The organism is Haloprofundus salinisoli (assembly GCF_020097815.1).
GTDB classification, from domain to species: Archaea; Halobacteriota; Halobacteria; order Halobacteriales; family Haloferacaceae; genus Haloprofundus; species Haloprofundus salinisoli.
In genome coordinates this window covers 1,862,668-1,916,640 of the sequence record NZ_CP083663.1, presented here as the reverse complement: position 1 = coordinate 1,916,640, position 53,973 = coordinate 1,862,668, and the positions used below count along the sequence as shown (strand labels likewise).

Sequence of the window (53,973 nt, the reverse complement as noted above, 5' to 3'; positions counted from 1 at the left end):
CTTCGGGATGGGAGCGACCTGGTCCTTCGAGAGCAGCCACGCGAGCGCGACCTGCGCGGCGCTCGCGTCGTGTTTTTCGGCGATATCCTGAATCTCGGAGACGTCGGCGACGTCGTTGCGGGCGATGGGGCAGTACGCGACCAGCCAGTGGTCGTCCTCGCGGGCGTACTCGCGGAGCTCCTCCTGCTGGAGCATCGGGTGCATCTCGACCTGGTGGGCGAAGATGGGCGCGTCGAGGTGGTCCTTCGCCTCGTCGAGTTGGTCGGGGCGGAAGTTGCTCAGGCCGACGTGTTCGATGACACCCTCGTCGCGGAGCTCGTCGAGTGCCGGAAGCGTCTCCTCGGGGTCGTAGGTGTTCAGCGGCCAGTGGACGTACATGAGGTCGATGGTGTCGACGCCGAGTTTCTGGGCGCTCTCGCGGGTCGTCTCCAGCACGTCGTCGTAGCCGAGGTTACCGGTGTCGAGTTTGGTGGCGACGAAGAGGTCGTCGCGGGAGACGTCGGCCGCGTCGACGCCGTCGCCGACGGCCTCCTCGTTCTCGTAGCCCTGCGCGGTGTCGATGTGACGGAAGCCGACGTTCAGAGCCGTCTCGACGCTCGCCGCGCACTGGTCGAGGTCCTTGTTCTGGTACGTTCCGAGTCCGAGCCGTGGGAAGTCCATACGCGGGGTTCGCGGAGACGACGCCAAAAGCCTCCGGTCGCGGCAGAGCCGTCTGCTTCGCGCTCGCCGGGTGAGAGACGCCACAACGCCCAACAGCCAGCGTCTCGTACCGTGATAGTATGTCCGAACTCGTCATCTACGGTTCGTACGGCTACACGGGGTCGCTCGTCGCCGAGAAGGCCGTCGAGCGCGGTCTCGACCCGATTCTCGTCGGCCGCGACGCCGAGAAGGTGACCGCCCAAGCCGACGAACTCGGCGTCCGCGCTCGCGTCGCCTCTCTCGACACCGTCGCCGACCGAATCGACGACGCCCACACCGTGTTGAACTGCGCGGGGCCGTTCTCGACGACGGCCGAACCCATGGTCGACGCCTGCCTCGACGTCGGCGCGAACTACCTCGACATCACCGGCGAGATTCAGGTGTTCGAGCGTCTGAAGCGCCGCGGTCCGGAGGCCGAGGAGGTCGGAGTCACCCTGCTGCCAGGCGTCGGCTTCGACGTGGTGCCGACCGACTGTCTCGCCGCTCACCTCGCCGACCGACTGCCGGAGGCGACGCATCTCGCGCTCGGCTTCGACACCTCGGGGTCGCTGTCGACGGGGACGCTGAAGACGGCCATCGAGGGCCTCGGCGAGGGCGGCGCGATTCGTGAGGACGGCATGCTCCACCAAGTGCCGAGCGGATGGAAGACGCGTGAGATCGACTTCGGCCGTGGGTATCGCACTGCCGTCACCATCCCCTGGGGCGACGTCTCGACGGCGTACACGTCGACGGGCATTCCGAACATCGAGGTGTACGCGTCGTTCCCGGAGTCGACGCGGCGGGCGATGGAGGCACAGCGCTACCTCGCCCCGCTGCTCGACACGAAACCGGCGAAACGGCTGCTCAAACGGGTCGCCGACCGCTACGCCGAGGACCCCAGCGCCGGAGAGCGAGCGGACGCGACGGTGTACGTGTGGGGCGAAGCGGCCGACGACGGCGACGAACGCGTCGTCTCTCGACTCCGGACTCCCAACACCTACGCGCTCACCGCGGAGACGGCGGTCCTGTGTGCGGAGAAGACGCTCGCCGGCGACGCGCCGACCGGGTATCAGACCCCCGCGAGCGCGTTCGGCCCCGACCTGATTCTGGAGGTTTCGGGCGTCGAGCGAACCGACGACGACGTTCGAGCGGGCGACGAACCCGGCGAATTTGCGGACGTCGACGAGAGCAAGGGCGACGCGAGCGACGTCGAGCGCGAGGGTGAGACGGCAGACGACGGAGTCGATAGCGACACGGCGGAGGACGTCGACGACGAGGTCATCGAGAAGCGCGAGGTCGTCGAAGCGGCCGACGAAGACGCTGCGGTGACGGACGGGGACGACGGAGAGGAGTCGGACGACGCCGCGACGCGACGCGACGAGTAACCGGCGGAATCAGTCGAACAGTCGGACCGGTTCGATATCGTACTCCTCGAACTGCTCCAAGAGGACCGGCAGCCGCTCTCTGAGTTCGAGCGGGCGGTGCGAGTCAGTGCCGAGGGTGAACCCGACGCCGCGTTCGAGTAGCAGTTCGAGAAGCGGTGGCGAGGGGTGAATCTGACCGTACTCCCGGAGGACGCGCCCGGCGTTGATTTCGGGAACCGTTCGGGAGCGCGCGAACGCGTCGGCGACGCGTTCGTAGTGGTCGGCGGTGGCGTACCCTCGGAGCGCGGGGTTTCGCTCCACGAGGTCGACGTGGGCGGCAATCTCGAACAGCTCCGAGTCGACGAGCGAGACGACTTTGTCGAAGTAGTCGTCGACGTACGCCTGCTGTTCGACCTCGGATTTCGCCGCGAAGAAGCCCTCGGTGTGGACGTTCGTTCCGTCGAGGCGGTGGACGCTGCCGACGGCGTAGTCGAACCCGGCGTCGTCGAGGAACGTGCGAATCTCCGTCTCGTCGCGCGGGTCGTAGTCCATCTCGACGGCGTCGAAGATGCGAACGCCGAACTGCTCGCGGAGCGAGTCGATGGCCGCCCGCCGACGCGGGTACGTCTGGTCGAGGTTGAATCCGAGTTCGAAAGTCCGCTGGCGGGCCTCCTCGCGGGCGGAGGCGTTGCAGTGGTCGGCGAATCCGACGGCGTCGAGTCCGGCCTCCTCGGCGGCGCGCAGCATCCGATAGAGGAACTTGCCGTCCGAGTACGTCGAATGGACGTGGTAGTCGTGAGTCGGCGGCACGTTCGTCCATAGACGGGCAAGCGGATAGACGTTTCTGCCGGCCGACCTCGGAAACGGTTGTTCGGGCGAACCCACGATGGACGCGAGAAACGGGGCAAGCCCCTCTCTGGTGCCGCGCAAGTGGCAGATGAGGCATCAATCACGAACTGTGGATTTGTGGGCCTCTCGCAAACGTTTGCACGTGACGAAACGTTCTTCAACGGGCCTCGCGCACAGTCGGTATGCCGACGGAACCCGACACGGGATACAACCCGAATCTAGGGAGGAAGTTCATTTTCGTCACCGGGGGTGTGATGTCCGGACTCGGCAAGGGAATCACGGCAGCCAGCACCGGGCGCCTGCTGTCGAACGCCGGGTTCGACGTCACCGCGGTGAAGATCGACCCGTACCTGAACGTCGACGCCGGAACGATGAACCCGTACCAGCACGGCGAGGTGTACGTGCTGAAAGACGGCGGCGAGGTCGACCTCGACCTCGGGAACTACGAGCGGTTCCTCGGGGTCGACATGACCTCCGACCACAACGTCACCACGGGCAAGACGTACCAGCACGTCATCGAGAAGGAGCGCGCCGGCGACTACCTCGGGAAGACGGTCCAGATCATCCCGCACATCACCGACGACATCAAGCGGCGCGTCCGCGAGGCCGCCGAGGACGCCGACGTCTGCATCGTCGAAGTCGGTGGGACGGTCGGCGACATCGAGTCGATGCCGTATCTCGAAGCGCTCCGACAGTTCGCCCACGAGGAGGCCGAGGAGGACATCCTGTTCATGCACGTCACGCTCGTTCCCGACTCGAAGAACGGCGAGCAGAAAACCAAGCCGACCCAGCACAGCGTGAAGGAGCTGCGGAGCATCGGCCTACAGCCCGACATCCTCATCGGTCGCAACCAGAACCGCCTCGACATCGACACGCGGGAGAAAATCGCGCTGTTCTGCGACGTACCCACGGAGGCTGTCTTCTCGAACCCCGACGTCGAGGACATCTACCACGTTCCGCTGATGGTCGAGGAGGAGGGTCTCGACGAGTACGTGATGGAACGCCTCTCGCTCGACGGCGAAGCGCTACCGGAGGGCGAACGCGACAGTCGCTGGCGCGACCTGGTGACGCGCAACCGCGAGGGTTCCGTCGATATCGCGCTCGTCGGTAAGTACGACCTCGAAGACGCCTACATGTCGGTCCGCGAGGCGCTCAAGCACGCCGGTATCGAGACGGGCGTCGAGGTGAACGTCCACTGGGTCGACTCCGACGAGATGCGCGACCACCACACCGAACGCTTGGAGAACGCCGACGGTATCGTCGTCCCCGGCGGCTTCGGCTCCCGCGGGACCGAGGGGAAGATCGAGGCCATTCGCTACGCCCGCGAAAACGACGTGCCCTTCCTCGGCCTCTGTCTCGGTTTCCAGATGGCCGTCGTCGAGTACGCCCGCAACGTCCTCGGCTGGGAAGACGCCCACTCGGCGGAACTGGACCCCGAGACCGCACACCCGGTCATCGACCTCCTGCCCGAACAGTACGACATGGAGGATATGGGCGGGACGATGCGCCTCGGCGCGCACGACACCGACATCGAAGCCGGGACGCTCGCCCACCGCGTCTACGGCGACGACACCTGCACCGAACGGCATCGCCACCGCTACGAGGTGAACCCCGAGTTCTTCTCCGAACTCGAAGCCGATGCCCTGACGTTCTCGGGCAAGTCGGGCAACCGCATGGAGATCGTCGAGCTCGCGGACCACCCGTACTTCCTGGGGACGCAGTTCCACCCCGAGTACCGCTCGCGTCCCGACAGAGCGAGTCCGCCGTTCGTCGGCCTCGTCGAATCGATTCTCGAACAGCACGAGGAGCCCAAGGAGGTCGAAGCCTGATGGTCGACACTGATTCATTCATCGAAGAAGCCGTTGCAGAGATTAAAGACGAAGTAGGCGACGCCCACGCCATCATCGCGCTCTCGGGCGGCGTCGACTCCTCGGTCGCGGCCGCGCTCGCCTACGAAGCCATCGGCGAGCAGCTCACCCCCGTCTACGTCGACACCGGCCTGATGCGGAAAGGCGAGACGGAGGGCATCCGCGAGACGTTCAGTTTCATGGAGAGCCTCCGCGTCGTCGACGCCCACGAGCGGTTCTTCGACGCGCTCTCGGGCGTCGTCGACCCCGAAGTCAAGCGCGAGGTCATCGGCGAGCAGTTCATCCGCGAGTTCGAGCGCGAGGCGAGAGACACCGACGCCGACTACCTCGTCCAGGGGACCATCTACCCCGACCGCATCGAGAGCGAGGGCGGCATCAAGTCGCACCACAACGTCGGCGGTCTGCCGGACGTCGTCGACTTCGAGGGCATCGTCGAACCGGTCCGTGACCTCTACAAGGACGAAGTTCGAGAGGTCGCTCGCGCGCTCGATTTAGAGGAGGTCGTCGCCGAGCGGATGCCGTTCCCCGGCCCGGGCCTCGCGGTCCGCGTCATCGGCGAGGTGACCCAGGAGAAAGTCGAAGTGGCGCGCGAAGCGTGTCACGTCGTCGAGGAGGAGCTGGAGGAGTACGACCCGTGGCAGGCGTTCGCCGCCGTCGTCGGCAAAGGCACCGGCGTGAAAGGTGACAACCGCGTCCACGGCTGGATCGTCGCCGTCCGCTCCGTCGAGAGCCGCGACGGAATGACCGCCCGCGCCCAGGAACTCAGTTGGGAGACGCTCCAGCGCATCCAGAGCCGAATCACCGGAACGAACGACAACGTCGCGCGCGTCGTCTACGACGTGACGCACAAACCGCCCGCGACCATCGAGTACGAGTAACTCGACGGACCCCACCGAATCAGCGAGCCTCCGAACTTCACGTAATCTATGAAAGCGATACTCTGCGGCCCCGACGAGAACGGACTGGCCGACGCCCTCGCCGACGAGGGTGTCGAACTTACGCGCATCGAGGACATCGTCACCCGCCCGGCGCTCGAAGACGCCGGGATCGACGGTGCGGACCTCGTCGTCCTCACCGACGTGGCGGAGGCGACGGCGATTCCGCTGGCGAAGGAGCTGAACCCCGGCGTTCGGGTCGTCGTCTACGCGAACCAGTCGCTACCGGAGTTCGCAAAAGGACAGGCCGACCTCGCGGTCGACCCGAAACTGCTGTCGGCGTCGGTCGTCGCCGAAGAACTCGTCTGAGTCGCGTCTACTCCGAGTTCCGCTCTCGTTCGTCGGCCACCGCCCGTTTTCCCGCTTCGATACCCGCGTCGCCGCCGCCCTCGGCGTTGTACGCTCTCGTGAACGTCCCGGCCGCGGCGAGCGCCTCGTCGTCGCCGTGTACCTCCGCGAACGGCTCCACGTCGCCGAAGTTCGAGGTCTCCTCGCGGGCGACGGCGAGACGGTAGGTGTCCGTCTCGGTGTGTTCGGTGTTCGGCTCCGACGGCATCGCCACAAGCGTCGCGCCGTGGTCGACGTGCCGGAAGACGGTGACCGGGCGCGGGTCGTACTTCCGGTCGATGAACTCGGGGTCGGACTCCTCGTACCAGCCGTCGGGGATGCGGTCTGTGTCCATCGTGGAGCGTACGGACGCGAGCGACGTAAGCGTCGGGTTGCCCGCGACGCGACGACCGGTCGTGAGCGACTCGACCGCCGCCCTGAGCGACGGGACGGAGACGGACACCGAGACGCAACCGGGCGACCCGCTCCCGTCGCCGTCGACGCCACGCTTATTCGAGCCGCCGCCGTCGTCACGGCCATGACACTCGACCGACTCGAAGACCTCGACCCGGCGAATGGAGAAGTCGAGACGGCGGAACTGGTCGTCACCGACGACGTGCTCGTGAAGGCATTCGCGCTCGGCCCCGATGCGGAACTCTCGCCGCACGAGCACGGCGACAGTACGAACGTCTTCCACGTGCTTCGCGGCACGGTGACGGTGATTCAGGGCGACGACGAGGAGGCGATCGAGGCTCCCGGCGTCGTTCTCCACGAGCGCGGCGTCGTCCACGGCGCGCGCAACGACACCGACGAAGTGGCCGTCTTCACCGCGAGTCTCTGTCCGCTACCGTCGTAGGCGGAAAAACACCGTCCAGCGTTGCCACCGTCGAAATCCCGATACGGCGACGTTCCCAACCTCTTGCTATGACGCGCGTCACCGCCGCCGGGCGACTCCACTTCGGCTTCTGCAACCTGAGCCTCGCCCACGAGCGGTTGTACGGCGCGCTGGGCGCGGCGCTCGACACGCCCGAACTCGTCGTCGACGTGACGCCCGACGACGCGGTGACCGTCGACCTTCCCGAGAGCGTCGACGCACTGGCCGAGACGGTTCACGAGTACGCCGGTCGGGCGACCGAACTGCTCGGCGTCCCCGGCGCGAACGTCCGCGTCGAGTCGTCGCTGCCGCGGCACGTGGGTCTCGGCAGCGGCACGCAACTGGCGCTCTCCGTCTTCGCGGGCGTCGCCGGAGCGTACGACCGCGCGCCGAACGTGCGAAAGCGGGCACCGGCGCTGGGTCGCGGCGGTCGCTCCGGTGTCGGCGTCGCCGCTTTCGAGTCGGGGGGGTTCGTCCTCGACGCGGGCCACCCGACGGCGCGCTTCACCGTCGACAGACCCGAAGACGGCGCGTGGACCGTCCCGGCGGCGGCCGCCCAGCATCGAATCCCCGACGAGTGGCGGTTCCTCGTCGTCCTGCCCGACGCTGCACCCGGTAAGAGCGACGCCGACGAGGACGCGAGCATGCGCGCCGCCGTCGAGCGCGCCGACCCGGCCATCGCCGACCGCATCTCGGGCGTCGTCGTCCGTCGGGTGCTCCCCGCCATCGGCGACGACGCTCCCGAGCGGTTTGGCGAGGCGGTGGCCGAAATCGGCCGTCTCAACGGCGCGTGGTACGCCGACGAGCAGGGCGGCGTCTACCGGCCGCCGGTTGGCGAACTCGTCGCCTCGCTCGACGACGTGCCCGCGGTGTACGGTGCCGGACAGTCGTCGTGGGGGCCAGCGGTGTACGGCGTCACCGACGCCGCGCACGCCGACGCCGCACAGGAGGCCGGAGAAGCGGCGCTCGCGGCGGCCGGAATCGACGGCGACGCGTTCGTCTCCGCGCCGCGGAACGTCGGCGCGCGAGTCGAGTGAAACGTGTCTGAAGAGTTGACTGTCCGTCGTAACGACTATCCCGGCGGCCGCCGACGGGCGGCCATGGAGAACATCCCCTTCGGCGTCTCGCGCTTCGATTCCGTCATCGGCGGGGGCGCGCCGCCGGGCAACGTCGTCCTCCTGTCGGGCGAATCCGGAGCGGGTGCGCGGGAGTTTCTGCAGACGAGCGCCGCGATGAACGCCCTGGCACACGCCGACAGCGACCTGTTCGAGTTGTACTACGGTTCCCTCGGGGCGAACACGCACCTGCCCGACGAGGTCCACTACCTCTCGTTTACGACCGACGAGGAGTACATCGGCCAGGAGCTGGCGTACACGCTGGCCGACGACATCGTCGACGCGGCGCTCTCGGAGATTCGATTCCGCGATTTCTCGCCGGAGTACTTCCAACTGAGCCCCATCCCCAGGGAGTGGTACGTCGGCGAGGCGTCGACCATCCGCGATCTGGGGACGCGACACAGCCGCGAGGACGTGATGAGTGCGCTCGGCGAGTATCTCGGCGAGCACGCACCTGGTAACTTGGTTCTCGTCGACTCCATCACCGACCTCGTCGGCGCGGTCTCCGACGAGATGGCGTGGTCCGATATCGCGATGGTGATGAAAGGGCTCCGGAAGGCCGCTCACCACTGGGGCGGACTCATCATCCTGCTCGTCAACGAGGAGACGTTGGGGCCCCGCGAGCTGGGGCTTTTGACCGACGCCGCCGGCGGGACGCTCCGCTTCCAGTGGGAGTCCGGCGGGTCGAAGCGCGCTCGAACGATGGTCGTCGAGGAGTTCCGCGGCGTGCTCTCGCGCATCGAGGGCGAGAACATCGTCCGATTCGAGGTCGATATCCAGGAGTCGGGACTCGACGTGAGCGACGTTCGGAAGATACGGTGAGCGAAAGTTTAAGACACGAGACGCACAGCACTACTTCAGATGGCTGACGACCGGGTAGAACCGAACGGCGAGTCGGCGTGGGAGTCGACAGCACCGGTCGAGTCGCACACCGAGAGCAGTGAACAGAACGGAGAGGCCCCCGACGCGCTGGGCTCGGAGGTGTTCGCCGACCTCCCCGAGGACCGCCCGCGATCGGCAGACGGCGACTCGACGGTCGAGTCGGCGCTCGACGCGCTGACGAGCCGACTCGACGGACTCGACGAGCGGGTCGACGGCGTCCAGTCCGACGTCGACGAGAAAATCGACGACGTCCGTGGCCGCGTCATCGAGGTAAAGCGCGAGACGGACGCGAAAGCGCCGCTCGACCACGAACACCCCGAGGTTCGACAGGCGGTGGCGGAGGCGAGCGCCGACGTGGAGGCGCTGGAACGTCGCGTCGAGTCGCTGTCGGCGGACCTCGACTCGGAACTGGCCGAGCGGTCGGAGGCCTACGAGGAACTGGCCGGGCGGGTCGAGACGGCGGAAGAACGGCTGACTACGCTCGCCCGGGTGACCGTCAACCTACGGGACCGGGTGCAGCGAGCGGAGTCGGCGGTGACCGCCGACCGTGAACTCGACGAATTTCTCGAATCGGCGCACAAAAACGGCGTGAGCAAAGGCGCTTGCGTGGACTGCGGCGAGACGGTTCACCTCGGACTGCTCTCGTCGCCGGTGTGCCCGCACTGCGGCGCACCGTTCGACGGCGTCACCCCGCCGAGTTGGCCGTTCGGGTCGGCGACGCTGACGACCGACACCGGAACCGACGCGGAGGACGCCGACCTCACGGAGTTGACTAACTTCGATGTCTGAGGAACACGCCATCGACGGTGAGGAGACGCGGAGTACCGGCGACAGCGCCGCAGACAGCACCGATACCGTCGACACCGATGAGACCGCCGACACCGCCGACACCGCTGGCACCGTCGACACCGACCCGTTCCAGCAGTTGTCGACCCACGGCGACACCGACGTGTCCGACCCGTGGGTCGAACTCGAACCGACGACCGACTCCGACTACGGGGCCGAAAGCACCAGCATCGGCGGGTTTGACCTCGGGGACGGAGACGCCAGCACCGCCGGCTTCGACTTCTCCGCCGTCGACGAGTGGGCCGGCGCGATCGCCGACGGCGACGCCGCTCTCGACGCGCCGAACGGCGACGACGCGACCGTCGTCGAAACGGACGACGGCAAGACGTACGTCGTCTCGAAGCGACACTACTGCCAGACCTGCCCGCACTTCGAGTCGCCGCCGGAGTTCGGATGCGACCACGAGGGGACGGACATCGTCGAGACGGTCGGGTTCGAGCGTCTCCGGGTTCGTAACTGTCCAGTGGTCGACGACGACGGCGACGCCGGAAGCAGTCGCCGGGCGGCCCACGCCGTCGCCGACGTCCCCGGAAGCGAACGAACTCGCCGCGACGGGGCGAGCGAAACGGCTCCGACTGACCTTTGAGGCCGGAGCGAATACGCTAACGTATGCAGTTTTGCGACGACTGCGGTTCGATGATGGTGAATCGGGACGGGTCGATGGTCTGTACGAACTGCGGCGCGAGTGCCGACCGCGACGAGGAGCGCGCCGCGCAGTTCGTCTCCACCGAATCGCAGACCGACAGCGAGGTCATCGAGACCGAAGAGGGCGCGGACTTCGAGGGGAAACCGACCGCAAACGACGTGACCTGCGACAAGTGCGGCCACGGCGAGGCGTGGTACACCATCAAGCAGACGGCGTCGGCCGACGAACCGCCGACGCGCTTTTTCAAGTGTAAGGAGTGCGGCTACCGGTGGCGTGAGTACAACTGAGTCAGTCGAACTTCGACACCAGAAACCCGCCAACCACCTCCGCCACCTTCGCCGACTGCCCGACGAAGAAGTGGTCGGCCTCCATTCCGACGACTTCGCAGCCGAGTTCCCGCCCCCTGTCGACGACGGGTTCCCACTCGGCCGTTCTGTCCCGCGTGGCGTACACCACCTGTACCGGCGTGCGGATCTCGTAGAGCGCGCCCGCGGCGTCGAGTCCGTGTTTCTCACCGATTTGCGCAGCCGGAGCCAACGCGCTGACGGCCACCGGGTCGACGGTGTCGCGGGCGGCCGCCGCCGTGAGCAGGGCTATCGCGCCGCCGAAACTGAACCCGAAGAGGCCCACGGAGTCGTAGCGCTCGGCGGCCCAATCGAGGGCGTTCAACGCGTCGGTCCGTTCGCCGCGGCCCTCGTCCCACTCGCCGTAGTCGAAGCGGAGGCAGTCGAGTTCTGCATCGGTGAGCGCGTCGGCGACGGCGACGAGGCGTTCGTCGCCGCGGTGGCCGCGGTGCTGGGGGTGTGGCGGGCAGGCGACGACGACGTGTTCGGTCTCGGCGTCGCTACCGTCGAGCGTCGCGCGAACGTCTCTCCCACCCGGAATCAGTACAGTCTCCGAATCAGTCACGAGACTCCTTGTTCGCATGAGGTTTTAAGGCCAGCGTACACAAGGAGGGGGTATGGGAATACTCTCGCGGATGTCGTACGTCGTGCGGTCGAAAATAAACGCCCTCCTCAACCGCGCGGAGGACCCGACCGAGACGCTCGACTACTCGTACGAACAGATGCGCGACGAACTTCAGGACGTCAAGCAGGGAATCGCGGACCTGACGACCCAGAAGAAGCGCCTCGAAATCCAGAAGCGGCGCCTCGAAGAGAACGTCGAGAAACACAACGACCAGGCCCGCGAAGCCGTGCGACAGGACCGCGAGGACCTCGCGCGGAAAGCCCTCGAGAAGAAGCAGTCGAAGATGACCCAGATCGAGGAACTCGACGGGCAGATCGCGCAGCTGCAGACCACCCAGGACGAGCTGGTCGACAAGAAGAACCAGCTGGAGAACCGCATCGAGGAGTTCCGCACGAAGAAGGAGACGATGAAGGCGCGCTACGAGGCGGCGGAAGCGTCCAGCCGCGTCTCCGAGGCGATGACCGGCGTCGGCGACGAGATGGAGGACGTGGGTCGCGCCATCGAACGCGCCGAGGAGCGCACCGACGAGATGGAGGCGCGCTCGGCGGCGATGGACGAACTGCAGGAGACGGGTGCGTTCGACGACGCGCTCTCGGACAAAGACTCCATCGACCGCGAACTCGACTCGATGCGGAGCGGCAGCGAAGTCGACAGCGAGCTCGATACGCTGATGGCCGAGATGGGCAAGTCCTCGGGCGGGTCCGAGAGCGACACCGCGAGCGACGAGGAGATAGACGCGCAGCTCGACGAACTGGAGTCCTCGGAGACGACCGAGGAGACCGAGGCCGACCTCGAAGAGCTGGAGAACGAAGAGGAGTCGCGCGCGGAGTAATCGCACCTCGAGGTAACCGACTCCGAGCCCCGCTTTCTCCCCCGCCCAACTGGCCGACGCCACGAACCCTTTGTATCGAGTCGACGTATCGAGCCCATGAGCGACGGCGACGAGCCGAGTAACACCATGCGCGACCGAGTGGGAGAGAGTCGCGTCAAACTCTGGCTGTTGATGGATGCGAACCGATGGTTCGCCACGGCGCTCCCGCTGGCGCTGGTGTTCGTGACGCTGGTCGCTCTCGGGGTGGCCGACCCGGCACCGATTCGCGGGTCGTGGAGCCTGAAGGACCCCATCGAGACGGCGTTTCAGGGCTTTCTCACCGCCATCATCACCGGCGTGACGCTCGTCGTCACCATCAACCAACTCGTGCTCTCGCAGGAGCTCGGGCCGCTCGGCGACCAACGCGAACGGATGGCGGGCGCGATGGAGTTCCGCGAGGACGTAGAGGAGGTTCTCGGGGTCTCGGCGGTCCCCCCGGAGCCGTCGGCGTTTCTCCGCGCGTTCACCGAGGGGATACGCGAGCGTGCCAACGGGTTGAGCGAGACGGTCGACGAGACGAACGGCGAGAGCACCACCGAATCCGAAGCTGTCGTCCACGAGTACGTCGACGGCCTCGCCGGTAACGCGACCGAGGTCTCCGACCAGCTCGAAGACGAACAGTTCGGGACGTTCGACGTGTTGTTCGCCGCGTTGAACTTCAACTACTCGTGGAAGATATACGAGGGACGACGCATCCGAAACAAGTACGCCGACTCCCTTTCGGAGCGGACGCGCGAGGAATTCGATGAACTCCTGGAGACGCTGAAGTTCTTCGGCCCGACCCGCGAACATTTCAAGACGCTCTACTTCCAGTGGGAACTCATCAACCTCTCGCGGACGATGCTGTACACGTCGGTTCCGGCGTTGATTGTGGCGACGGCGATGATTCTGTACGCCGACAACCCCGGGTCGATTCAGGGATTCACCGCCGGTGTCGACAACGTCGTCTGGGTCGTCTCGTCGGCGGTGACCGTCGCGTTGGTCCCGTTCATGGTGCTCTTGTCGTACGTCCTCCGCATCGCAACCGTGGCGAAGCGGACGCTCTCCATCGGTCCGTTCATCCTCCGGAGCGTCAACCGGAGCGAGGATCTAGAATGGGAGTGACGGACGGAGCGGCCTCACTCCGCGCGTCGCGCGCCGGTGCCGGTGTGACCGGACTCGCCGAGTCGAATCGTCCCCTCCGAGAGGTCGACGCCCGCGTACGGGTCCGATTCGAGCAACAGTGACCCGTCGAGGTCCGCGTAGTCGAGGAGCGGCGCGAGGTGACAGGCGGCGGCGATAGCCGCGTTCGTCTCGACCATACACCCGAGCATCACTTCGAGGCCGTGCGCGCGGGCGGTGTGAATCATCCGCGTGGCCTCGCGCAGGCTCCCGCACTTCATCAGTTTGATGTTCGCGATGTCCGCGCGGTCGGCTATCTGCGGTACGTCGGCGAGCGTGACGCAGGACTCGTCGGCGGCGACGGGGAGCGCGCTGCGCTCGTAGACGTACTTCAGCCCCTCGGGGTCCGACGCCGGAACGGGTTGTTCGACGAACTCCACGTCGTGGTCGGCGAGCATCTCGCTCATCTCGACGGCCTCGTGCGGCGTCCACGCCTCGTTGGCGTCGACGCGGAGCGTCGCGTCGGGCGCGGCGTCGCGGACGGCCTCGACGAGTTCCTCGTCGCGGTCGGTGCCGAGTTTAATTTTTAGCACACTGTACCCGGCGTCGACGGCCTCCGCGGTCTTCTCGCGGACGCGTTCGGTCGTGTCGAGGCCGATGGTAAAGGAGGAGGTCGGACAGTCGTCGGCGTCGAGTCCCCACATCCGGTAGAGCGGGACGCCCAGTCGTTTTGCCGCGAGGTCGTGGAGCGCGATGCTGACCGCACAGCGGGCGGCCGGGTTCCGGTTCACCCGCTCGCGCATCCGGCGCTCGATGCGGTCGAAGGCGTGGGGGTCGCCGACGCGTTCGACCACGTCGAGCAGGTCCGGAAGCACCGCCTCGACGGTGTCGGCCGTCTCGCCGTAGTGTCTGGAGGGCGCGGCCGCGCCGACGCCTGTCATCCCGCCGCCGTCGGTGAGTGTGACGACGACGTTCTCGGCGGTCTCCTGAGTGCCGCGCGAGATGGTGAAGGGGTGTTCGAGCGGCAGTTCGACTCGCTCGAACTCCGAGGTGAGAATCACCGAAGCGCCTCCAGAATCTCGTCGCATCCGAATCGGACGGGGTCGCTGGCGGGGACGCCGAGTTCGTCCGCGTACGCGTCGACGGCGTTCTCGGCTTCGGCGTCCGACAGCGCCGAGGCGTTGAGCGCGCCGGCGACGACCTCGGTTTCGTGGACCGCCGACCCGAGCGACTCGTAGAGGTCGACGTATTCCGACAGCGGCGGGAGCGAGAACGACTCGTAGCCGTGGATTTCCTCTCGGCCCGCCTCGTGACAGAGCACGAGTTTGTCGGCCATCGAGCCGTGGAGGATGCCGCAGGTGACCGCCGAGTAGGCGGGGTGGACGATGCTGCCCTGGCCTTCGACGAACAGCATCTCGTGGTCGTCGCCGATTTCGAGAATCATCTCCTCGACGGCCCCGGCGGTGAAGTCGCTCACCACGCGGTCGATGGGGTTGCCCCACCCCGAGATCATGATTCCGGTCTGGCCGGTGGGGACGAACGCCGCGTCGATCTCCGCCTCGCGGGCGGCCTCGACGAGTTCGAGCGTCGCCGTCATCTTCCCGACGGAGCAGTCGGTGCCGACGGTGAGCACCACGTCGGCCGACACCTGGTCGGCGACGCCCTGCGCGACGGTGAGGTCGGGGTCGGGCTTGCGCACGTCGACGAGGTCGACGCCGTGGTCGGCCGCGAGCGCGGCGAACTCCTCGTCATCTTCGAGGAAGTAGTGCAGTCCCGCGACGACGTCGCAGCCGGATTCGATGGCGGTACGGACGTCGGGTCGCCACGTCTCGTCGAACCCGCCGCCGATGGGCGCGATACCGACGAGCAGCGCGTCGACCGACTCGGCGTCCGGCACGTCCTCGAACGAGGCGACGATAGGAGCGTCGGGAAGGTCCGCGCGATGGTCGCGGACTCGCGTTCCGGCGCGGTCTCGGTCGAGGACAGCGACGATTTCGTCGTTTCCGTAGCGCATCACCCCTGTCGCGGTCTTCGCGCGGTCGGGGAACTTCTCGTGGGCGAGGATGACGAGACGACGACTCTCGGTCCCGGTAGCAGTCATACCCGGGTGGACGCAATAGGACGCCATAAATCGGTTGCCAGCGGTGCGTTGTGCCGCAATGCGGCGGAGGCCAGAGAGCCGGGAGTGAGACTCAGACGAGCGAGAGCCGCGTCGTCCAGAAGTCGCGGAAACCCTCCTCCAGCGCCTCCTCGGGCGACCCGCCCGCGTCGCTCGTCGCCGTCGCGTCCACCGCGTCGCGTAGCTCGCGGACGACTTCGCGGTCGCCGACGAGAATCGTCGTCTCGGCGTCGCTGTCCTCGATTGCCTCGCGGCACTTCTCGACGTGCTCCGCGATCTGGCCGTCGCGGATGCGCTCGAACCGCGCCTGCGAGAACCCGCCCTTCGAGTGTTTCTCCTTCACGTCGCTCTCGAACCCGCGTTCTTCGAGTCGCTGGCGGCCGTCGTACTCGCCGAGCGCGAAGAGATCCGCGCGGGCGACGGCGAACGCGAAGCGACCCGTCGGCCGGAACCACGACTCGTCGACCCGTAACGACTCGCCCCACTCGCAGAACGCTTCGGGGGGACGCGGCGGCGACAGCGCCGCGCTCACGAGGTCGGCATCGTCCGTGTAAATCAGACACGGCGCGGCGCGGCGGACCAGCGCCGCGCGCTCGCCGAAGGCGTCTTCGACGGCCTCGGGCAGCGAATCGCCGTCGACCATCGCGGTGAGCGCGCCCTCCGGTCCGGTTTCGAACGAACCGAGGCGGTCGAGTATCTCGTCGAGGCGAGCGCCGCGGAGCGTCTCGGTCCCGCGGAAGTCGACGTCTTCGTCCCCGTCGTCCTGCAGTCTGTCGACCCGGTCGTCGAGTTCGGCGATGCGGTCTTCGAGGCGGTTGACGCGCTCTTCGGCCTCCTGTCGGGCGGTGACGGCGTCGGCTCTGCGTTCCTCCTCGGCGGCGGCGCGGCGTTCGAGGTGGTGGTTTTCCTCCTCCAGTTCCTCGATACGCCGCTTCAACTCGGCGCGGCCGAGCAGCTCGTCGAGCATACCCCGAGAGGTGGCGGCCGGGGACTTCAACTCCGGGGGTCGGCGGTCGGTCTCAGTGGGCGGCGGTCGGTGCCAGTGGCGGCCGACGCGTCAGTCGTGACGGGGGCGCAGCGGCCGATTCAGGTCCCGGTCGGGGCCTCGTAGCCGGCGTAGCGGAGCAGTTCGGACGCGCGGTCGGCCGTCGCGAGCAACACTTCGCGGGAGTCCGGGAGGTCGTCGGTCGCCATCGACTCGGGGAGCGCGAGCGTCCCCGTCGGCACGTCGTCGTCGCCGAGAACGGGGAAGTGAGCTGTGTCGAGTTTCATTACGAGCGGTGCGTCGAGTCGTTCGACGCCCTCACCGGTGAGGTACAGTTGCTCGTTCATCCGCTCGTGGTCTGCTCGGTGAATCACGGGACGGTCGCAGTCGATCGGTTCGATGTACAGTTCACCGAGGTAGTAGCCGCTGGAGAATCGTTCGAACATCTGTGCATGTGACTGTCTATCACTCTCGTATATAAAAATTCCCACGGGATTTTATATAGACGTGCAACCGTACTGCGGCGATTGTTGAAAAAGCGTGAGAAACTGCGTGGATTCGGGCGTCGGACGCCGATTACCGGTAGATGGCGACCGATTCAAGGACGACGTCTTCGGTCGGCTTGTCGTTGCGGTCCGTCGGGGTGGACCCGATCTCGCGGACGACGTCCATCCCGTCGATGACCTTGCCGAACACCGAGTGGCGGCCGTCGAGGTGCGGTTGGGCGTCGAGCGTGATGAAGAACTGCGACCCGTTCGTGTTCGGCCCGGAGTTCGCCATCGAGAGCACGCCGGGGCCGTCGTGGCCGAGCTCGTCGTGGAACTCGTCGTCGAACTGGTAGCCGGGGCCGCCGCGGCCGGTTCCAGTCGGATCGCCGCCCTGAATCATGAAGCCCTCGATGATTCGGTGAAACAGCACGTCCTGATAGAGCGGTTCTCCGTCTTTCGTCTCGCCCGTTTCGGGGTCGGTCCACTCCTTCTGGCCCGTCGCCAGTCCGACGAAGTTGTCGACGGTGCGCGGGACGCGCTCTTCGAAGAGTTCGACGGTGATGTCGCCGTGGTTGGTTTTGAGTACCGCTGTCGGATTGTCAGGGTTCTCCTGGTCGGCCATATCCGAGTCGTTGGCTTCGGAGGTCAAAAAGCCCGTTGACGTGCGGTCGTCCGTATCGCCCCCGGAGTTTCGGTTTCGACCGGCGCAGCCGGCGAGACCGACAGCGAGCGAGAGACCGACAGCACGGAGGACCGGGCGACGAGCGGGGGAACGTCTCATGAGGACGTGGTGATTGGAAGCGAGGAAAGTCGTTCGGTAAGTCACAACGTCTGCCGGCGGCGAGCGGGCTGTGTCTCACGAGTCGTAGCGACGCTACGTCGTCGACCGTCCTCTCGTCGCCGACGCGAACCAGAGCGTCCCCGCGAGAGCGACCGCCGTCTCCGATTCCGTCACCCGCAGATACATCACCCCTCACGCCGAGTGAAAATCATGCACACCGCAGAGCGAATCACGCTCACGCGACTCCCCTCCGGCGTCCCCGTCGAGACGACGGTTCACACGTACGAGGGCGACGAGGACGGTCCGACGCTGTACGTCCAAGCCGCACAGCACGGCCGCGAAATCAACGGCACCGAAGTGCTGCGGCGCTTCCACGAACGCCTCGACCACGACGAACTCCGCGGCACCGTGGTCGCCGTCCCCGTCGCCGACCCGCTCACGTTCGACCACGTCTCCTACACCACCCCCGAGGTTCTCGACTCCGTGAACCCGAACCTGAACCGCGTCTGGCCCGGCGACGCCGACGGGTCGCTGCACCAGCGCATCGCCGCCCGCCTCTGGGAGTACGCCGGCGACGCAGACGCCATCGTCGACCTGCATACCGGCAGTCCGGACATGCTCACGCACACCGTCTACCTGAAGGGCGACGCGGAGTGCCGGGCGCTCGCCGAGGCGTTCGGCGCGGATCTGCTTCTCGCGGAGGCCGCCGGCGACGACGCCGACACCGAGTGGTCGGAACGCAACTTCGGCGGGAAGTTCCGCGTCGCCGCCACGCGCGAGGGGATTCCGTCTATCACGCCGGAACTCGCGCACAACAAGCAACTGGTCGAACCGGCCATCGAGACGGGCGTCGAGGGCATGTTCGGCGTGCTCGAACATATGGGGATGCTCGACTCCGGCGACGGCGACGGAAAAAAGTGGGACGGCACCGTCGCGCGCAACCACCTCGGCCGCGTGAAAGCCGCCGACTCGGGGCTGTTCCTCGTCGACGACGGCGTCGAACTCGGCCAGTCGATCTCCTCGGGCGACCATCTCGGCCGCGTTTTCGACCCGACGACGTACGAAGTTCTACAAGAGGTCGAAGCCGACCGCGACGGTATCCTTTACTCGGTCGCGCTGGAGTCGACGGTGACGGCCGGACAGACGCTCGTCGGCGTGGCGCTGCTGGACGTAGAGTAGTTCGACGCTCGTTGTTCTCGGCAGAAGACATTTATCGGGTGCAGGGGACCGACGAGTATGCACCGCCGCGCCCTCCTCGCCTCGTCGGCGTCACTGCTCGTCGGCCTCGCCGGCTGTCAGTCCGCTCCGAGCGACGAAGACCCCGCGGAGTCGACGCCGCCGGAAACGTCGACGATGACTCCGGCCGAGACGGAGGCGGAAACGGAAACTCCGGAGCCGACGCTGGTCGGTGACTCGCCGGGTGAATCACACTTTGCCGACGAGTCGTGTCCCGACGACGTCGACGGCTGTTACCACGAGGCGACCGCCGAGACGGCGGTCTACCTCCGACCATCTGCGGAAGAACTCGAAGTAGGCGACGAAGTCGAGTTCTCGCTGGTCAACCGGCTGGACGGGCGAGTCTCCATCAACCCCTTCGCGTGGACGATATGGCGCGAACGCGACGGCGGGTGGGAGAACGCAGACGTCAGAGAGATGGTCGAGGAACCGGCCGACCAGATTCCCTCGGGCGAGTCGTGGACGTGGACGGTCCCGGTCGACACCGAAGGTGGCCGAACGTACGACAGCGACCGGGCGGCCGTCGGCGTCGAGTTCGAGTCGGGGCGGTACTGTCTGGATGCCAGCAGGGCTGTGTGGGGCGTCGACACCGACCGGGTGGCGTTGGGTGCGCTGTTCGAAGTCGTCTGACGTCCCGCGACTCAGAGCCCGCGAATCGTCTCGCAGGTCACGTCAACGCCGATGTCTAACGATTCCTCCTCGATGTCGAAGTACGCGGTGTGGTGACCCGCCGGGTTCGACGCGCCGATGCCGACGTACGACGCCGTCCCGCCGTTTCGCTGCACCTCGCGGATGAGATACGAGGCGTCCTCGCTGCCGCCGAACGGTTTTCGTTCCTTGATTTCGTCGACCGCCGTGACGCTCTCTGCTGCTTCCATCACCGCTTCGACCATCTCCGCGTCGTTCTCGAATGTCGTCGTCTTCCCGTAGAGACTCGTCTCGAACTCGCAGTCGTGCATCGCGGCGGCGTGTTCGACGACGCGCCGCGCCTTGTCGAGCATGTACTCGTTCAGTTCGGCGGTCTCGCCGCGCACCTCGACGCGGAGGCGCGCCTCCTCGCTAATGACGTTCTGGGCGTTCGGCGAGTGGACCTGTCCGACGTTGATTCGGGTCGCGCCGTCGGCGTGGCGCGGGATGGCGTAGAGGTTCTGCACCGCGGTCGCCAGCGCCTGCATGGCGTTCCGTCCCTCGTTCGGCGCGCCGCCGGCGTGGGCGGGTTCGCCGAGGAACGCCACGTCGAGTTTCGCGTTCGACAGCGGGTTGTCGTAGCCGGCGACGACGGTTCCCGTCTCTTCACCGAGTCCGAGGTGGAGCGCGAGCATGTGGTCGACGTCCGAAAAGTGGTCGGCCTCGCTCATCGGCTTGCCGCCGCGGCCGCCCTCCTCGGCGGGTTGGAAGAACAGTTTGAGCGTGCCGTCGAACCCACCCTCGGCGTCCAACTCGCGGGCGATGCCGACGCCGATGGCGGTGTGGCCGTCGTGGCCGCAGGCGTGCATCTCGCCGGGGTGTTTCGAGCCGAACCCCTCGCGGGCGGGCCGGTGGTCGTCGTCGGTCGCCTCCTGTCGTTCGAGCGCGTCCATGTCGACGCGGACGCCGACGGTCGGTCCCGACCCGTCGCCGTACTCCTTGGTGGCGACGAGACCGCTCACGCCGTCGAGTCGGTCGAGGTACGCTTCCGGCGCGCCAAGTTCGCGGGCGCGCGTCTCGGCCGCGGCGAGTTCGTCGTCGGTGGGGAGACCCAGTCGGCCGTCGACGTTCACCGCCTCGGGACCGAGTCGGAGGTCGAAGCCGCGACCGGCGAGTTCCTCGGCGACGAGCGCAGTCGTCCGGAACTCCTTCCACCCGGCTTCGGGGTGGGTGTGCAGGTCGCGTCGAATCTCGGTGAGCGACAGATCACGGATGCTCATGGGCGAGTAGTTTCGGGAGAGCGTATAAACGCCGTCGCTTCCGACGGTCGACGCCGAAAACGAGCGAGAAGAGAAAGAGAGCGACCCAAAAGACGAGAGCGAGAACGAACTCAGAACGCCCGCAGGTCGTCGAGCACCGCTTCGGCGCTGCCGTCGGCGATGGCGTCGCGGGCCATCTCCAGTCCGGTTTCGAGGTCGTCTGCGTCCTCACGGGCGAAGATGCGGAACGCCGCGTTCACCGCGACGGCGTCGGCGAACTCGTCGTCTCGGTCGCCGGCGACGACTTCCTTGGTGATGCGCGCGGAGTCGGCGGCCACATCGTCGACTTCGAGGTCCTCGGCGTCGAAGTCCATCCCGTAGTTCGGCGTCTCGATCTCGTAGTCGTCGAACTCGCCGTCGGTCCACTCGGCGACCTTCGTGTAGCCGGGGCGGATGTCGTCGTAGCCCTCCATCCCCTGGAACATGATGACTCGGCGGAGGTCGTGGTGGTCGCTCGCCTCGAACGTGTCGGTCACCTTCTTCGCGAACGCGAGGTGGTAGAACGAGCCGAGGTGGACGTCGGCGTTGGCGGGGTTCGCCAGCGTCTCGATGGTGTTGACGAACGTCCGGACGCCCATCTGGTCGCGGCGGTCGAACAGGTCGTGGACCGCCGGGTTGAACGCGGGTTGGTAGTAGAAGCCGAAGCCGGTCTCGTCGACCATGTCCGCGGACTCCTGGGGTTGGAGTTCGGTCCGGACGCCGAGTTCGTCGAGGACGTGCTTGTAGGCGTCCTGCTTCTGCGTCGGGACGCGGTCGCCCGAGTGGGTGACGACGGGCGTGCCCGCGGCCGCGGCGACGACGCCGGCGGCGACGCCGAGAACTGCCGTTCTCCCCTTGCCGTCGTAGTTCGCGCCGCAGTCGACGGGGTCGGCGTCGGGTTCGGCGTACTCGACGCGGGCGCACATCTCGTCGGTGTAGGCGGCGAGTTCCTCGGGGTTGTTGCGCTTCCACCGGTTTGCGAGCCAGAACGCCCCGAGCGTCGTCGGGTCGGGTTCGCCCGCGAAGATGCGCTGCATCGCCTCCCGGGCTTGGTCGGAGGTGAGGTCGTCGGCCGACTTGTGGCCGGAGCCACAGACCTCCGTCATCAGCCGTTTCAACGGCCATTCGCCGAACTCCTGTGTTGCGTTCGCCATGTGCGCGGCTTGGGACGGGTGGTGCAAAAACGTCCCGCTCTCGCCCTCGAAGCCGCCGGAGTCGCCGAGAGCCGTCGAAACCAGTCCGGACTCGTGTATTACCAGCCGCCACGTGAACGGGACTGATGTGTGAGGACTCCGAACGGGAGGGCAGATGCCAGACCTCATCCCGCTCTTCCGTCGAAGCCCAGCCCTCGATGCCGCCGTCTCGCTGTACTGGGAGCTGTACAGCGACTCGGAGCGCGGGTGGGAGAGTCGCGCCGAGGCGGCGACGCAGTTCGAGCGCCACGCGGAGTACCCGGGGTACCGGGGCTTTGCAGCCGTCGAAGACCACGAGGTACTCGGCTTCGTCTACGGCTACACCTCCGAACCCGGCCAGTTCTATCACGACCAGCTCGCTACCGCGCTCGGCCCGGAGCGAACCGAGCGGTGGCTCCGAAACTGCTTCGAGTTCGTCGAACTGGCCGTCGCCGGCGACGCCCGCCAGCGCGGACTGGGGACGAACCTCCACGACACCGTCCTCGGCGGGCTCTCGCACGAAACGAGCGTTCTCACGACCGGCGTCGACAACGAACCCGCCCAGCGACTGTACGAGCGGGAGGGGTGGGAGACGGTTCACGACTCCTTCGAGTTGAACGACGACAACCCGATGATCGTGATGGCGCGGGACCTCCAGACTGACGACGCGTCGTCACCGACCGAGACAGCCGAGGTGACGGAAGTCTCGGACGCGACAGGCGGCCACAGACGGTCCGGCGGCGACTGACCAGCGACGACAGTCCCGCAACGGCCGACCGACGGCGTTCCTCGGCCGCTCCGACGATCACCGAGGAAACGGCGTGAACGACACTCCGAAACTGGTAGGTTCGTTCCCTTCTAACTCCGGGCGATGGGTCCCGTAGACGCCGACTGGCGTACCGACCTCGACGCCGTCGACGCCGCGCTCGTCGACGAGTACCAAAGCGAGTTCCCCGTCGTCGAACGACCGTTTCGCGTCGTCGGCGAGGCGCTCGGCATCTCCGAAGGCGACGCGCTCGCGCGGGTCGAACGGCTCCGCGAGCGAGGCATCTTTCGACGGTTCGGCGCGGTGCTCAACCCGCCAGTTATCGGGAGTTCGACGCTCGCGGCGGTGAAAGCGCCCGAGGAGCGGTTCGACGAGGTCGCAGAGGTCATCAACGGCTACCGACAGGTGAACCACAACTACCGCCGCGACCACGAGTGGAACATGTGGTTCGTCGTCACCGCGGGGTCGCGGCAGACGCGCGACCGGATTCTCGCCGAAATCGAGGAGCGAACCGGCCGTGAGGTACTGAACCTCCCGATGCTCACCGACTACTACATCGACCTGGAGTTTCCCGTCGTCAACGACGACCGGTTCGCGCGGGAGACGCTGGTCAAGACGGAGGTGAGCGCGACGCGCATCAGCGAGGAGGCGACGGGCGGGCTCTCCGCGCTGGAAGCGGACCTGCTCCTCGAAATTCAGGACGGCTTCCCGCTGTCGGCGACACCGTACACCGACGTGTCCGACGCCATCGACGCCGACGTCGACGACGTGCTCGCGGCGGTTCGACGACTGCTCGACGACGGCTGTATCAAGCGCATCGGCTGCGTCGTCAACCACGTCGTCACCGGGTTTCGGAACAACTGCATGGTCGTCTGGGACGTCCCCGACGACGAACTCGACGCCCGCGGGGAACGCGTCGGGTCGCTCCCGTACGTGACGCTCTGTTATCACCGCCCGCGCCGTCCCGAACAGGACTGGCCGTACAGCCTCTTCACGATGATTCACGGCCGCGATGCAGACGTCGTCGACGAGAAGATAGACGAACTGGCCGCCGAACACCTGCCGTTCGACCACGAGCGCCTCTACTCGACGGAGACGCTGAAGCAGACCGGCGCGCAGTACGACGAACTGGTCGGCGGCGACCGATGACGGACGCGGACGAGCGGGTGAAACCGGTCGAGAACGAGGCGGAACGCGCGGACGCCTTCGCCGTCCGCGAGGCGGTGTTCGTCGACGAACAGGACGTCCCCGAGGAACTGGAGTGGGACGAGCACGACGACGAGGCGCTGCATTTCGTCGCCTACGACGGCGAGACGGCAGTCGGCGTGGCGCGCCTCCGCCGCGTCGACGATGGAGTCGGCAAACTCGAACGCGTCGCGGTGCTCGAACCGAGACGCGGCGACGAGTGGGGCACGCGACTCGTCGCGGCCGCAGAGCGCGCCGCCCGCGAAGCGGGGTTCGAGGAACTGCGACTGCACGCACAGACCCACGTCGAGACGTTCTACCGCGACCTCGGCTACGAGACGACGAGCGACGTGTTCGAGGAGGCGGGGATTCCGCACGTCGAGATGCGAAAATCGGTGACGTGAGCTCGGCGCGGGACCGACAGACGAAAGTTCGACCTGCCGCTATCTGTTCTCGATGAGCGACGACGGCGTCAAGAAGCCGAGCGAGTTCGGTGGCGAGGGTCCCCCCGTGGCGGAGAAACCGTACAAGATAATCTTCGAGGCGAACAAGTGCTTCGGAGCCGGGCGCTGCGCGGAGGTGGCCGACAACTGGGAGATGGACCTCGCCTCCGGTCTGGCGAAGGCGAAGTCGTACTACATCGGCGAGGACGAACTCGACGAGAACGTTCGGGCCGCCGAGGTCTGCCCAGCGAAGAAAGGCGAGGGCGTCATCCACGTCATCGATCGTCGCACCGACGAGGAGATTGCGCCGAACCCCCACGGCGACGGGACGCTGAGCGTCGACTGGTGAACGTCGGTCGAATGCGCAGACCAGACCTGAACGGCCGAGACGGCCGCGACGGCCGGAGCCCGGTGCGACCGGTCGCTACTCGCCCAACGAGACGGTCCCGTTTTCGGTGACGAACCGCGGGTTCTGCGAGGGCATTGTGTGCGCCTCGAAGCCGGAGACACGGTCGGGGATACGCGGTCTCGGACACCGAAACTGTTTTTGTGGTTAGAGGCGGCTCCTCGCCGTCGGTGCGCGACTGCGTACCGAAACCGACTTGCGGGGGACGCCAGTACGACAGTGTGCGCGAGGGTGGCTGAGCTAGGCCAAAAGCGGCGGGCTTAAGACCCGCTTCCGTAGGGATTCGCGAGTTCAAATCTCGTCCCTCGCATCGATTTTCGCCGCGCCGACTCCGCGAGCGGCGGCTCTCCGAGTCGAGACGGCTCGCCGATTCGCCAACGATCCGACTGACCCCAACTTACACAAGGTTGGCTAATAACATCTAATTAGAGCCATGAGCGACCTCACTTCGAAGATCCCGTCGCGGTTCGACCTGATACTGTTCGTCATGGGTATCGCGCTCTTCGGCGGCGGGGCGCTCGGAGCGCTGACGGTCGTTCCGCTCTCTCTGGCCGGCGGCGCCGGCACGGCCGTCGCGTCGGCGGCGATGTTCGAGGCGCTCGCTCGGAATCCGCCGACGGAGTCGTAACGGTCGAATTCTGCGGTGGTCGCGCAAACTGCCGAAAGCGTAGCGTGAAGTACTGATTGTCCGAGCGCGTGTACGTCTCGAGCGCCGGCTATCGCTCGTCGGTCGTTGTTTCAGCGAAAGGGGTAAACGCCGCACCCGTGAGAAAAGCAAGGGTACAGCGTTTGCCGCCCTGAATTGGTCCCCGCTGACGCTTCGGCCCTCCAAAGCGAAGCGTCACCTGAACACAGACTCCCCGTCTACTTAAGCGTGGCGCAGACGGCAGACGGCGGGGGGCATTACTGGTTGGTCAGTTAGAGAGTCGTCGAGGCGCGGCCGTGTACGCGGTGTCGTTTGCGCTGAGGCCGTAGGGTTTAGTCGTCTCGTGACCCCATCGAGACCGCCGCCTGTGCGGCCCACAGCGAGGCGTACTCGCCGTCGGTGGCGTAGAGTTCACTGTGAGACCCGCGCTCTTCGATCCGGCCGTCGTCGAGCACGAGAATCTCGTCGGCGTTCGTCACCGTCGAGAGGCGGTGGGCGATGACGAGCGTCGTCCGGTCCTCGGTGAGTCGCTCCAGCCCGCGCTGGATGCGGCGTTCGGTCTCGGTGTCGACCGCCGACGTCGCTTCGTCGAGGATGAGAATCGGCGCGTCCGCCAAGGCCGTCCGCGCGATGGAGAGCCGTTGACGTTGACCGCCGGAGAGTTTCACGCCCCGTTCGCCGATTCGCGTGTCGTACCCCTCCGGAAGCTCCTCGATGAACTCGTGAGCCTCCGCAATTTTCGCGGCCTCGACCATCTCCTCCTCTGTCGCGTCGAACGCCCCGTACCGGAGGTTCTCGGCGACGGTGCCGTCGAAGAGGAACGTCTCCTGGCCGACGTAGCCGACCGCGCCGCGCAACTCCGAGAGCGAGGCGTCGCGCACGTCGACGCCGTCGACGCGAACGGAGCCGTCGTCGACATCGTACAGCCGGGGAAGCAGTTTCAGAATCGTCGATTTCCCGGCCCCCGTCGGCCCCACGAGCGCCAGCGTCTCACCCGGTTCGACGGCGAAGCTCACGTCCGAGAGCACCTGTTCGTCGTCGCTGTACGAAAACGAGACCGAGTCGTACTCGACGCGGCCCGAGACGTCGTCGAGCGAAACGGGGTCGTCCGGGTCGTCGATGCTCGCGGGCATGTCGCGGAGCGCGTAGATCCGCCGCGTCGACGCGAGCGCGTTCTCGTACCACTCGACGATGCGGCCCGATTCGCTGACGGGGGCGACCAACTCCCGAGCGAGCGTGACGAACGTGACGAACGTCCCGACCTGCAGCGCACCGGTCAAAAGCGGCGGCGTGCCGACGATTAGCCAGTAGCCGCCGACGGCGAACGTCGTCAGAAACGTCATCCCGCCGATGAACTGCATCCCCGGCTGGTAGATGCCCGAGAGTTTGATGACCGTCATGATCTGGTCGAAGTACTCCTGAGAGGCGCCGCGGACGCGTTCGGCCTCGTAGCGCTCGGTCGCCGTCGTCTTGATGAGGTCGATGCCCGAGAGGTTGTTCTCCAACCGCGTGTTGAGGCCGCCGATGCTCGACCGGACGGCGGCGTAGACGGGTTCGACGCGAGTCATGAACCAGTAGGTGAAGCCCGCGAGCAGCGGGACGAACACGAGCGTGACGACGGCGAGTTGCCAGTTGAGGTAGAACAGCACGGCCGCGATTCCGACGACCATCACGACGAGGCGGATAGTGCTCTCCAGCGCGTTGTCGAAGAACACCTCCAGGTTGTTCACGTCGTTGTTCAGCACCGACATTATCTCGCCGGTCTGTTTGTCGTCGAAGAAAGCCATGTCGAGCGATTGCATCCGCTCGTAGGTGTCGATACGGAGGAAATGTTCGATGCGGTGCGCGAACAGGTTCAGCGTCACCGTCCGCCCCCACGAGGCCACCGCGGCGACGACGAACGAAGCGGCGATGAGCGTTATCGAGAGCGTCAGTTGCTCAGGTACGGTCGAGGGAAGCCACGCGTCGGGGACGAGCGGGAGACTGTACGCGCCGGGACCGCTCTCGACGGCGTTCAGCGTGACGCCGAGGAGGAGGGGCGGGACGAGGTTCGCCGCGCGGGAGAGGAAACTCGTCAGGACGCCGAGGGTCAGCCACCGCAACTCCGGTCTGCCGTACTCGTCGAACACCCGCTGTATCGGGCGTTTGACCTGGTCAGCGAGAGCCTGAAATGACGTGTTTGCGTCGGTCACTACTCGCTACGGGTCACGCAGACGACAAAATCCCATCGCAACCGGCGCGGGAGGTTGGGTTTCCTGCTACCGGTTCGCCGGGTGGTCGTCTCGAAGCCGACTTTGCCCCGCACCCAGCACGTTCTCGCGGAGCGTCTCACCCTCGTACGCCTCGCGGAGCAGGCCGCGTTCGCGGAGGACGGGCACGACGAGGTCCACGAAGTCGTTCAGCGTGCCGGGGCGCGAAATCTCCTTGATATTGAAGCCGTGAACGCCGACCTCTTCGAACCAGTACTGCAGTTCGTCGGCGACCCGTTCGGGCGTGCCGACGACGACCGGCGACGTCGAACCGAGTCCGGAGAACTCCGCGACCTCGCGGACGGTCCACTCGCGGTCGGGGTCGTTCTTCGTGAACGCGTTCATCGCGCCCTGAATAGCGTCCGTCTCGATGTGTTCGACCTTCTGGTCGGGGTCGAGTTGCGAGAGGTCCATGTCCAAAAAGCCCGAGAGCATCGTCAGCGTCCCCTCGGTGCTGACGTGCTCGCGGAAGCTCTCGTGTTTCTCGCGGGCCAAACTCTCGGTCTCGCCGACGATGGGGACGATGCCGGGGAAGAAGCGCAGCGAATCGGGGTCGCGGCCGCGGTCGGCGGCGCGTCCGCGCATGTCCTCGATGTAGCTCCGGGTGCCGGCCTCGGTGGGTTGGCTGACGAACACCGCCTCGGCGTTGTCGGCGGCGAAGTCGCGGCCGCGGTCCGACGAGCCGGCCTGGTACAGCACGGGCGTCCGCTGCGGCGACGGTTCGCAGCTGTGCGGGCCGGGCACCGAGAAAAAGTCGCCCTCGAAGTCGATGGCGTGGACCTTCTCGGGGTCGGCGTACATGCCGCGCTCGCGGTCCTGTATCACGGCGTCGTCGTCCCAACTCTCCTCCCAGAGCGCGTAGCACACCCGCATGAACTCGTCGGCGCGGTCGTAGCGCGTCTGGCGGTCCATCCGCTCGTCGAGGCCGAGGTTCTCGGCGGCGCTTTCGAGGTAGGAGGTGACGATGTTGAACGCGATGCGGCCGTCGGTGAGGTGGTCGAGCGTCGACAGTTCCCGGGCGAGTTGGTACGGATGCGTGTACGTCGTCGACCGGGTGACGGCGAACCCGAGATGGTCGGTGACTTCGGCCATCGCGGGGACGAGCGCCTGCGGGTCGTTCGCCGGCGTCTGAATGGCGTTTCGAATCGCGGAATCCCGGTCGCCGCCGTAGACGTCGTAGATGCCGCGTACGTCGGCGAAGAAGACGGCGTCGAAGCCGCCGCGTTCGGCGGTTCGGGCGACCTCGGTCCAGTAGTCGCGGTCGGTGTAGCGGTGCGACTGGTCACCCGGGTAGGTCCACCGACCGGGGGAGACGTGCTCCACCGAGTTCATCGTAAAGAGGTTGAGATGCATCCGCTCGGTCATTGGCGGAGAGCAAGGGAGGGAGGTAGTAATAGGTGGGCGATACCGGCGGCTCACGTGGGGTAGCGGCGACGAAGGGCGAAAACCGACTACGACTCGTACTGCCGAACCGCGGCCGCGAACTGCGGGTGGAGGTACGGGTTGCCGTCGTCGTCGCGCTGGACGAGCGTGCCGCCGTGGACATGCTCTTCGAGCGTGTCGGCGCGTTTGGAGACGGTGCGTTCGGTGTAGCCGGTCGCTTCGGCGAGTTCGTCTTCGGTGAGCGGGCCGTCCGCCTCGGCGAGCGCGACGAGAATTTCCCACTCGGATTGCTTCAGGCGGTCGTTGAGCAGTTCGACGAGCTGGTCGACGCTGTTTCGAGCCTCAGTCTCGGCCATACATCGAACAAACAGCATACTGAGTTGAAATGGCTTGCGTGTTGCCGCCGAAAAATCGCGCGAACGCGCGCACGTGACAGTTCTATCACTTCCTCGCCGCGCGCCTGCGGCGCGTGAAGACCGGGTCGCGTCTCAGCAGGAGCAGTAGTAGCCGCGGCGGCTGAACTCGGTTTCGAGGAGTTTGGCTGTCGGGTTCGGGTCCGACGGCCGGTAGACGCCCGTCGTCAGCGACCCGGACGACTCGAACGACCCCGAGGCGAGCGCCGTCCAGTCGTCGCTCGACAGCACGTCGCGGAAGGAGTCGTCCGTCGAGAGCAGGGTCAGGTAATCGCGGAGGTAAACCCAGCGCGCGTCGTCGACCGACTGGGCGGCGTCCGCGACGTCGTACTGCACGCCGTCGACGACGGACGAGTACGCGGCCAAGGGGAGGTTCGCCCCGGCGGCGACGGGCATGGAGATCCACTTCCACGGGCGCGTGTTGATGTCGAGGAGAACGTACTCCTCTCGGTCGATGTCGTAGACGAACTCGGACTCGCTGATGCCGTAGTAGCCGGTTCGCTCCAGCACGGACAGCGCGCGGTCGCGGATTTCTGGCCGGTCGGTCGTTTCGACTACGCAGGACGTCCCGAACGCCAGCGGGTAGCGAACGCGAGCGTTGCCGACGACTGACAGCGTCTCGCCGTCGGGCGAGATGTACGACGCGAGCGACGTGTCGTGGCCCTGCGCGATGTTCACCTTCTCCTGCGCCAGGAGTTCGACGTCGGCCGCGTCGGCGGCTTCGAGCGTCTCGTACAGCTCCTCGCGGTCGCCGACTTCCAAAACGTTGGTCCCCAGCGCCTCCTCGCCCTCGCGCTTCAGCGTGGGTTTGAGCACGAACGGGAAGCCGAGCGCCTCCGCGGCGGCGTCGGGGTCGTCCTCGGAGAGCCGATACGTCTCGGGGTACGGGACCGCTAGCTCCTCGGCGAGGCGGTAGAGCGACGACTTGTTCAACACGGCGTCGATTCCCTTCTTATCCGAGAAGGGGCGTCGGACGCCTTCGGGCTCGGTCCGGGCGAACGCGTGGACCCACTCGTCCATGCACCCGAACGCGACGAGGTCGGTGCCGGCGGCGTCGGCGAGCGCTTCGACGTCTCTCTTGAACCCCTCTCTGTCGTCCAGCGGGTAGGTGACGCGCCCGGCGAAGTCGACGGCGTCGGAGGGCGGCGCGACGCCGTCGCCGGAGCGGTCGAGTGCGATGACTGGAACACCGTGGGCGTCGAGCGCCCGCGCGACGCTCAGCCCCGTGATGTGCGCGTTGGCGACGACGGCCGGGGGGCGGTCGAACTCCGCCTCGGCGACGGCCTCCAGCAAGTCGTCCGTTTCGAGAAACCGGTCTGCCATGGGCGGTCGTTTCGGTGCGAGCGATAAAAGCCCGTCAATAGCGGACAGCGGGGCCGATATCTGGGCTCATGTGGCTGGTCGTCTCACGGCGCGACGAACGCCTCGCCGTAGATGGGGACGGTGAACAGCAGGAGCGTGAGCGCGCCGACGAGAGTGGTCGCGGTGGCCACTCGCCGCTTCATCGAGTGGTCGCCGTAGGCGACGTACGCCGCGAGGACGACTATCGCGAGTTGGATCCCGAATTCGACGAACGACGCAGTGTACCCGAGCGTACCCCGTCGAAGCAGGAGAATCACCATCGTCGCGGAGAGCAAAGTCCCGGCCGCCATCGCCGCGGTGAGCGGGGCTCTCCGGCCGACGGCGCTCGCCGCGAGGGCGGTCAGCGCGACGTTGAAGAGGATTCGCAGGCCGACGAACGCCGTCAGACCGAGGGGGTTTGACCACTCCGGGAAGAGCCACTCGAACATCTGTCAGGCGCAGAGTTTCGGAGTATCTGTAAATATCTTGTCGTCATCGCGGTGGGTGTGGCGGGGAAACCCCACTTCGGGATCCGAGGACCGAAACGACGCGCCGCCAAACGCGAGTCGTTTTTCTCCCGCGAGCGCCTTCCTCCACCGATGACAGACGTTCCCGACCGCGTGCACCGCGCCTTCCGCGACCACGCGTCGTTCGAGAGAGTGGACGAGACGACCTACGAATCCGTAAAGAGCCCCTTCGAGGGTATCGTCGAGGTGTCGCCCGGAGAAGGTGGCAAAATCGCCTACGACGTGACCGTCCGCGTCCCGATGCTCGACGAGGTGACCGACGACGAAGTGGCCGACGTCGTCGAAGAGGGGTGGTACGAGACCTTCGAACTGCGCGTCGTCGACGTCGGCGGCGTCACCGCCGTCGAACGCGATCTCGAACCCACGGTATCGGAGACGGGCCGGCACGCGACCGTCGAGCTGTCGTTCGAGGACATCAACGAGCGGCGCGGCGTCGACGACGCGGGTGCGCTCGTCGACTTCGTCGAGGGGACGTACGCTCAGGGCATCATCCCCGGCTACGAGTACGCCGAACCAGTGTCGTCGATGCTCTCGCAGGCGTACCAGGCCGGCGGCAGTGACCCCGCGGAGTAAAAGCGGAAAAAACCGGGCCGGGCGAAGTTGGCTGTCGAGGCGAGTCGCTCGCGCTCAGTCCATCGAGATGTACGTCTGCGTATCTTCGACGCCGTCGATGCCCTGAATCTGCGTCGCGGAGATGTTCTTGACCTCCGCGGGCGTGTCGACGGTCACTTTGGCGATGATGTCGACGTCGCCGGCGACGATGTGCGCGTCGACGACGCCGTCGAGCGACGAGATCTCCTCGCGGAGTCGTTCGGCTTCGCCGGTGTTGGCTTTCACCATCACGTAGGCGGTGACCATTCTCAGTCACCCCCCACGGCGGCGGCCATCGAACTGTCGCCGACGAGTAGCTGTCGCACCTCGTCGAGCACCGAGAAGTCCGCGAGCACGGCCACCCGGTCGCCCGTCTCCAGCGAGTCGTCGGGGAGCGGAATCCCCATCGCGTCGCCGTCCTTGCCGAACGCGAGGATGCGCGACTCCGACGGGAGCGCGACTTCGCTTATCGTGTAGCCGTTCATCGGCGACTCGTCGGTGATCGTGATGAGAAGCACCTGGAGGCTCTGGGCGATGTCGGCGATGGCGCGAATCGAACCGCCGAGCAAGGCGTTCTTCGCGCCGATAGCGCCGAGTCGCTCGGGGTAGACGATCTCGTCGACCTCCTCGGCGTACTTCTTGTAGATCTCCTCGCGGTAGTCCTCGTCGATGCGCATCACCGTCCGGCAACCGTGATGCTTGCCGATCATGCAGGCCGCGAAGTTGACGTTCAGGTCGCTCGTGAGCGCGCCGAGCGCGTCGGCTTCGTCGACGCCCGCCGACTCCAGTATCGGCTCGCGGGAGCCGTCTCCCTCGACGACCTCGAACCCGCTGGCGCGGGCGCGTTCGGCGTGGTCGCCGTCCCGTTCGATGAGCGTCACGTCGTGGCCTTCCTCGCGGAGGACGCGCGCCGTCCGGAGCCCGACACGGCCGGCACCAATGATAACGAACCGCATAGAACAGCGTACGTCGTCGGGGGGGAATAACCTTACCCCCGTTCGTCGATTCCGCTCCGGGGGAACCTTTTTGCCACGTTACCGAGTAACACACCACGATGGTTCACGCGTTCATCATGGTGAAGACGGGGGCCGGTGAGTCAGAGCAGTTGGTTGCGCCCATCCGCGAGCTCGAACGAGTGACGGAGGCGCACATCGTCGCGGGCGCGCACGACGTTATCGTGGAGGTGGACGCCGAGGAGGTGTACGACGTGCTCAAGACCGCCTCGTCGGGGATTCAGGGGCTGCAGGGCGTCACCGACACGAAAACCTACATCTCGCTCGAGGACTGAGCGACGGCGGGAGAGAGCGAGACCCACCGACAACAACTGTTTGAACCAACCCGACGTACCTCGTCTATGCGACTTCTCTTCCGCGCGTTCGCGGCCGGGGTGGGGCTGTCGCTTCTCGTGCTCTACGCCGTCTTAGCCCTCCTGACGTACCGGTTTCTCGTCCTCCTCTGGTCGGTCCGCCCCGAACCGGCGGTGAGCGTCACTCTCGTCGCGGGCGTCGTCTTCCTGACGGCGTGGGTCAACTACCGCTTCGGGACCCCGAGACTGTTGGCGAGCGTCGAAGCGACTCGCCTCGTCCCCGAGCGCGCGCCGGGACTCTATCGCCGACTCGACGTGCTGTGTGAGTGCATGGAGATTGCGACGCCGACGGTGTACGTCGCGCGTCTCGTCGCGCCGAACGCGTTCGCCCTCGGCGGCCCGAGAGACGGCATCGTCGTCGTCGACCGCTCGCTGTTTCGGATGCTCTCGGGCGACGAGTTCGAGGCACTGTTGGTGCACGAACTCGCGCATCTGGAGGGGTACGACGGACTGGTGCAGACGTTCGCCGTCAGCGCGCTTCGGACTGTGGTCAGCGTACTCGCGGTCGCGTTGTTACCCGTCGCGCTGTTCTTCGAGGGCGTCGCCCGGGCGACTGCGTGGCTCCGCGGTGCGCCGACGGCGACTCCGCTGTCGAACGGCGAGTACGGCGTCGGCGGCCTCGTCACGCTCGTCGCGGTCGGGCTGACGCTGTTCGTCCGCGCGTACTCGCGTCGTCGGGAGTTCGCCGCCGACGACAGAGCCGTCGAAGTGACGGGGCGACCGCTCTCGCTCGCTCGCGCGCTCAAGCAGCTCCAGCAGGCGACGGAGTCGCCGCTGAATCTCTTCTTCGGCCTCCCGACGCCGACATCGAGGCCCGAGGACGAGACGCGACTGGGGCGCCTGCTGTCGACGCACCCGCCGCTGGAGGCGCGTATCGAACGGTTGGTCGAGAGAGCCGAAGAGCGGGACGCGTCGACGCGGTCGATCCCGATTCGGTGAGTCGGTGGCCGCTGGCCGTCGGCGCGAGCGCTATCGGTCCAGTTCCTGCGGGTCGTGGTTCGCTATCGAACGGTACATCCGCTCGCGCTGGACTTCGAGCTCCGGCGGCAGCGACTCGTAGACGAAGTCGAACAGCTCGTCGGGGTCCGCTCGGGGGCCGGATTCGGCGACTTCGACGGCCTCGGACAGCTCCTCGTTGGCGTCCTCGTACACGCCCTCGACGAACTCGTCGTCGACGACACCTTCGGCGCGCAGGAACTCCTCGAACCGTTCGAGCGGGTCGCGGGTGCGCCACTCGGGGAGGTCGGGGTCGTCGTCGCGGTAGACGGAGGGGTCGTCGGCGGTCGTGTGTGCGCCGCGGCGGTACGTGAGGCTCTCGACCAGCACGGGTGAACCGCTCCGGGCCGATTCGAGCGCCTCGGCGACCGTCTCGCGGACCGCGAGCGGGTCGTTGCCGTCGACCCGGACGCCCTCGATACCGTACGCCTCGGCCTTCACGGCGATGGACTCGCTGGCGGTCTGTCGGTCCCGCGGCAGCGAGATGGCCCACTCGTTGTTCTCGCAGAAGAAGACGACCGGCGCGTCGAAGACGCCCGCGAAGTTCAGCCCTTCGTGGAAGTCGCCCTCGCTCGTCGCGCCGTCGCCGAAGCAGGCGAGCATCGCTTCGTCGTTTTCCCGATAGTTCCGCGCCATCCCCGCGCCGGCAGCGTGCGGTATCTGGCTGGCGATGGGAACCGCCTGCGGGAACACCGGCACGTCGTGGTCGGAGTGGTACTCGGGGTAGCCGCGGCGGAAGCGGAGGATGTCGCTCATCGGGACGCCGCGGGCGATCTGGAGGGCGTTGGAGCGGTAGGTCGGAAAGAGCCAGTCGTCGTCGGCCATCGCGTGCGCCGCGCCGACCTGCGACGCCTCCTGGCCGAGAAACGGGGGATACCCGCTCATCCACCCGCGCCGCTGGAGCGCCAGCGCGCGCTCGTCGAACCGCCGCGTTCGAACCATGTCGACGTACGCCGCTCGGGCGTCGTCGGCCGAAAGCGACGACTCCGAGAGCGACCGGTCGTCGATGAGTCGGTGCATGACACACGTGTCGGTGAGGATTCGTGATAAAGTGGGTCGGTCCAACGCGGCGACGGTCGACGCGACGGTGGTCGTTCCGACGTTCGTCGCGGTTCCGACAGTCCAAAGAGCGCGCGGTCCGTAGGTCGGTCATGGTCTCGGTCCTCGGAGTGGTCGTACTCGGGCTTGCGTTCGTCGCCCACACGTTCGTCGCCGCGGTGATGACGCGCTTTCTTCGGCTGCGTCTGAACACCCAGTGGGGGACGGTGCTGTACGCCGTCGTCCTCATCCCGCTCGCGCTGTTGGCGCTGACGCTCGTCACCGGACAGCTCGTCCCGCTCGAGCTCGGCCAGATGGGGACGCTCGGACTGCTGGTCGGCATGCCGCTGGCGCTCGGTTTCACCATCGACGTGCTCTACATGCCGTCGCCCGACGAGTACAGTGTTCCCGACACCCGCTGAGGAGTTACGAAGTGGTGGAGTTCGCCGCCGACCTGTTCTTGGGGTCGGCCGGTAACTCGTCGGCGCTGGTCGATTGCCCTTCTTGGTTCTTCGCCGTCTCGACCCACTCAGGGCGTTCGACTTCGGTCGTCCCGAGGTTCGTGATACGCACCCGTTCGGTTACTTGCACTGGCATCCCGTCTCGCTCCGTCTCGTACCGTAGTTCGTAGGAACGGACGACTCCTGTGTAGTCGACTCGGGCCGTGAACGTGACGTTTCGGAGCTGTTCGCTCTCGAACCGCAGTTGCCGTTTCGAACCTTCGAGACGGTGAACCGAATTGCTGACTGTCTCAGGGTCGACACTGGTATTTATGAGTGTGAACAGGCTGTAGAGTCGGTCCGAATACGTGCCGTTGACCACGAGTACTATGTCACGTTCCGGATGATAGGTATAGTGAACGGCCCTATCTTTCGATTCGCTGGACCCGGCGAATTCGGAGGTCTTCGGATTGTACCAGACCATGCTCCGTTTCGGAGCGTGCGTCACGTTTGTCGGGCCGTGCGACCGTGTTTCGACGAATTGTGGACCACGCCCCCCATTCATGCGTATGACAGTGGTCGTATTGGCGACGACGGTTTCGTTCTCTGCGCTGAACGTCTGGGTCCGAATCGCTGTCCGCGACTGCGACTCCACTGACCGACGGTGCGTCGACGCGAGCGCCTCCGCGTCGGTGACGCCGTCGCTCGTCAGTCCGGGCGCGAGCCACTTTGCAGGCTCTTCTGTCTGCTTCCCGCTCGACGGGGTCGGCGTCGACTCACCGAGGAAACCGCCGCAACCCGACAGCAGGAGGAGCGCGACGACCGCGAGCGGAGCGAGTTTGGAGGGCATCGTGGTGAACATCCGATGCGCGGTATATCAACGCGTCGCCACATTCGCGTCGGACGGCACCTCCTTGCCCGACGCGGCGGTTCGCTCAGTCGTCGTGGGCGGCGACGAGTCTGTCGACGGCGTCTTCGACCCGGTCGATGACTTCCTCGGGCGATTTCGTCGCGTCGACGCGGACGAATCGGTGCCGTTCGGCGTCGAGGAGTCGCTCGTAGTTCGCGCGGACCGAGGCGAGATATTCGACTTGTTCGAACTTGTTGGTCGCGCCGCTTCGCGCCGCCGCCGTCTCCGGGTCGACGTCGAAGTAGATGGTCGCGTCCGGTGGGCGGGTGAAGGCGGCGTGGATGCCGCGAATATACTCCAGCGGGCGGTTTATCTCGGACTGCTGGAGTTCGACCGCCTGATAGGCGTAGCGGGAGTCCGAGTAGCGGTCGGAGACGACGAGTTCGCCGTCGGCCAGCGCGGGTCGAATCACCCGCGAGAGGTGGTCGGCGTGGTCCGCCGTAAAGAGAAACAGCGAGGCCAGCGGGTCGGCGTCGTCGTCGCGGATGGCGCGGTTGACCGCGTCGCCGTACCACGAGTTCGTCGGTTCGCGGGTGAAGACGGCGTCGGGGTGGGAGTCGTGTAACGCCTCCCACACCGTCGTCTTCCCGCTGCCGTCGAGCCCCTCCAGCGTGATGAGCATGTCCGGGTGGAGTCGGTGGCCGCGCTTAAGTATTGATAGCTCTCCGCGCCGGCGGTAGTGGGATGACTGAGGCGAAAAACGGCCGCCTCGACCGGGAAAACGGGCAACTGCGGCAGAATAGCGCGGTAGCTTTACGTTCAGTCCGTCCGACAGTATTCGTATGAACGTGCTCGTCGTCGGCGGAACTGGATTCGTCGGAACGCACCTCGCGGCGGAACTGCTCGACCGCGGCCACGAGGTGACGGTGCTGTCGAGGAGTCCCGAAGACGAGGACCTGCCGCCGGGGGTCGAAACCGCCCGCGGCGACGTGACCGCCTACGACTCCCTGCAGGGAGCATTCGAGGGGAAAGATGTCGTCATCAACCTCGTCGCGCTGTCGCCGCTTTTCAAACCCAGCGGTGGCAACGAGAAACACTTCGAGGTCCACCTCGGCGGTACCGAGAACGTCGTGAAAGCCGCCGAGGCGCACGGCGTTCCGAAACTCGTCCAGATGAGCGCGATACACGCGGACCCGAACGGACCGACGGCGTACCTCCGAGCGAAGGGAGAGGCCGAACAGGTGGTCAGGGATTCGGGTCTCGACTGGGTGATGCTCCGTCCGACGGTGGTTTTCGGTGACGGTGGCGAGTTCATCCCGTTCACCAAGACCGTCGCGCTTCCGTACGTGACGCCGCTTCCGGGCGGCGGGGAGACCCAGTTCCAGCCGATCTGGATCGGCGACATGGCTTCCGTGCTCGCCGACGCCGTCGAGAACGACGAACACGTCGGCCACACCTACCAGATCGGCGGTCCGGAGACCCTGACGCTCGCGGAGATAGCGAAGCAAGTCCACGGAGCCTCCGGGCGGTCGGTGAACGTCGTCCCCATCCCCATGGCATTCGCTGGCATCGGGCTGACCGTCGGCGGCAAGATACCGGGTTTTCCGATGGGCGCAGACCAATACCGGGGGCTGCAGGTCGACCTCTCGACGAGCGACAACGACGTCGGTGCGTTCGGCACACGTGACAGAAATCTGAAAACGCTCGGCGCCTATCTCCGCGATTCGTCGCGGTAAACGCCGGTAACGGCGGCTTACTTTCGATATCTTACGCGTTCTGGGTCGGCGAGAAGACGAGTATGCGTTGAGCGACACTCGTCACTAACTCATCCATTTAATCCACTCACACCGCCGATTTCGGGCATTTCATCCGATGTAAGAACCCATTACCACTGAGCCGTTGAGACAGATTGACACCCCTGAACATCACAGCTAGCTGACTTTCTACCATCATAAGGCTTATATCGACATTCGTATTGGCTTTTACACAATGACGAGGGGAGCGAAAGCATGAAATTGGCAATGATCGGCTTCGGGCAAGCCGGTGGGAAAATCGTCGACAAGTTCGTCGAGTACGACGAGCGACACGGCAGCAACATCGTCCGGGCAGCGGTCGCGGTCAACTCCGCGAAGGCGGACCTGATGGGTCTGACGAACATCCCGCAGGAACAGCGCGTGCTCATCGGACAGTCGCGCGTCAAGGGTCACGGCGTCGGCGCGGACAACGAACTCGGCGCGGAAGTCGCCGAGGAGGACATCGACGAGGTACAGGGCGCTATCGACGGGATTCCGGTCCACGAGGTGGACGCGTTCCTCGTCGTCTCGGGTCTCGGCGGCGGTACCGGCAGCGGTGGCGCGCCGGTGCTCGCGAAGCATCTCAAGCGCATCTACACCGAACCCGTCTACGGTCTCGGCATCCTCCCGGGCAGCGACGAGGGTGGTATCTACACGCTCAACGCCGCCCGCTCGTTCCAGACGTTCGTTCGCGAAGTCGACAACCTGCTCGTCTTCGACAACGACGCCTGGCGGAAAACCGGTGAGTCCGTACAGGGCGGCTACGACGAGATCAACGACGAGATCGTCCGCCGCTTCGGCATCCTCTTCGGCGCGGGCGAGGTTCAGGCGGGTCAGGAAGTCGCAGAGAGCGTCGTCGACTCCTCCGAGATCATCAACACGCTCTCGGGCGGTGGGGTCTCCACGGTCGGCTACGCCTCCGAATCCGTCGAGGAAGAGCAGTCCGGCGGACTCCTCTCACGGCTGACCGGTAACGGCGGCGGTGACGACACGCTCGACACCGCGCATACGACGAACCGTATCACGAGCCTCGTTCGCAAGGCGGCGCTCGGACGACTGACGCTCCCCTGTGAGATCGAGGGAACCGAACGTGCACTCCTCGTGATGGCCGGTCCACCGCGGCACCTCAACCGGAAAGGAATAGAGCGCGGCCGCAAGTGGCTCGAGGAGCAGACCGGTAGCATGGAGGTCCGCGGCGGCGACTATCCCGTCACCGGAAGCGGCTTCGTCGCCAGCGTCATCCTGCTGTCGGGCGTGACGAACGTCCCCCGAATCAAGGAACTCCAGCAGGTCGCCATCGAGGCGCAGGACAACATCGACGAGATAAACCGCGAGAGCGACACCAACCTCCAGAACCTGGTCAACGATGACGAGGACGAACTTGAATCGCTCTTCTAAGCTCGTCGCGCTCGTCGCCTGTGCGCTCCTCCTGTCGGCGTTCGCCGCCCCGGCGGCCGCCGTCTCTGTCGCCGAAGAGGACGTACCGGCGGAGGGTGAGGTCGGCGAGCAGGTGAGCGCGACGGTGACGCTCGACGAACTGTACCAGAACCCGCAGTGGAACACGTGGTCGGTCGCCGGAGAGACGGATCTCACCGACGTGACGTGGACCGCGACCTACTACGACCAGACCGGGTCGAAAGTCGGCAGCGACGAGTTCGACGGCCAGAACTTCTCTGGTGCGACCGTCTCCTCGGACGACGGGATCAGCGAAGTCGACGTGAAGGTCACCGGCACGGTGCCGGAAGTGACCGAGTACAGCTACGAAGAGGAACAGACGTTCCTCCTCATGAGCCTCTCGCAGTCGCGTAACGGCGGCGCAAGGAACGGTATCGGCACGTGGGAAACCCACCACTACACGACCGAAAGCGCCGACGCGCGCGCGGCCATCGAGGACGCCGAGGCGGCTATCGAACAGGCCGGCGGCGCGGACACGAAGCAGGCCGAGCAGTCGCTGACGCAGGCGATTCGCGCGTTCGACGGGGAGAACCCCGACTTCGAGCTCGCCACCGAGCTGGCGAACGAAGCCGAAGAGCAGGCTGGCTCCGCCCAGCAGTCGAGTCAGACGATGCAGATGGCGATGTACGCCGTCGGTGGCCTCGTCGCGCTGCTCGTCGTCGCGGGTGGCTTCTTCTGGTACCGCTCGAACCAGACCACCTACGATAAACTGGGATAGCTCCCTCTCTTCTCCTATGACCGTTCTCGTTCCCTACGCAGCAGCGCGTCCGAAGACGCGCCTCGCCGACGCGCTCGATCCGGTCGAGCGAGAGTCGTTCTCGCGGGCGATGCTCGCGGACGTCGTCGACGCCGTCGTCCACGCCGGCGGTGAACCGACGGTCGTGGCGACCGAACCGGTCGAACTCGACGCCGAGGCGGCCGTCGTCGTCGACGACCGGCCGCTCTCGAAGGCGGTCAACGACCGCCTCGCCGAAACTGGTGAGCCCACGGCCGTCGTCATGAGCGACCTCGCCCTCGTCACGCCGCGTTTGCTCTCGCGATTCCTCGACGCGAGCGGCGACGTCGTCGTCGCGCCCGGACGCGGCGGCGGGACGAACGCGCTCGTCGTCCGCCACCCCGCGTTCCGCGTCGACTACCACGGGACGTCCTATCTCGACCACCTCGAAATCGCCCGCGAGGTCGGTGCGAGCGTCCGCGAGTTCGACTCGATGCGGTTGTCGGCCGATATCGACGAACCCGAGGACCTCGTCGAAGTGTTACTTCACACCGACGGCCGGGCGCGCGAGTGGCTCCTCGACGCGGGGTTCGAAGTAGAGACGCGCGACGGCCGCGTCGGCGCTCGGCGCGAGGGTTGAAGTACGAGAACGCGACCACCTCCGCGCGTGACCTGACGAACGGTCGCGGGGGCGTCTGGGCGGGTGCGCGGCGAACTCCTCCGCGGGAGCGACAACGACTCGAACTCGCCGCCTGTTCGCCATCTCTGCGCCGTGACGTCGGCCCCGCATCGCGGGTTCTGTCCCGCGTCGTCCACGGGTTGCCGGGGAGTGGTACGTTTTTGTCCGGCGGCGTGCGACAGTCCAACGTGTTTCCCGCGGCCGACGAGTACGACGTGGCTATCGCCGTCGACGACGCCGAGGTAGAGCGCCTGCTGTCGGTGACACCCGACGACGTCGAGGCCGCCCCGACGCTCACCTACGCGCGGAACGTCTTTCTCCCGTTGACGACGGCCTGCCGCTACACCTGCACCTACTGCACCTACTACGACGTCCCGGGGCAGGCGACGCTCATGTCGCCCGAGGAGATCCGGGAGACGCTCCGGACGGGTGCCGACGCCGGGTGTACGGAGGCGCTGTTCACGTTCGGCGACAAACCGGACGCGCGCTACGAGGCGATTCACGACCAGCTCGACGAGTGGGGGTACGACTCGGTTCTCGACTACCTCTACCGCGCCTGCGAAATCGCACTCGAAGAAGGCTTGCTGCCGCACTCGAACCCCGGCGACCTCACCGAGTCGGAGTTCGAACGACTGCGCGAGGTCAACGCCTCGATGGGCGTGATGCTGGAGACGACCGCCGACGTGGCCGCGCACTCGGGAAGCCGGCGGAAGACGCCCGGGCAGCGCCTCAACACGATTCGCGCCGCCGGTCGCGCGGGCGTCCCGTTCACCACCGGACTGCTCGTCGGTATCGGCGAGACGTGGCGCGACCGCGCCGAGAGCCTGCTCGCTATCCGCGAGCTCCACGAGCGTCACGGCCACGTCCAGGAGGTCATCGTCCAGAACGTCGTCCCGAACGAGCGCTCCGACTTCGAGACGCCGAGCGTCGAGACGATGCGCCGCGTCGTCTCGATGGCGCGCGTGGCACTCCCCGAAGAGGTGTCGGTGCAGATTCCGCCGAACCTCTCGCCCGCCCGCGAGCTGCTCGACTGCGGCGTCGACGACCTCGGCGGGGTATCGCCGGTGACTGACGACTACATCAATCCCGACTACGAGTGGCCGGCGCTCCGCGAACTCCGCGACATCGCCGACGACGGCGGCGTCCCGCTGCGGGAGCGGCTGCCCGTCTACGACCGGTTCCTCCCCTCGACGCTCGGCGAGCGAAGCGTCGGCGACGAATCAGAGCAGTCTGACTCGACGGGAACCGAGTGGCTCTCGCCTCGTATCCTGAATGCGATGCGCGCAGACGACGACGCCGGGCGGCGGTACCGAGCGCTCCGTTCGCAGTAACGGAGCTCGGACCGTCAGCCACGACCGACGTCCAGGATGCGACAAGACGAGCCTCGACGGTAGAGTCACCTCTGAGAAGTAATGACGCGAGCCCGCGAAGGTATCTACGTACTATGTCGCTTCAGACTGTCGCCTCGGTTGCCTTGCAGACGATATCGATAGAAGGACTCACGCTCGGTGGACTCATCCAACAGTACCTCATCCCAGTTGTGCTGTTCGTCGTTGGGGTAGCCGTGACGCTCGCACTGGGCCGACTCGTGCTCGTTCCGCTCGTCGACCGGGTACTCAGACAACAAGGCCACGACGAGACGGTTCGCAGCCTCTCCGACAGCATCATGGCGGCGGTCGTCTGGGTGCTCGCGCTCGCCGTCGGTCTCATGCTGGCCGGGTTCGGCACCGCCATCGCCGCGCTCGGCGTGTTCGGCGGGGCGCTCGCACTCGCCGTCGGGTTCGCCGCCCAGGACCTGCTCGGCAACTTCGTCGCCGGAATCTTCATCCTCAAGGACAAGCCGTTCGAGGTCGGCGACTGGATCGAAGTGGGCGACATCACGGGCCGCGTCGAGGATATCGACCTCAGGGTCACCCGCATCAGGACGTTCGACAACGAGCGCATCACCGTACCGAACGGCGAACTCGCCAACAACCCGCTGAAGAACCCGGTCGCCTACGACCGTCTCCGGCAGCAGTTCGTCTTCGGTATCGGTTACGAGGACGACATCGAACACGCCAAGGAAGCGATTCTCGACGAGGTCGGAGCGGTTCCCGAGGTGCTCTACGACCCCGCACCCGACGTCCGCGTGAACGAACTAGCGGACTCCTACGTCGGACTCAACACGCGCTTTTGGGTCGACAACCCGAACCGCTCGGACTTCGTCCGCGTCCAGTCCGACGTCGTCCAGAACGTCAAAGAGCGCCTCGACGCCGAGGGAATCGACATGCCGTACCCGTACCGCCAACTCACCGGCAGCGTCGACGTTGACGGCAGCGTAACGACGCAGGACGCACAGACACCCGCCGACGACTGAGCGGCAGAACGGAACGGGACTCGTGTTCTCTCTAACTTACTCGGCCAACCACGGTGCGAGGTCTGGTACCCGCTTTCTGACGGCTGCGTAGACGACGGCGACGACGAGTACCGCCGCGGTGAGCACTCGAACCGGGCCTTCGAAGAGAACGAGACCCGGAAGCGAGAAGAGAAGCGTCAACAGGAGGTCCTCCGGCGATCCGTCCCAGCGGACGAGCCGCTTCGGGCGGAGCCACCGGCCGAGCGGGTGGACGAACACCGCGTGTTCGGAGGTCTTCTCCCACGGCCGGAGTTCGTTGCCGCCGCAGAACCAGTCGGCGACGGAGTGGACCGCCGCCGAGAGAAAGAAGAAGAAGGCGGCGATCGTCACCGGCGACGGGGCGGCGACGGCGAGCACGGCCGCCGGAATCACGACGCCCCAGTAGTAGACCGGAAAGTGCAGCGTCTTGCGGTGAACGCCGACGAACAGGTCGAGATCCGGAAAGACGCCGCCGGCCATCGCCGCGAGGGCGACGAGCGGCGCGAGCTCCGGCGCGAAAACGGTGACCGGGGCGGCGATGACGACGCCGATTGCGATGTGAGTCGGACTCATCATCGCACCGTGGCCCTCACTGTCTCCGCTCCCGTCGGTCCAGCATCGGCGTCCCGTCGGCTCGGGGGCCGAGCATCGGTCCGTGCGGCCCCTCGTCGGGGTCGACGCGGCGGCGGGTCCGGTAGTCCGTCGACCGTTCGACCGGGGGGCGGCCGATGGCCGACAGCATCTCGACGTAGTCGTCGAACGAACGGAACTCGCCGTACTCGCCGCCGGCGCGCTTCGTAATCTCCTCGGAGAGAATCGTCCCCATGAAGTCGTTCGCGCCGCAGTTGAGCAGTTTGAGCCCCTTCGCGTCGCCGTACTTCACCCACGAGGACTGGACGTTGTCGACGTTGTCGAGGAACAGCCGGGAGACGGCGATGAGCAGTTCGTCCTCGTCGTCGGAGGCTCCGCCGGTGACGACGCCGCGTTCGTACAGCGGCGTCTGCTGGTGGACGAACGAGAGCGGAACGAACTCGGTGATGCCGCCGGTCCGGTCCTGCAGATCTCGAACCTCCTCGAGATGCATGACGCGGTGCATCTCGTTCTCGACGTGACCGTACATGATGGTCGCCGTCACGTCCAGTCCCGTCGAAATCGCGGCCTCCATCGCGTCGACCCACCCCTGCGAGTCGATTTTGCCGGGACAGATGACCTCGCGCACCTCGTCGACGAGAATCTCGGCCGCCGTTCCGGGCGCGGAGTCGAGGCCGGCGTCGCGGAGCTTTCTGTACACTGACTCGTAGGACCAGTCGGTGCCGCGGCGGGCGTGGTACGCTTCCTCGGGCGTCATCGAGTGGAGGTGGACGCCGCCGACCGACATCGCCGCCATCTGTTCGAGGTACGTCCCGGGGTCCGTCTCGTAGCGCTCGGGCGGTTTGTAGTTCACCGTCCGCGCGGCGTCGTCGTAGCCGCGGAGGATCTCGTGGTGCTCCTCGTCGAGTGCGAACGCCGGATGGAGGCCGGAGACGGAGGTGACCTCGTAGATGCCCATCTCGAGGCCGTCTTCGACGACGGCTCTCGATTCCGTGGGCGTCTTCGTGAACCCGCCGTGGTCGGCGTCGGAGTCGACCTCGAACGCGTGCGAGCTGTTCTTGAAGTTGCAGAACAGACAGCCGGTGTTACACGCCGTCGTCACGTTGTTGTTGAGATTGGCGACGAACGTCACGTCCTCGCCGACGACCTCGGCGCGGCGGCGGTCGGCGGCCTCCAGCACGAGTTCCTTACGCACGGGGTCGATGCCGTCCGAGTCGGTGCCGGTCGTCAGCAGTTCGACGCCGTCGTCGACGGTGAGCCGCTCTCCGTCTCGGGCTTTCGCCAGCGCGTTCTCGAACGACTGGTCGGTCTCCGGCACGTGTTCGAAATCGAACGCCGTCGGCCCGGTCGGACCGCGCCCGGCGTCCGGCGCTGGCGCGTCACGCATACAACAGGTCCACAGCGCCGAGGCGTAAAAGTCAGGTGGTAGTCGGCAACTCGGGACGCGACCGGATGTCGACGGCGGTGACTCGGTCGAGAGCTGCCCTCCGCATAAGCAGGTCTGCGGGCCGAAACGGGAATATAGTACTCCGTAGTTCCGAGACAGTCTCACGAGCAGTACGGTTCTCACATATAAAGCTTTTATATACCAGCATGGGGAGCCCCGAGCGAGAAGTGCCGGGGAGAACCCGCGCTGAGGGGGAGTACTCGATGAGACAGAAACCAGCGCTGTTCGTCGGCGGGGCGACACGGGATGAGTGTACTGTCCCGAACCGCAGCCGTTCGAGCGAGCGGTCGGAGCGACTGCGCGGATGACCCGCCCGTGGACGGCCCTCGCGAAGCTTCTCCGCCGGAGCATCGCCGCGAAGTACGTCCTCATTCTCGTCGCCGTCGCCGCCGTCATCGGCTCCTTCGGCGGCTACGCCTACGTCTACACGGGCGAGGAACTGGCCGACGAGACCGAGAGCAAGCTCACCTCGACGGCCGAACTGGAAGCCGACCGCCTCGACGAGTGGCTCACCGGCAAAATCATCGCGATGGACGCGATAGCCGACTCGGCCGCCTTCCAGGGCGACGACCGCGGGCAGATAAACCAGCGCCTGTACGAAATCGCCGAGCGCGATCCCGACGTCGCCGCCATCTACTACGTCGACACCGGGACGGGCGACGTCATCACAAGCACCGGCGACGCGCGGGTGGTCTCCGCAGAGAGCGTCCTCACGCGGTCGGGACAGAGCCGCATCGCGACGCTCGACGGCCATCTCAGAGACGAAGTGACGCTCTCGGAGCCGTTCCGGCCGTTCGAGGGATCGGCTCCCATCGTTCTCATCCGGACCGGCGTGCCGAACCGGGAGTCGCGCGCCATCGTCGCCGCGTTCAACCTCGACGACCTCTCGGAGTCGCAGGCGCACCAGCTCACAGAGTCGTATGCGACGGTCGTCAACACGAGCGGTACCGTCATCATGGCCGAAAACGGGAGTCGGATTCTCCGGGCGGACTCCATCGACCGCGCCCGCTTCGAGAACGACTCGGGCTTCGTACACGCGGAAAACGACGAAGGCGAGGCCATCGCCGTGGGGTACGCGGCGATGGAAACCCAAGACTGGGTGGTGACGACACGGATGAAACAACAGGACGCCTACGCGCTCCAGTCGACCGTCACGAGACAGTTCCTCTGGCTGCTCGCCGTCGTCCTCGCCGGCGCGGGACTGGTCGGTCTCACCATAGGACGCGACGTCGTCGTTTCGATACGCGACCTGGCGCAGTCGAGTCGCGCCCTCAGAGAGGGTGACCTCGACACCGAGGTGGACACGGCCCGCGTCGACGAACTCGGCGAACTCTACCACGCGTTCGACGAGATGCGCGTCTCGCTGAAGGCCGAAATCGACCACGCGCGGGCGTCGCGGCGGAGCGCCATCGAAGCGAGAGAGGCCGCCGAACGGGCACGCGCGGAGTCCGAACGGCTCCGGCTCCACCTCGAACGGACCGCGGAGCGGTACGGGGAGGTGATGGCGCAGTGCGCCGACGGCGACCTCGAACGCCGGGTCGACGTCGAGAGCGAGAGCCGCGCGATGGTGACCGTCGGCGAGTCGTTCAACGAGATGATGGACGACGTACAGGCCGCGAACGAGCGGATGGAAGCGTTCGCGACGGTTCTCTCGCACGACCTGCGGAACCCGCTCACGGTGGCGCTCGGGCGGGCGGAGATGCTGGGCGAGGAGTCCGACTCGCCGCACGTCGAACCGCTGGAGCGTTCGCTCGAACGGATGCGCGACATCATCGCCGACGCGCTCGTGTTGGCCCGCGACAGCAACGTCGAGGAGGTCTGCCGCCTCGACCTCGATTCGCAGGCGAGGCGGGCGTGGGCGCAGGTCGAAACCGGCGCGGCGACGCTGGCCGTCGACGCCGACCGGGACGTCGACGCCGACCCGAACTTGCTCGCACACGTCTTCGAGAACCTCTTCCGAAACGCCGTGGAACACGGCGGCCCCGAGGTGACCGTCCGGGTGTGCGACACGCAGAACGGGTTCGCCATCGAGGACGACGGGCCGGGGATTCCGCCCGCCGAGCGCGACGCGGTGTTCGAGACCGGCTACACGACGAATCGCGGCGGCGGCGGAACCGGGTTCGGCCTCACCATCGTCGAGCGAATCGTCGACGCCCACGGTTGGGGCGTCTCCGTCGGCCAGAGCGAAACCGGCGGAGCGCGCTTCGAGTTCGACACCGAGAGTGGGCCGTGTTCCGACGTCGTGGGCGCGAACGGCGAAAGCGGCGCTCGCTGAGGGCGCGAACGGCGAAAGCGACCGCCGCGGAGGTCGTCTCTATCCGGTTCTGAGAACTATATACGCCCAATAGCAACCGCTTTAGTAGGTATTTCGGAACGTCTAGCCGATGGGGGAAGAAGACGATATGATGAACGGTTCCGGGCGGCGGCGGTTCGTCGGCGCCGCGCTCGGCGGCGGGCTGGCCGCGGTGTGCGGCTGTCTCGGTCGGGGCGAACGGAATCGGGTAGATTCGTCGCCGGCGACAACGAGCGACCCGGCGCTCTCGGGCACGATTCACGTCTCGGGCAGCAGCACGGTCTATCCGCTGACGGTCGCCGTCGGCGAACAGTTCTCCGCACAGTATCCGGACGTGTCGATATCGGTGAGTCCCACCGGAACCGGCGGCGGGTTCAAGCAGTTCTTCTGTCGAGGGAAAGCGAGCATCAACGACGCGAGCAGGTCGATTTCGTCCGAGGAATCGGGGCAGTGCGACCGCAACGAGGTCGATCCGCTGGAACTCCGCGTCGCGACGGACGCGCTGACCGTCGTCGTCAACACCGACGCCGACTGGGTCGACTGCATCACGACCGAGCAACTGGCGGCGATGTGGCGGACCGACGGGGCGACGCAGTGGAGCGACGTCGACCCCGACTGGCCGGACGAACCGGTCGAACTGCACGGGCCGACGTCGGATTCGGGGACGTTCGACTACTTCGCCGAGGCGGTGATCGGCGAGGTCGACGACCACCGAACGGACTACGAGGGAACGGAGTACGACAACGCGATAATCCAGTCGGTCAGCGAGTCGACGTACGCCGTCGGTTATCTCGGCTACGCGTACTACCTCCAGAACAGGGAGGCGGTGAAAGCGCTCGGCATCGACGACGGCGACGGCTGCGTGAAACCGTCGCCGGCGACGGCGCAAGGCGGCGAGTACACTCCGCTGTCGCGACCGCTTTTCATCTACGTCGCCGAGAACGAACTCTCGCGCCCGGAACTCCGCGCGTTCGTCACCTACTACATCGAACGGGCGGGGTCGTCGCTCGTCAGCGACATCGGGTACGTCCCGCTGACCGAGTCGGGCGTCGAGACGGGACTGGAGCGCCTCGAAGGGGCGGCCGAGGCGGGTGAGCGATGACCGACCGGATTCGCGTCCTCCACGTCGACGACGACCCAGCGCTGCTCGACGTGGTGGCGAGCCTCATCGAGCACAAGTGCGACGACCTGTCTGTCACGTCGGTCGAACGCCCTCAGAGCGCGTTGACGCTCCTCGAGAGCGGCCCGTTCGACTGTCTCGTAAGCGATTACCGGATGCCGACGATGAACGGGCTCCAACTGCGCGACGCGGTCTGCGAATCGCACCCGACGCTGCCGTTTCTCCTCTTCACGAACGTGCCTCACATAGAACTCGACCGGCCGATTCCGCGACAGCATTACCTCGAAAAGAGCGGTCCCGACCAGTTCGAGGCCTTGGCGGCGCGCGTCGTCCGTCTGGTCGAAGAGCGGGTACTGGACTGCAACGGTCACTCGACGAGTACCGGCCCCTGAGACGGCGCGCCCGCAGCGGGAGCGTCCGGGCTCAGTCGTGGACGAGCAGGGTTGCCTGTTCGCAACCGGACGCGAGAGCGCTCTGGCTCTCGGTAGTCGGCGACCCACGTCGCCGAGAACACCCCACGAACGTGTTCATTTCCCGGATGTATCTGGTCCGAATCCGCACAGAAGTGAAAGTTACTTACCGTGCGCCCCTCCGTGTCTACCTATGACGAGCGTCAAGGAGTTCCGCGTGGCCGAGGAACCGACAGCCGACTCGCTCGGGCGGGGCAGTTTCGTCTTCACTGACGACTACTCCGTCTTCGATTGGGGGAAGATGCCCGACGAGATTCCGGGAAAAGGAGCGAGCCTCTGTACTATGGGCGCGTACAACTTCGAGTTACTCGACGTCAACCACATCCCGACGCACTATCGGGGAATCGTCGAGGGCGGCGAGGAACTCGAACTCGGCGAGACGACCGAGACCCCCCGTGAAATGGCTATCGACCTCGCACAGGTTCCGAACCTCCGCTACGACGACGGCTACGACTACGACGGGTTCTACGACGCCGTCGGGAACAACTACCTGATACCGCTCGAAATCGTCTTCCGGAACACCGTTCCCGTCGGATCGAGTCTCCGTTCGCGCGGCGATCCCGCCGACTACGGCCTCGACTACGAGTCGTGGCCCGACGAAGCCGTCGGCCTCCCGCAGCCGGTCGTCGAGTTCTCGACGAAGTTCGAAGAGCGCGACCGCTACCTCTCGCGGAGCGAGGCCGACGAGATCTCGGGTCCGGCCGGGATCGACCGTCTCGAAGAGCTGGCGCTCGCGGTGAACCACATCCTCACCGACCGCGCCGAACGGGCGGGGCTCGTCCACGAGGACGGCAAAATCGAGTGTCTCTACCACGACGGAACCATCAAAGTCGCCGACGTGGTCGGCACGTTCGACGAGAACCGGTTCAGCTACGACGGCCAGGAGATGTCGAAGGAGGTCGTCCGCCAGTACTATAAGCGCGAACGCCCCGAGTGGGTCGACGCAGTCAGCGAGGCGAAAGCCGAGGCGGACCACCGCGACGACCCCGACTGGCGCGCGCTGTGCGACACCGAGCCACCGGCGCTGCCGGACTCGGTCGTCGAGACCGTCTCGGAGATGTACGCCGCGGGGACGAACGCGTACACGAACTACGACTGGTTCGACGCGCCGGAACTCGACGAAGCGGTCGACGCGGTTCGGAATCTCTGACGCGGATTCGTGCGGTGAGACCGGTGCGGGGGGCTCAGTCGTCGCTCGGTTCGACCGCCTTCTGCAGCGACTGCGGCAGTTTCCCGTCGACGGGGCGGTCGGGGTTCGCCGCCTGCGCTTCCTTCGAGAGACCGAGTTGGTAGTCGATATCCTCGCTGTCGCGGAGGCTCGTCCGCCCCCGGTGGACGCTCAGGGCACCGTCGAGATGCAGCTTCACCGCTTCGAGCAGCGCGTCGGCTTCGAGCGGCTGCCCGCGGGCTTTGATTTCGCCGACCGACGCGTCGTCGGGCACGTCGAACGCCCGCTGGGTGATGATGGGTCCCTGGTCGAGGTCCGTCGTCACGTAGTGAGCGGTGACGCCCGCGATTCTGACGCCGCCTTCCTTCGCCTGACGGTAGGCGGCCGCGCCGGGGAACGACGGGAGGAGACTCGGGTGGATGTTGATGATGCGGTCCTCGTAGCGGAAGACGACGTTCGGCGAGAGGATGCGCATGTAGCGCGCGAGGACGATGAGGTCCACGTCGTACTCGTCGAGCAGGTCGAGCAGTTCGGCTTCGTCGGCCCCGCCTTTCTTGTCGCCGATGTCGTGGAACGGGACGTTGTAGTGGTCCGCCAGCGGTTGGAGATCGTCGTGGTTGCCGATGACGACGCCGATCTCGGCGTCGAGTTCGTCGTTGGCCCACGCCTCGAACAGCGCCTCCAGACAGTGCGATTCCTTCGTCACGAGCACGGCGAGGCGCTTCGTCTCGCGGTCGGAGGGGAACCGGACTCGAATCTCGACGCCGAGTTCGGTTGCGAGGTCGTCGAGCGTCGAGCGTAGCGTCTCGGAGGTGCACACCATCTCGCTGGTGTCGGCGTGTAACGTCATCCGGAAGATACCCTCGCGGACGGCCTGGTCGATATCTTCGATGTTGATGCTGCGGTCGAATAGAAGCGACGTAATACGCGCGACGAGGCCCGTCTTGTCCTCGCCGATGACAGTAATTTCGGTCAACTCACGGGTCATGCTCTCATCACCTGAAAACCGGGAGTGAACACGTGGTAATGTGGAGCATAACTGAGGATACGTCTTCCGTTCGTGGCAACAACCCGAACGTCTTCGACTCCGTTGCCGTGTCCTAGATGGTTCGTATCCCTCGAATTCGGCGAAAGTGGAGATTTCCCGCGTCAAGGGTCATGAACTATCGAACGCGTCGACGCTGCGGGAAACTCGCTCACTCTGGCCGCCGGATTGTACACAAACGTGTCTATTGGAGAGTATCCAAAAGCCATTTTACCCACGACCGCGCAGAGTCGGACGATGACCGCGTACACCGCGACGGTGACCGTCCGACTGAAGCGTGGCGTGTTGGACCCCGAGGCGGAGACGACCAAGCGCGCCCTCGAACGGCTGGGCTTCGAACTGGAGGGGCTACGCTCGGCGGACCGTTTCGAGGTGGACGTCGACGCCGACTCCGCCGCGGACGCCGAGGAACGAGCCGACGAGATGGCCGAACGACTGCTCGCGAACCCGACCATCCACGACTACGACGTGGTGGTCGAGGAAGCCGAATGACGGTCGCAGTCTCCGCGACTACCACCGTCGTCTCGTCACACCGGAGGTGCCTACGGTGACGGTCGCAGTCGTGCAGTTCGGCGGGTCGAACTGCGACCGCGACGCCGTCGCGGCGCTCACCCACCTCGGCATCGACGCCGAACGCGTCTGGCACGAGGACGGGCTGCCCGAGGGCGCGACGGGCGTACTGCTGCCCGGCGGGTTCTCCTACGGCGACTACCTCCGCGCGGGGGCGATGGCCGCGCAGTCGCCGATCATGAACGAGGTCCGCGACGCCGCCGAACACGGCGTGCCCGTGCTGGGCGTCTGCAACGGCGCACAGATCGGCTGTGAGTCGGGGCTGACGGACGGCGCGTTCACGACGAACCGGAGCGCCCGTTTCCAGTGCGAGCGCGTCTACCTGCGGGTCGAGAACGCCGACACGCCGTGGACCGCCGCCTACGACGAGGGCGAGGTCATCGAAGTCCCCATCGCCCACGGCGAGGGGCGCTTCGAGATTTCGACCGAGAAGTACGAGGCGCTCGAAGCGGCCGACCGCGTGCTGTTCCGCTACTGCGACGCCGACGGCAACGTTACCGACGAGGCGAATCCCAACGGGTCGACGGGCAACGTCGCCGGCATTCTGGGCGAGCGAGTCGGCGTCGCGGTGTTGATGCCGCACCCCGAGCGAGCGACGCTGGCCGACGTCGGCGGCACCGACGGCGCGGGAATCCTCCAAGGGTTCGCCTGAGCGAGCGAGTCAGTCGCTCGAATCCAGCGGAAAAGCGGGCGTCGGACGACGTACTGACTCCGAGAGAACGAGTGTGGCGGCGCTGTTGTCCCGTCGAATAGTGCAGCGGCGGTTGCAGGCCTACGTCGTGACGGGCACCGGCGAGTCGGTGGATATCCAGCCTTCGACGTTCTGCTCTTCGCGTATCTCCAGCCAGCCGTCGGAGCAGTATATCGCCTTGTAGCTTCGTTGCGTCTGTTTCATGGTCGAGATAGTCGAGACGGCCGCCGAGGCGGCGCGTCGCCGCCGCGCAACCGTTCGACTGCTACGTTCGCGTACTACGATATCCGGTATCACTATGAGCGGCCTACGCGGGGGTAAACGACCGCTTACAACAGTGTGCGAGTCGTTACCATTCCGTCGAGAACGTGACCAGAACGCTACGCCGTCTCGCCTTCTGAGTTTGCGAGTCGCCCGCTCACTTCGCCAGCGGCATCGCGTAACTCGTCTCCTCTTCGACGACGGCGCGCCACGTCCCCTTGCAGTCGCAGTCGACCTGCTCGAACACGGAGGGGTCCTGTCGGAGGTCGAAATCCTTGATGGCCTTCTGGACGAGGTCGTCGCATTCGCCGCAGTTGTGCGGGCCGCGGTCGGAGCCGTGGCCGACGGGGTCGGAGACGACGATGGCGTCGGCGTCGGCAGTGTCGCGCAGCACCTCGGCGACCGACCAGAGCCACGGCGGACGGTAGCCGCCGCGGAAGTGGAGCTCGTCGACCATCGTGTAGCGCTGGACGTTGCAGGGGTTCATCGAGACGGTGTGGGCGTACTCCGCGCAGCGCCGGATGGAGGATTTCATGTCCTCGATGGCCTCCGACTCCGAGAGGAACGGCGGCTTCATCAGGAGGTAGGCTTTGATGCCCGCGCCCGCGGCGTCGGCCTCCTCGCTCGCCG

At 66.3% G+C, this 53,973-nt stretch carries 61 protein-coding genes and 1 tRNA gene (2 of these 62 cut by a window edge); 36 read left to right on the top strand and 26 right to left on the bottom strand.

Annotation, left to right across the window (positions count from 1 at the left end):
* Positions 1-660 carry the 5' portion of an aldo/keto reductase gene (locus LAQ73_RS10150; protein WP_224268175.1) on the bottom strand. The gene continues 141 nt to the left of window position 1, outside the view, so the window shows 660 of its 801 coding nt (coding positions 1-660); the start codon lies at positions 658-660; its stop codon lies beyond the left edge, outside the window.
* Positions 661-779: 119 nt separating this feature from the next.
* Here LAQ73_RS10150 and LAQ73_RS10145 point away from each other — a divergent pair, with 119 nt between their 5' ends.
* The gene (locus LAQ73_RS10145; RefSeq protein WP_224268174.1) at positions 780-2,063 is read left to right on the top strand and encodes a saccharopine dehydrogenase family protein; all 1,284 of its coding nucleotides are present in this window, start codon (positions 780-782) and stop codon (positions 2,061-2,063) included.
* Between the two features lie 9 nt (positions 2,064-2,072).
* Here the strand turns inward: LAQ73_RS10145 and LAQ73_RS10140 are convergent, their stop codons facing one another.
* Entirely contained in the window at positions 2,073-2,852 is a 780-nt protein-coding gene (locus LAQ73_RS10140; RefSeq protein WP_224268173.1) for a PHP domain-containing protein, read from the bottom strand.
* A gap of 221 nt (positions 2,853-3,073) precedes the next feature.
* Here LAQ73_RS10140 and pyrG point away from each other — a divergent pair, with 221 nt between their 5' ends.
* From pyrG to LAQ73_RS10125, 3 genes are read left to right on the top strand one after another with little or no spacing between them, the layout of a single operon-like run.
* Positions 3,074-4,720, top strand: coding sequence for a glutamine hydrolyzing CTP synthase (pyrG, locus tag LAQ73_RS10135; RefSeq protein ID WP_224268172.1), 1,647 nt, complete (start codon positions 3,074-3,076; stop codon positions 4,718-4,720).
* Positions 4,720-5,637 carry a glutamine-hydrolyzing GMP synthase gene (gene guaA / locus LAQ73_RS10130; RefSeq protein ID WP_224268171.1) on the top strand — a complete coding sequence of 306 codons (918 nt, stop codon included), beginning with the start codon at positions 4,720-4,722 and terminating at the stop codon, positions 5,635-5,637. The genes pyrG and guaA overlap by 1 nt, the downstream gene beginning before the upstream one ends.
* A gap of 48 nt (positions 5,638-5,685) precedes the next feature.
* Positions 5,686-6,003, top strand: coding sequence for a DUF7126 family protein (locus LAQ73_RS10125; RefSeq protein ID WP_224268170.1), 318 nt, complete (start codon positions 5,686-5,688; stop codon positions 6,001-6,003).
* Between the two features lie 7 nt (positions 6,004-6,010).
* Here LAQ73_RS10125 and LAQ73_RS10120 read toward each other — a convergent pair whose 3' ends face one another.
* Positions 6,011-6,376 carry a hypothetical protein gene (locus LAQ73_RS10120; RefSeq protein ID WP_224268169.1) on the bottom strand — a complete coding sequence of 122 codons (366 nt, stop codon included), beginning with the start codon at positions 6,374-6,376 and terminating at the stop codon, positions 6,011-6,013.
* Between the two features lie 183 nt (positions 6,377-6,559).
* Between LAQ73_RS10120 and LAQ73_RS10115 the strand changes: the two genes are divergently transcribed.
* From LAQ73_RS10115 to LAQ73_RS10090, 6 genes are all read left to right on the top strand, one after another.
* The gene (locus LAQ73_RS10115; RefSeq protein ID WP_224268168.1) at positions 6,560-6,877 is read left to right on the top strand and encodes a cupin domain-containing protein; all 318 of its coding nucleotides are present in this window, start codon (positions 6,560-6,562) and stop codon (positions 6,875-6,877) included.
* Positions 6,878-6,945: 68 nt separating this feature from the next.
* A complete protein-coding gene (locus LAQ73_RS10110; protein ID WP_224268167.1) occupies positions 6,946-7,932 on the top strand; it encodes a beta-ribofuranosylaminobenzene 5'-phosphate synthase family protein in 987 nt (328 codons plus the stop codon).
* A 63-nt stretch (positions 7,933-7,995) separates the two neighbouring features.
* Positions 7,996-8,832: an RAD55 family ATPase gene (locus LAQ73_RS10105; protein WP_224268166.1), complete on the top strand. Its 837-nt coding sequence runs from the start codon at positions 7,996-7,998 to the stop codon at positions 8,830-8,832.
* Positions 8,833-8,871: 39 nt separating this feature from the next.
* A complete protein-coding gene (locus LAQ73_RS10100; protein ID WP_224268165.1) occupies positions 8,872-9,681 on the top strand; it encodes a hypothetical protein in 810 nt (269 codons plus the stop codon).
* A complete protein-coding gene (locus LAQ73_RS10095; RefSeq protein WP_224268164.1) occupies positions 9,674-10,324 on the top strand; it encodes a DUF8135 domain-containing protein in 651 nt (216 codons plus the stop codon). The genes LAQ73_RS10100 and LAQ73_RS10095 overlap by 8 nt, the downstream gene beginning before the upstream one ends.
* Positions 10,325-10,347: 23 nt before the next feature.
* Positions 10,348-10,671: a transcription factor S gene (locus tag LAQ73_RS10090; RefSeq protein WP_224268163.1), complete on the top strand. Its 324-nt coding sequence runs from the start codon at positions 10,348-10,350 to the stop codon at positions 10,669-10,671.
* 1 nt (position 10,672) lies between these two features.
* Here LAQ73_RS10090 and LAQ73_RS10085 read toward each other — a convergent pair whose 3' ends face one another.
* Positions 10,673-11,293 carry an alpha/beta hydrolase gene (locus LAQ73_RS10085; protein ID WP_224268162.1) on the bottom strand — a complete coding sequence of 207 codons (621 nt, stop codon included), beginning with the start codon at positions 11,291-11,293 and terminating at the stop codon, positions 10,673-10,675.
* A 52-nt stretch (positions 11,294-11,345) separates the two neighbouring features.
* Between LAQ73_RS10085 and LAQ73_RS10080 the strand changes: the two genes are divergently transcribed.
* Positions 11,346-12,185, top strand: a complete 840-nt coding sequence (locus LAQ73_RS10080) for a PspA/IM30 family protein (protein ID WP_224268161.1) — start codon at positions 11,346-11,348, stop codon at positions 12,183-12,185.
* A gap of 96 nt (positions 12,186-12,281) precedes the next feature.
* A complete protein-coding gene (locus LAQ73_RS10075; RefSeq protein WP_224268160.1) occupies positions 12,282-13,328 on the top strand; it encodes a DUF7972 family membrane protein in 1,047 nt (348 codons plus the stop codon).
* A gap of 14 nt (positions 13,329-13,342) precedes the next feature.
* Here the strand turns inward: LAQ73_RS10075 and LAQ73_RS10070 are convergent, their stop codons facing one another.
* The 5 genes from LAQ73_RS10070 to LAQ73_RS10050 all read right to left on the bottom strand — a co-directional run bounded on the left by LAQ73_RS10070 (position 13,343) and on the right by LAQ73_RS10050 (position 17,539).
* Entirely contained in the window at positions 13,343-14,386 is a 1,044-nt protein-coding gene (locus LAQ73_RS10070) for a dipeptide epimerase (RefSeq protein WP_224268159.1), read from the bottom strand.
* Positions 14,383-15,426 carry an N-acetyltransferase DgcN family protein gene (locus tag LAQ73_RS10065; protein WP_224268158.1) on the bottom strand — a complete coding sequence of 348 codons (1,044 nt, stop codon included), beginning with the start codon at positions 15,424-15,426 and terminating at the stop codon, positions 14,383-14,385. The genes LAQ73_RS10070 and LAQ73_RS10065 overlap by 4 nt, the downstream gene beginning before the upstream one ends.
* Positions 15,427-15,517: 91 nt before the next feature.
* A complete protein-coding gene (locus tag LAQ73_RS10060; RefSeq protein ID WP_224268157.1) occupies positions 15,518-16,411 on the bottom strand; it encodes a Vms1/Ankzf1 family peptidyl-tRNA hydrolase in 894 nt (297 codons plus the stop codon).
* Between the two features lie 119 nt (positions 16,412-16,530).
* Positions 16,531-16,875 (bottom strand): DUF5802 family protein, encoded by a 345-nt coding sequence (locus LAQ73_RS10055; RefSeq protein WP_224268156.1) that lies wholly within the window; start codon positions 16,873-16,875, stop codon positions 16,531-16,533.
* A 130-nt stretch (positions 16,876-17,005) separates the two neighbouring features.
* Positions 17,006-17,539, bottom strand: coding sequence for a peptidylprolyl isomerase (locus LAQ73_RS10050; protein WP_224268155.1), 534 nt, complete (start codon positions 17,537-17,539; stop codon positions 17,006-17,008).
* A gap of 369 nt (positions 17,540-17,908) precedes the next feature.
* Here LAQ73_RS10050 and LAQ73_RS10045 point away from each other — a divergent pair, with 369 nt between their 5' ends.
* The gene (locus LAQ73_RS10045) at positions 17,909-18,877 is read left to right on the top strand and encodes a succinylglutamate desuccinylase/aspartoacylase family protein (protein WP_224268154.1); all 969 of its coding nucleotides are present in this window, start codon (positions 17,909-17,911) and stop codon (positions 18,875-18,877) included.
* Between the two features lie 57 nt (positions 18,878-18,934).
* Positions 18,935-19,564: a hypothetical protein gene (locus LAQ73_RS10040; protein WP_224268153.1), complete on the top strand. Its 630-nt coding sequence runs from the start codon at positions 18,935-18,937 to the stop codon at positions 19,562-19,564.
* An 11-nt stretch (positions 19,565-19,575) separates the two neighbouring features.
* Here LAQ73_RS10040 and LAQ73_RS10035 read toward each other — a convergent pair whose 3' ends face one another.
* Together LAQ73_RS10035 and LAQ73_RS10030 are read right to left on the bottom strand one after the other, a co-directional pair.
* The gene (locus LAQ73_RS10035) at positions 19,576-20,841 is read right to left on the bottom strand and encodes an amidohydrolase (protein ID WP_224268152.1); all 1,266 of its coding nucleotides are present in this window, start codon (positions 20,839-20,841) and stop codon (positions 19,576-19,578) included.
* A 110-nt stretch (positions 20,842-20,951) separates the two neighbouring features.
* Positions 20,952-22,013 carry an anthranilate phosphoribosyltransferase gene (locus LAQ73_RS10030; RefSeq protein WP_224268151.1) on the bottom strand — a complete coding sequence of 354 codons (1,062 nt, stop codon included), beginning with the start codon at positions 22,011-22,013 and terminating at the stop codon, positions 20,952-20,954.
* Positions 22,014-22,167: 154 nt separating this feature from the next.
* Here LAQ73_RS10030 and LAQ73_RS10025 point away from each other — a divergent pair, with 154 nt between their 5' ends.
* From LAQ73_RS10025 to LAQ73_RS10000, 6 genes are all read left to right on the top strand, one after another.
* Positions 22,168-22,779: a GNAT family N-acetyltransferase gene (locus tag LAQ73_RS10025; protein WP_224268150.1), complete on the top strand. Its 612-nt coding sequence runs from the start codon at positions 22,168-22,170 to the stop codon at positions 22,777-22,779.
* A gap of 123 nt (positions 22,780-22,902) precedes the next feature.
* Entirely contained in the window at positions 22,903-23,946 is a 1,044-nt protein-coding gene (gene ahbB, locus LAQ73_RS10020) for a siroheme decarboxylase subunit beta (RefSeq protein WP_224268149.1), read from the top strand.
* Positions 23,943-24,386: a GNAT family N-acetyltransferase gene (locus LAQ73_RS10015; protein WP_224268148.1), complete on the top strand. Its 444-nt coding sequence runs from the start codon at positions 23,943-23,945 to the stop codon at positions 24,384-24,386. Before ahbB ends, LAQ73_RS10015 begins: the two co-directional genes overlap by 4 nt.
* Positions 24,387-24,438: 52 nt before the next feature.
* The gene (locus LAQ73_RS10010) at positions 24,439-24,774 is read left to right on the top strand and encodes a ferredoxin (protein WP_224268147.1); all 336 of its coding nucleotides are present in this window, start codon (positions 24,439-24,441) and stop codon (positions 24,772-24,774) included.
* 282 nt (positions 24,775-25,056) lie between these two features.
* A tRNA-Leu gene (locus LAQ73_RS10005) sits at positions 25,057-25,141 on the top strand.
* Positions 25,142-25,264: 123 nt separating this feature from the next.
* Positions 25,265-25,459, top strand: coding sequence for a DUF8015 family protein (locus LAQ73_RS10000; RefSeq protein ID WP_224268146.1), 195 nt, complete (start codon positions 25,265-25,267; stop codon positions 25,457-25,459).
* A gap of 350 nt (positions 25,460-25,809) precedes the next feature.
* Here the strand turns inward: LAQ73_RS10000 and LAQ73_RS09995 are convergent, their stop codons facing one another.
* The 5 genes from LAQ73_RS09995 to LAQ73_RS09975 form a co-directional block, all read right to left on the bottom strand.
* Entirely contained in the window at positions 25,810-27,669 is a 1,860-nt protein-coding gene (locus LAQ73_RS09995; protein ID WP_224268145.1) for an ABC transporter ATP-binding protein, read from the bottom strand.
* Between the two features lie 66 nt (positions 27,670-27,735).
* On the bottom strand, positions 27,736-29,091 hold the full coding sequence (locus LAQ73_RS09990) for an LLM class flavin-dependent oxidoreductase (protein ID WP_224268144.1): 1,356 nt from the start codon (positions 29,089-29,091) through the stop codon (positions 27,736-27,738).
* A gap of 86 nt (positions 29,092-29,177) precedes the next feature.
* Complete coding sequence (locus LAQ73_RS09985) at positions 29,178-29,465, bottom strand: winged helix-turn-helix transcriptional regulator (RefSeq protein ID WP_224268143.1); 288 nt, start codon at positions 29,463-29,465, stop codon at positions 29,178-29,180.
* Between the two features lie 132 nt (positions 29,466-29,597).
* The gene (locus LAQ73_RS09980) at positions 29,598-30,845 is read right to left on the bottom strand and encodes a carboxylate--amine ligase (protein WP_224268142.1); all 1,248 of its coding nucleotides are present in this window, start codon (positions 30,843-30,845) and stop codon (positions 29,598-29,600) included.
* A gap of 83 nt (positions 30,846-30,928) precedes the next feature.
* The gene (locus LAQ73_RS09975) at positions 30,929-31,312 is read right to left on the bottom strand and encodes a hypothetical protein (RefSeq protein ID WP_224268141.1); all 384 of its coding nucleotides are present in this window, start codon (positions 31,310-31,312) and stop codon (positions 30,929-30,931) included.
* Positions 31,313-31,462: 150 nt separating this feature from the next.
* Here LAQ73_RS09975 and LAQ73_RS09970 point away from each other — a divergent pair, with 150 nt between their 5' ends.
* A complete protein-coding gene (locus LAQ73_RS09970) occupies positions 31,463-31,963 on the top strand; it encodes a DUF5813 family protein (protein ID WP_224268140.1) in 501 nt (166 codons plus the stop codon).
* Positions 31,964-32,017: 54 nt separating this feature from the next.
* Here the strand turns inward: LAQ73_RS09970 and LAQ73_RS09965 are convergent, their stop codons facing one another.
* Entirely contained in the window at positions 32,018-32,248 is a 231-nt protein-coding gene (locus LAQ73_RS09965; protein ID WP_224268139.1) for an Lrp/AsnC family transcriptional regulator, read from the bottom strand.
* 2 nt (positions 32,249-32,250) lie between these two features.
* Complete coding sequence (locus LAQ73_RS09960; RefSeq protein WP_224268138.1) at positions 32,251-32,937, bottom strand: potassium channel family protein; 687 nt, start codon at positions 32,935-32,937, stop codon at positions 32,251-32,253.
* 98 nt (positions 32,938-33,035) lie between these two features.
* Here LAQ73_RS09960 and LAQ73_RS09955 point away from each other — a divergent pair, with 98 nt between their 5' ends.
* On the top strand, positions 33,036-33,269 hold the full coding sequence (locus tag LAQ73_RS09955) for an Lrp/AsnC ligand binding domain-containing protein (RefSeq protein WP_224268137.1): 234 nt from the start codon (positions 33,036-33,038) through the stop codon (positions 33,267-33,269).
* Positions 33,270-33,335: 66 nt separating this feature from the next.
* Positions 33,336-34,286 (top strand): M48 family metallopeptidase, encoded by a 951-nt coding sequence (locus tag LAQ73_RS09950; protein ID WP_224268136.1) that lies wholly within the window; start codon positions 33,336-33,338, stop codon positions 34,284-34,286.
* 30 nt (positions 34,287-34,316) lie between these two features.
* Here LAQ73_RS09950 and LAQ73_RS09945 read toward each other — a convergent pair whose 3' ends face one another.
* Entirely contained in the window at positions 34,317-35,363 is a 1,047-nt protein-coding gene (locus LAQ73_RS09945) for a thiamine pyrophosphate-dependent dehydrogenase E1 component subunit alpha (protein ID WP_224268135.1), read from the bottom strand.
* A gap of 131 nt (positions 35,364-35,494) precedes the next feature.
* Here LAQ73_RS09945 and LAQ73_RS09940 point away from each other — a divergent pair, with 131 nt between their 5' ends.
* A complete protein-coding gene (locus LAQ73_RS09940; protein WP_224268134.1) occupies positions 35,495-35,803 on the top strand; it encodes a DUF7991 family protein in 309 nt (102 codons plus the stop codon).
* Between the two features lie 4 nt (positions 35,804-35,807).
* On the opposite strand, the gene LAQ73_RS09935 is transcribed toward LAQ73_RS09940, so the two are convergent.
* Positions 35,808-36,671, bottom strand: a complete 864-nt coding sequence (locus LAQ73_RS09935) for a DUF7537 family lipoprotein (protein ID WP_224268133.1) — start codon at positions 36,669-36,671, stop codon at positions 35,808-35,810.
* A gap of 85 nt (positions 36,672-36,756) precedes the next feature.
* Positions 36,757-37,353 (bottom strand): dTMP kinase, encoded by a 597-nt coding sequence (gene tmk / locus LAQ73_RS09930; RefSeq protein ID WP_224268132.1) that lies wholly within the window; start codon positions 37,351-37,353, stop codon positions 36,757-36,759.
* Between the two features lie 160 nt (positions 37,354-37,513).
* On the opposite strand from tmk, the gene LAQ73_RS09925 reads away from it, so the two are divergent.
* The 6 genes from LAQ73_RS09925 to LAQ73_RS09900 all read left to right on the top strand — a co-directional run bounded on the left by LAQ73_RS09925 (position 37,514) and on the right by LAQ73_RS09900 (position 43,669).
* The gene (locus LAQ73_RS09925) at positions 37,514-38,407 is read left to right on the top strand and encodes a complex I NDUFA9 subunit family protein (protein ID WP_224268131.1); all 894 of its coding nucleotides are present in this window, start codon (positions 37,514-37,516) and stop codon (positions 38,405-38,407) included.
* Between the two features lie 273 nt (positions 38,408-38,680).
* A complete protein-coding gene (locus tag LAQ73_RS09920) occupies positions 38,681-39,862 on the top strand; it encodes a tubulin/FtsZ family protein (RefSeq protein ID WP_224268130.1) in 1,182 nt (393 codons plus the stop codon).
* On the top strand, positions 39,831-40,637 hold the full coding sequence (locus tag LAQ73_RS09915) for a hypothetical protein (RefSeq protein WP_224268129.1): 807 nt from the start codon (positions 39,831-39,833) through the stop codon (positions 40,635-40,637). Before LAQ73_RS09920 ends, LAQ73_RS09915 begins: the two co-directional genes overlap by 32 nt.
* 16 nt (positions 40,638-40,653) lie before the next feature.
* Positions 40,654-41,274, top strand: coding sequence for a 2-phospho-L-lactate guanylyltransferase (cofC, locus tag LAQ73_RS09910; RefSeq protein ID WP_224268128.1), 621 nt, complete (start codon positions 40,654-40,656; stop codon positions 41,272-41,274).
* Positions 41,275-41,501: 227 nt separating this feature from the next.
* Positions 41,502-42,644 carry a 7,8-didemethyl-8-hydroxy-5-deazariboflavin synthase subunit CofG gene (gene cofG / locus LAQ73_RS09905; protein ID WP_224268127.1) on the top strand — a complete coding sequence of 381 codons (1,143 nt, stop codon included), beginning with the start codon at positions 41,502-41,504 and terminating at the stop codon, positions 42,642-42,644.
* A gap of 113 nt (positions 42,645-42,757) precedes the next feature.
* Positions 42,758-43,669 (top strand): mechanosensitive ion channel family protein, encoded by a 912-nt coding sequence (locus LAQ73_RS09900; RefSeq protein ID WP_224268126.1) that lies wholly within the window; start codon positions 42,758-42,760, stop codon positions 43,667-43,669.
* A gap of 36 nt (positions 43,670-43,705) precedes the next feature.
* Here the strand turns inward: LAQ73_RS09900 and LAQ73_RS09895 are convergent, their stop codons facing one another.
* Positions 43,706-44,263 carry a metal-dependent hydrolase gene (locus LAQ73_RS09895; RefSeq protein ID WP_224268125.1) on the bottom strand — a complete coding sequence of 186 codons (558 nt, stop codon included), beginning with the start codon at positions 44,261-44,263 and terminating at the stop codon, positions 43,706-43,708.
* Between the two features lie 13 nt (positions 44,264-44,276).
* Positions 44,277-45,665 (bottom strand): 7,8-didemethyl-8-hydroxy-5-deazariboflavin synthase subunit CofH, encoded by a 1,389-nt coding sequence (gene cofH / locus LAQ73_RS09890; RefSeq protein WP_224268124.1) that lies wholly within the window; start codon positions 45,663-45,665, stop codon positions 44,277-44,279.
* 310 nt (positions 45,666-45,975) lie between these two features.
* Here cofH and LAQ73_RS09885 point away from each other — a divergent pair, with 310 nt between their 5' ends.
* From LAQ73_RS09885 to LAQ73_RS09870, 4 genes are all read left to right on the top strand, one after another.
* Complete coding sequence (locus LAQ73_RS09885) at positions 45,976-48,000, top strand: ATP-binding protein (RefSeq protein ID WP_224268123.1); 2,025 nt, start codon at positions 45,976-45,978, stop codon at positions 47,998-48,000.
* 109 nt (positions 48,001-48,109) lie between these two features.
* The gene (locus LAQ73_RS09880; protein WP_224268122.1) at positions 48,110-49,120 is read left to right on the top strand and encodes a PstS family phosphate ABC transporter substrate-binding protein; all 1,011 of its coding nucleotides are present in this window, start codon (positions 48,110-48,112) and stop codon (positions 49,118-49,120) included.
* Positions 49,117-49,530, top strand: a complete 414-nt coding sequence (locus tag LAQ73_RS09875) for a response regulator (protein WP_224268121.1) — start codon at positions 49,117-49,119, stop codon at positions 49,528-49,530. The genes LAQ73_RS09880 and LAQ73_RS09875 overlap by 4 nt, the downstream gene beginning before the upstream one ends.
* Before the next feature lie 211 nt (positions 49,531-49,741).
* Positions 49,742-50,758 carry a phosphoribosylaminoimidazolesuccinocarboxamide synthase gene (locus LAQ73_RS09870; RefSeq protein ID WP_224268120.1) on the top strand — a complete coding sequence of 339 codons (1,017 nt, stop codon included), beginning with the start codon at positions 49,742-49,744 and terminating at the stop codon, positions 50,756-50,758.
* Between the two features lie 34 nt (positions 50,759-50,792).
* Here LAQ73_RS09870 and LAQ73_RS09865 read toward each other — a convergent pair whose 3' ends face one another.
* Complete coding sequence (locus LAQ73_RS09865; protein ID WP_224268119.1) at positions 50,793-51,764, bottom strand: formyltetrahydrofolate deformylase; 972 nt, start codon at positions 51,762-51,764, stop codon at positions 50,793-50,795.
* A 294-nt stretch (positions 51,765-52,058) separates the two neighbouring features.
* On the opposite strand from LAQ73_RS09865, the gene purS reads away from it, so the two are divergent.
* Together purS and purQ are read left to right on the top strand one after the other, a co-directional pair.
* Positions 52,059-52,313 (top strand): phosphoribosylformylglycinamidine synthase subunit PurS, encoded by a 255-nt coding sequence (gene purS / locus LAQ73_RS09860; protein WP_224268118.1) that lies wholly within the window; start codon positions 52,059-52,061, stop codon positions 52,311-52,313.
* Positions 52,314-52,368: 55 nt separating this feature from the next.
* Entirely contained in the window at positions 52,369-53,043 is a 675-nt protein-coding gene (purQ, locus tag LAQ73_RS09855) for a phosphoribosylformylglycinamidine synthase I (RefSeq protein WP_224268117.1), read from the top strand.
* A gap of 120 nt (positions 53,044-53,163) precedes the next feature.
* Here purQ and LAQ73_RS17630 read toward each other — a convergent pair whose 3' ends face one another.
* Entirely contained in the window at positions 53,164-53,286 is a 123-nt protein-coding gene (locus tag LAQ73_RS17630; protein WP_255634756.1) for a hypothetical protein, read from the bottom strand.
* A gap of 214 nt (positions 53,287-53,500) precedes the next feature.
* A protein-coding gene (locus LAQ73_RS09850) for an archaeosine biosynthesis radical SAM protein RaSEA (RefSeq protein WP_224268116.1) crosses the window boundary here: on the bottom strand, positions 53,501-53,973 show its final stretch. 598 nt of this gene lie beyond the right edge of the window; 473 of the gene's 1,071 nt are visible here — the last part of the coding sequence; its start codon lies off the right edge, out of view — the gene reads right to left on this strand; it ends in the stop codon at positions 53,501-53,503.

Bases quoted from the DNA above. Each gene is read 5' to 3' on its own strand.
- LAQ73_RS10145 (WP_224268174.1), top strand. From the start codon at position 780: ATGTCCGAACTCGTCATCTACGGTTCGTACGGCTACACGGGGTCGCTC.
- pyrG (WP_224268172.1), top strand. From the start codon at position 3,074: ATGCCGACGGAACCCGACACGGGATACAACCCGAATCTAGGGAGGAAG.
- guaA (WP_224268171.1), top strand. From the start codon at position 4,720: ATGGTCGACACTGATTCATTCATCGAAGAAGCCGTTGCAGAGATTAAA.
- LAQ73_RS10125 (WP_224268170.1), top strand. From the start codon at position 5,686: ATGAAAGCGATACTCTGCGGCCCCGACGAGAACGGACTGGCCGACGCC.
- LAQ73_RS10120 (WP_224268169.1), bottom strand. From the start codon at position 6,376: ATGGACACAGACCGCATCCCCGACGGCTGGTACGAGGAGTCCGACCCC.
- LAQ73_RS10115 (WP_224268168.1), top strand. From the start codon at position 6,560: ATGACACTCGACCGACTCGAAGACCTCGACCCGGCGAATGGAGAAGTC.
- LAQ73_RS10110 (WP_224268167.1), top strand. From the start codon at position 6,946: ATGACGCGCGTCACCGCCGCCGGGCGACTCCACTTCGGCTTCTGCAAC.
- LAQ73_RS10105 (WP_224268166.1), top strand. From the start codon at position 7,996: ATGGAGAACATCCCCTTCGGCGTCTCGCGCTTCGATTCCGTCATCGGC.
- LAQ73_RS10100 (WP_224268165.1), top strand. From the start codon at position 8,872: ATGGCTGACGACCGGGTAGAACCGAACGGCGAGTCGGCGTGGGAGTCG.
- LAQ73_RS10095 (WP_224268164.1), top strand. From the start codon at position 9,674: ATGTCTGAGGAACACGCCATCGACGGTGAGGAGACGCGGAGTACCGGC.
- LAQ73_RS10090 (WP_224268163.1), top strand. From the start codon at position 10,348: ATGCAGTTTTGCGACGACTGCGGTTCGATGATGGTGAATCGGGACGGG.
- LAQ73_RS10080 (WP_224268161.1), top strand. From the start codon at position 11,346: ATGGGAATACTCTCGCGGATGTCGTACGTCGTGCGGTCGAAAATAAAC.
- LAQ73_RS10075 (WP_224268160.1), top strand. From the start codon at position 12,282: ATGAGCGACGGCGACGAGCCGAGTAACACCATGCGCGACCGAGTGGGA.
- LAQ73_RS10065 (WP_224268158.1), bottom strand. From the start codon at position 15,426: ATGACTGCTACCGGGACCGAGAGTCGTCGTCTCGTCATCCTCGCCCAC.
- LAQ73_RS10060 (WP_224268157.1), bottom strand. From the start codon at position 16,411: ATGCTCGACGAGCTGCTCGGCCGCGCCGAGTTGAAGCGGCGTATCGAG.
- LAQ73_RS10055 (WP_224268156.1), bottom strand. From the start codon at position 16,875: ATGTTCGAACGATTCTCCAGCGGCTACTACCTCGGTGAACTGTACATC.
- LAQ73_RS10050 (WP_224268155.1), bottom strand. From the start codon at position 17,539: ATGGCCGACCAGGAGAACCCTGACAATCCGACAGCGGTACTCAAAACC.
- LAQ73_RS10045 (WP_224268154.1), top strand. From the start codon at position 17,909: ATGCACACCGCAGAGCGAATCACGCTCACGCGACTCCCCTCCGGCGTC.
- LAQ73_RS10040 (WP_224268153.1), top strand. From the start codon at position 18,935: ATGCACCGCCGCGCCCTCCTCGCCTCGTCGGCGTCACTGCTCGTCGGC.
- LAQ73_RS10035 (WP_224268152.1), bottom strand. From the start codon at position 20,841: ATGAGCATCCGTGATCTGTCGCTCACCGAGATTCGACGCGACCTGCAC.
- LAQ73_RS10030 (WP_224268151.1), bottom strand. From the start codon at position 22,013: ATGGCGAACGCAACACAGGAGTTCGGCGAATGGCCGTTGAAACGGCTG.
- LAQ73_RS10025 (WP_224268150.1), top strand. From the start codon at position 22,168: ATGCCAGACCTCATCCCGCTCTTCCGTCGAAGCCCAGCCCTCGATGCC.
- ahbB (WP_224268149.1), top strand. From the start codon at position 22,903: ATGGGTCCCGTAGACGCCGACTGGCGTACCGACCTCGACGCCGTCGAC.
- LAQ73_RS10015 (WP_224268148.1), top strand. From the start codon at position 23,943: ATGACGGACGCGGACGAGCGGGTGAAACCGGTCGAGAACGAGGCGGAA.
- LAQ73_RS10010 (WP_224268147.1), top strand. From the start codon at position 24,439: ATGAGCGACGACGGCGTCAAGAAGCCGAGCGAGTTCGGTGGCGAGGGT.
- LAQ73_RS10000 (WP_224268146.1), top strand. From the start codon at position 25,265: ATGAGCGACCTCACTTCGAAGATCCCGTCGCGGTTCGACCTGATACTG.
- LAQ73_RS09990 (WP_224268144.1), bottom strand. From the start codon at position 29,091: ATGACCGAGCGGATGCATCTCAACCTCTTTACGATGAACTCGGTGGAG.
- LAQ73_RS09985 (WP_224268143.1), bottom strand. From the start codon at position 29,465: ATGGCCGAGACTGAGGCTCGAAACAGCGTCGACCAGCTCGTCGAACTG.
- LAQ73_RS09980 (WP_224268142.1), bottom strand. From the start codon at position 30,845: ATGGCAGACCGGTTTCTCGAAACGGACGACTTGCTGGAGGCCGTCGCC.
- LAQ73_RS09975 (WP_224268141.1), bottom strand. From the start codon at position 31,312: ATGTTCGAGTGGCTCTTCCCGGAGTGGTCAAACCCCCTCGGTCTGACG.
- LAQ73_RS09970 (WP_224268140.1), top strand. From the start codon at position 31,463: ATGACAGACGTTCCCGACCGCGTGCACCGCGCCTTCCGCGACCACGCG.
- LAQ73_RS09965 (WP_224268139.1), bottom strand. From the start codon at position 32,248: ATGGTCACCGCCTACGTGATGGTGAAAGCCAACACCGGCGAAGCCGAA.
- LAQ73_RS09960 (WP_224268138.1), bottom strand. From the start codon at position 32,937: ATGCGGTTCGTTATCATTGGTGCCGGCCGTGTCGGGCTCCGGACGGCG.
- LAQ73_RS09955 (WP_224268137.1), top strand. From the start codon at position 33,036: ATGGTTCACGCGTTCATCATGGTGAAGACGGGGGCCGGTGAGTCAGAG.
- LAQ73_RS09950 (WP_224268136.1), top strand. From the start codon at position 33,336: ATGCGACTTCTCTTCCGCGCGTTCGCGGCCGGGGTGGGGCTGTCGCTT.
- LAQ73_RS09945 (WP_224268135.1), bottom strand. From the start codon at position 35,363: ATGCACCGACTCATCGACGACCGGTCGCTCTCGGAGTCGTCGCTTTCG.
- LAQ73_RS09940 (WP_224268134.1), top strand. From the start codon at position 35,495: ATGGTCTCGGTCCTCGGAGTGGTCGTACTCGGGCTTGCGTTCGTCGCC.
- LAQ73_RS09935 (WP_224268133.1), bottom strand. From the start codon at position 36,671: ATGCCCTCCAAACTCGCTCCGCTCGCGGTCGTCGCGCTCCTCCTGCTG.
- tmk (WP_224268132.1), bottom strand. From the start codon at position 37,353: ATGCTCATCACGCTGGAGGGGCTCGACGGCAGCGGGAAGACGACGGTG.
- LAQ73_RS09925 (WP_224268131.1), top strand. From the start codon at position 37,514: ATGAACGTGCTCGTCGTCGGCGGAACTGGATTCGTCGGAACGCACCTC.
- LAQ73_RS09920 (WP_224268130.1), top strand. From the start codon at position 38,681: ATGAAATTGGCAATGATCGGCTTCGGGCAAGCCGGTGGGAAAATCGTC.
- LAQ73_RS09915 (WP_224268129.1), top strand. From the start codon at position 39,831: ATGACGAGGACGAACTTGAATCGCTCTTCTAAGCTCGTCGCGCTCGTC.
- cofC (WP_224268128.1), top strand. From the start codon at position 40,654: ATGACCGTTCTCGTTCCCTACGCAGCAGCGCGTCCGAAGACGCGCCTC.
- LAQ73_RS09900 (WP_224268126.1), top strand. From the start codon at position 42,758: ATGTCGCTTCAGACTGTCGCCTCGGTTGCCTTGCAGACGATATCGATA.
- LAQ73_RS09895 (WP_224268125.1), bottom strand. From the start codon at position 44,263: ATGATGAGTCCGACTCACATCGCAATCGGCGTCGTCATCGCCGCCCCG.
- cofH (WP_224268124.1), bottom strand. From the start codon at position 45,665: ATGCGTGACGCGCCAGCGCCGGACGCCGGGCGCGGTCCGACCGGGCCG.
- LAQ73_RS09880 (WP_224268122.1), top strand. From the start codon at position 48,110: ATGGGGGAAGAAGACGATATGATGAACGGTTCCGGGCGGCGGCGGTTC.
- LAQ73_RS09875 (WP_224268121.1), top strand. From the start codon at position 49,117: ATGACCGACCGGATTCGCGTCCTCCACGTCGACGACGACCCAGCGCTG.
- LAQ73_RS09870 (WP_224268120.1), top strand. From the start codon at position 49,742: ATGACGAGCGTCAAGGAGTTCCGCGTGGCCGAGGAACCGACAGCCGAC.
- LAQ73_RS09865 (WP_224268119.1), bottom strand. From the start codon at position 51,764: ATGACCCGTGAGTTGACCGAAATTACTGTCATCGGCGAGGACAAGACG.
- purS (WP_224268118.1), top strand. From the start codon at position 52,059: ATGACCGCGTACACCGCGACGGTGACCGTCCGACTGAAGCGTGGCGTG.
- LAQ73_RS17630 (WP_255634756.1), bottom strand. From the start codon at position 53,286: ATGAAACAGACGCAACGAAGCTACAAGGCGATATACTGCTCCGACGGC.